This window comes from Serratia sp. PL7, from assembly GCF_945957435.1.
Map to the genome: position 1 here is coordinate 113,650 of NZ_CAMFLB010000020.1, position 57,671 is coordinate 171,320.

53 protein-coding genes and 1 riboswitch (2 of these 54 only partly in view) are annotated in these 57,671 nt (G+C 55.6%); of the genes, 22 read left to right on the forward strand and 31 right to left on the reverse strand.

The features are described 5' to 3' along the window. On the reverse strand, positions 1-678 hold the beginning of the coding sequence (gene rhaB / locus N6G83_RS41590) for a rhamnulokinase (RefSeq protein ID WP_248006633.1). The gene continues 738 nt to the left of window position 1, outside the view; 678 of the gene's 1,416 nt are visible here — the first part of the coding sequence; its start codon is at positions 676-678; its stop codon lies beyond the left edge, outside the window. Between the two features lie 376 nt (positions 679-1,054). Here rhaB and rhaS point away from each other — a divergent pair, with 376 nt between their 5' ends. Beyond that, positions 1,055-1,876: an HTH-type transcriptional activator RhaS gene (gene rhaS, locus N6G83_RS41595; protein ID WP_024482890.1), complete on the forward strand. Its 822-nt coding sequence runs from the start codon at positions 1,055-1,057 to the stop codon at positions 1,874-1,876. 85 nt (positions 1,877-1,961) lie between these two features. Continuing rightward, positions 1,962-2,801 carry an HTH-type transcriptional activator RhaR gene (rhaR, locus tag N6G83_RS41600; RefSeq protein WP_024527895.1) on the forward strand — a complete coding sequence of 280 codons (840 nt, stop codon included), beginning with the start codon at positions 1,962-1,964 and terminating at the stop codon, positions 2,799-2,801. 3 nt (positions 2,802-2,804) lie between these two features. On the opposite strand, the gene N6G83_RS41605 is transcribed toward rhaR, so the two are convergent. The 5 genes from N6G83_RS41605 to cpxR form a co-directional block, all read right to left on the reverse strand. After that, positions 2,805-4,229 (reverse strand): L-fucose/L-arabinose isomerase family protein, encoded by a 1,425-nt coding sequence (locus N6G83_RS41605; protein WP_211135751.1) that lies wholly within the window; start codon positions 4,227-4,229, stop codon positions 2,805-2,807. Between the two features lie 10 nt (positions 4,230-4,239). After that, a complete protein-coding gene (gene rhaT, locus N6G83_RS41610) occupies positions 4,240-5,274 on the reverse strand; it encodes an L-rhamnose/proton symporter RhaT (protein WP_024527897.1) in 1,035 nt (344 codons plus the stop codon). Positions 5,275-5,489: 215 nt separating this feature from the next. Beyond that, positions 5,490-5,963, reverse strand: a complete 474-nt coding sequence (gene trmL, locus N6G83_RS41615; RefSeq protein ID WP_021807233.1) for a tRNA (uridine(34)/cytosine(34)/5-carboxymethylaminomethyluridine(34)-2'-O)-methyltransferase TrmL — start codon at positions 5,961-5,963, stop codon at positions 5,490-5,492. Positions 5,964-6,020: 57 nt separating this feature from the next. Continuing rightward, positions 6,021-7,391, reverse strand: a complete 1,371-nt coding sequence (gene cpxA / locus N6G83_RS41620) for an envelope stress sensor histidine kinase CpxA (RefSeq protein WP_024527898.1) — start codon at positions 7,389-7,391, stop codon at positions 6,021-6,023. Further along, positions 7,388-8,086, reverse strand: coding sequence for an envelope stress response regulator transcription factor CpxR (gene cpxR / locus N6G83_RS41625; protein ID WP_021181873.1), 699 nt, complete (start codon positions 8,084-8,086; stop codon positions 7,388-7,390). Before cpxR ends, cpxA begins: the two co-directional genes overlap by 4 nt. Before the next feature lie 149 nt (positions 8,087-8,235). Here cpxR and cpxP point away from each other — a divergent pair, with 149 nt between their 5' ends. The 4 genes from cpxP (at position 8,236) to N6G83_RS41645 (ending at position 12,404) form a co-directional block, all read left to right on the forward strand. Further along, positions 8,236-8,730 carry a cell-envelope stress modulator CpxP gene (gene cpxP, locus N6G83_RS41630; protein ID WP_024527899.1) on the forward strand — a complete coding sequence of 165 codons (495 nt, stop codon included), beginning with the start codon at positions 8,236-8,238 and terminating at the stop codon, positions 8,728-8,730. Positions 8,731-9,053: 323 nt separating this feature from the next. Beyond that, positions 9,054-9,956, forward strand: coding sequence for a CDF family cation-efflux transporter FieF (gene fieF, locus N6G83_RS41635; protein ID WP_024527900.1), 903 nt, complete (start codon positions 9,054-9,056; stop codon positions 9,954-9,956). A gap of 233 nt (positions 9,957-10,189) precedes the next feature. Continuing rightward, positions 10,190-11,152 carry a 6-phosphofructokinase gene (gene pfkA, locus N6G83_RS41640; protein WP_024527901.1) on the forward strand — a complete coding sequence of 321 codons (963 nt, stop codon included), beginning with the start codon at positions 10,190-10,192 and terminating at the stop codon, positions 11,150-11,152. Positions 11,153-11,414: 262 nt separating this feature from the next. Further along, entirely contained in the window at positions 11,415-12,404 is a 990-nt protein-coding gene (locus tag N6G83_RS41645) for a sulfate ABC transporter substrate-binding protein (protein WP_065683793.1), read from the forward strand. Positions 12,405-12,469: 65 nt separating this feature from the next. Here N6G83_RS41645 and tpiA read toward each other — a convergent pair whose 3' ends face one another. Together tpiA and N6G83_RS41655 are read right to left on the reverse strand one after the other, a co-directional pair. Then, positions 12,470-13,237: a triose-phosphate isomerase gene (tpiA, locus tag N6G83_RS41650; protein ID WP_024482884.1), complete on the reverse strand. Its 768-nt coding sequence runs from the start codon at positions 13,235-13,237 to the stop codon at positions 12,470-12,472. A gap of 127 nt (positions 13,238-13,364) precedes the next feature. Continuing rightward, complete coding sequence (locus tag N6G83_RS41655; protein ID WP_024527902.1) at positions 13,365-13,952, reverse strand: DUF1454 family protein; 588 nt, start codon at positions 13,950-13,952, stop codon at positions 13,365-13,367. 195 nt (positions 13,953-14,147) lie between these two features. Here N6G83_RS41655 and N6G83_RS41660 point away from each other — a divergent pair, with 195 nt between their 5' ends. Beyond that, positions 14,148-14,567, forward strand: a complete 420-nt coding sequence (locus N6G83_RS41660; RefSeq protein WP_211135752.1) for a DUF805 domain-containing protein — start codon at positions 14,148-14,150, stop codon at positions 14,565-14,567. Between the two features lies 1 nt (position 14,568). Here N6G83_RS41660 and fpr read toward each other — a convergent pair whose 3' ends face one another. Then, positions 14,569-15,315, reverse strand: a complete 747-nt coding sequence (gene fpr / locus N6G83_RS41665) for a ferredoxin--NADP(+) reductase (protein ID WP_021181881.1) — start codon at positions 15,313-15,315, stop codon at positions 14,569-14,571. A 4-nt stretch (positions 15,316-15,319) separates the two neighbouring features. After that, on the reverse strand, positions 15,320-15,943 hold the full coding sequence (locus N6G83_RS41670) for a helix-turn-helix transcriptional regulator (protein ID WP_021807227.1): 624 nt from the start codon (positions 15,941-15,943) through the stop codon (positions 15,320-15,322). 308 nt (positions 15,944-16,251) lie between these two features. Between N6G83_RS41670 and emrD the strand changes: the two genes are divergently transcribed. Further along, entirely contained in the window at positions 16,252-17,436 is a 1,185-nt protein-coding gene (gene emrD, locus N6G83_RS41675) for a multidrug efflux MFS transporter EmrD (protein ID WP_024527903.1), read from the forward strand. Between the two features lie 32 nt (positions 17,437-17,468). On the opposite strand, the gene glpX is transcribed toward emrD, so the two are convergent. The 3 genes from glpX to N6G83_RS41690 form a co-directional block, all read right to left on the reverse strand. Further along, positions 17,469-18,479 (reverse strand): class II fructose-bisphosphatase, encoded by a 1,011-nt coding sequence (gene glpX, locus N6G83_RS41680; protein WP_211135621.1) that lies wholly within the window; start codon positions 18,477-18,479, stop codon positions 17,469-17,471. Positions 18,480-18,600: 121 nt separating this feature from the next. Beyond that, entirely contained in the window at positions 18,601-20,109 is a 1,509-nt protein-coding gene (gene glpK / locus N6G83_RS41685) for a glycerol kinase GlpK (protein WP_074029938.1), read from the reverse strand. A 43-nt stretch (positions 20,110-20,152) separates the two neighbouring features. Beyond that, entirely contained in the window at positions 20,153-20,998 is an 846-nt protein-coding gene (locus N6G83_RS41690; protein ID WP_024527906.1) for an MIP/aquaporin family protein, read from the reverse strand. 520 nt (positions 20,999-21,518) lie between these two features. Between N6G83_RS41690 and zapB the strand changes: the two genes are divergently transcribed. Next, positions 21,519-21,758, forward strand: coding sequence for a septal ring assembly protein ZapB (zapB, locus tag N6G83_RS41695; protein WP_021181887.1), 240 nt, complete (start codon positions 21,519-21,521; stop codon positions 21,756-21,758). A 54-nt stretch (positions 21,759-21,812) separates the two neighbouring features. On the opposite strand, the gene rraA is transcribed toward zapB, so the two are convergent. The 7 genes from rraA to priA all read right to left on the reverse strand — a co-directional run bounded on the left by rraA (position 21,813) and on the right by priA (position 30,045). Beyond that, the gene (gene rraA / locus N6G83_RS41700) at positions 21,813-22,298 is read right to left on the reverse strand and encodes a ribonuclease E activity regulator RraA (protein WP_021181888.1); all 486 of its coding nucleotides are present in this window, start codon (positions 22,296-22,298) and stop codon (positions 21,813-21,815) included. A gap of 104 nt (positions 22,299-22,402) precedes the next feature. After that, positions 22,403-23,320, reverse strand: a complete 918-nt coding sequence (locus N6G83_RS41705; RefSeq protein WP_024527907.1) for a 1,4-dihydroxy-2-naphthoate polyprenyltransferase — start codon at positions 23,318-23,320, stop codon at positions 22,403-22,405. A 97-nt stretch (positions 23,321-23,417) separates the two neighbouring features. Continuing rightward, complete coding sequence (hslU, locus tag N6G83_RS41710) at positions 23,418-24,752, reverse strand: HslU--HslV peptidase ATPase subunit (protein WP_024482876.1); 1,335 nt, start codon at positions 24,750-24,752, stop codon at positions 23,418-23,420. Between the two features lie 12 nt (positions 24,753-24,764). Next, positions 24,765-25,295, reverse strand: a complete 531-nt coding sequence (hslV, locus tag N6G83_RS41715; protein ID WP_024527908.1) for an ATP-dependent protease subunit HslV — start codon at positions 25,293-25,295, stop codon at positions 24,765-24,767. Positions 25,296-25,397: 102 nt separating this feature from the next. Continuing rightward, positions 25,398-26,345, reverse strand: coding sequence for a cell division protein FtsN (gene ftsN / locus N6G83_RS41720; protein WP_074029940.1), 948 nt, complete (start codon positions 26,343-26,345; stop codon positions 25,398-25,400). A 195-nt stretch (positions 26,346-26,540) separates the two neighbouring features. Next, complete coding sequence (gene cytR / locus N6G83_RS41725; RefSeq protein ID WP_024482873.1) at positions 26,541-27,569, reverse strand: DNA-binding transcriptional regulator CytR; 1,029 nt, start codon at positions 27,567-27,569, stop codon at positions 26,541-26,543. Positions 27,570-27,849: 280 nt separating this feature from the next. Next, entirely contained in the window at positions 27,850-30,045 is a 2,196-nt protein-coding gene (gene priA / locus N6G83_RS41730) for a primosomal protein N' (protein ID WP_211135620.1), read from the reverse strand. A gap of 199 nt (positions 30,046-30,244) precedes the next feature. Between priA and rpmE the strand changes: the two genes are divergently transcribed. After that, a complete protein-coding gene (rpmE, locus tag N6G83_RS41735) occupies positions 30,245-30,460 on the forward strand; it encodes a 50S ribosomal protein L31 (RefSeq protein ID WP_021181895.1) in 216 nt (71 codons plus the stop codon). Positions 30,461-30,532: 72 nt separating this feature from the next. Here rpmE and metJ read toward each other — a convergent pair whose 3' ends face one another. After that, a complete protein-coding gene (gene metJ, locus N6G83_RS41740) occupies positions 30,533-30,850 on the reverse strand; it encodes a met regulon transcriptional regulator MetJ (protein WP_006317756.1) in 318 nt (105 codons plus the stop codon). Between the two features lie 317 nt (positions 30,851-31,167). Between metJ and metB the strand changes: the two genes are divergently transcribed. The 3 genes from metB (at position 31,168) to metF (ending at position 35,881) form a co-directional block, all read left to right on the forward strand. Beyond that, positions 31,168-32,328, forward strand: coding sequence for a cystathionine gamma-synthase (gene metB / locus N6G83_RS41745; RefSeq protein WP_021181896.1), 1,161 nt, complete (start codon positions 31,168-31,170; stop codon positions 32,326-32,328). 3 nt (positions 32,329-32,331) lie between these two features. Further along, the gene (locus N6G83_RS41750; protein ID WP_024527912.1) at positions 32,332-34,767 is read left to right on the forward strand and encodes a bifunctional aspartate kinase/homoserine dehydrogenase II; all 2,436 of its coding nucleotides are present in this window, start codon (positions 32,332-32,334) and stop codon (positions 34,765-34,767) included. Between the two features lie 214 nt (positions 34,768-34,981). Continuing rightward, positions 34,982-35,881, forward strand: coding sequence for a methylenetetrahydrofolate reductase (gene metF, locus N6G83_RS41755; RefSeq protein ID WP_024527913.1), 900 nt, complete (start codon positions 34,982-34,984; stop codon positions 35,879-35,881). Positions 35,882-35,917: 36 nt separating this feature from the next. Here metF and rihC read toward each other — a convergent pair whose 3' ends face one another. The 5 genes from rihC to argE all read right to left on the reverse strand — a co-directional run bounded on the left by rihC (position 35,918) and on the right by argE (position 42,108). Next, positions 35,918-36,853, reverse strand: a complete 936-nt coding sequence (gene rihC / locus N6G83_RS41760; protein ID WP_211135619.1) for a ribonucleoside hydrolase RihC — start codon at positions 36,851-36,853, stop codon at positions 35,918-35,920. 78 nt (positions 36,854-36,931) lie between these two features. Continuing rightward, positions 36,932-37,546, reverse strand: coding sequence for a hypothetical protein (locus tag N6G83_RS41765; protein WP_211135618.1), 615 nt, complete (start codon positions 37,544-37,546; stop codon positions 36,932-36,934). Then, positions 37,500-37,709 (reverse strand): hypothetical protein, encoded by a 210-nt coding sequence (locus tag N6G83_RS41770; RefSeq protein WP_211135617.1) that lies wholly within the window; start codon positions 37,707-37,709, stop codon positions 37,500-37,502. Before N6G83_RS41770 ends, N6G83_RS41765 begins: the two co-directional genes overlap by 47 nt. A gap of 301 nt (positions 37,710-38,010) precedes the next feature. Continuing rightward, the gene (gene ppc, locus N6G83_RS41775; protein WP_024527916.1) at positions 38,011-40,647 is read right to left on the reverse strand and encodes a phosphoenolpyruvate carboxylase; all 2,637 of its coding nucleotides are present in this window, start codon (positions 40,645-40,647) and stop codon (positions 38,011-38,013) included. A gap of 315 nt (positions 40,648-40,962) precedes the next feature. Continuing rightward, complete coding sequence (argE, locus tag N6G83_RS41780) at positions 40,963-42,108, reverse strand: acetylornithine deacetylase (protein WP_074029946.1); 1,146 nt, start codon at positions 42,106-42,108, stop codon at positions 40,963-40,965. A 218-nt stretch (positions 42,109-42,326) separates the two neighbouring features. On the opposite strand from argE, the gene argC reads away from it, so the two are divergent. From argC to argH, 4 genes are all read left to right on the forward strand, one after another. Beyond that, the gene (gene argC / locus N6G83_RS41785; RefSeq protein WP_024482861.1) at positions 42,327-43,331 is read left to right on the forward strand and encodes an N-acetyl-gamma-glutamyl-phosphate reductase; all 1,005 of its coding nucleotides are present in this window, start codon (positions 42,327-42,329) and stop codon (positions 43,329-43,331) included. A 20-nt stretch (positions 43,332-43,351) separates the two neighbouring features. Beyond that, the gene (gene argB, locus N6G83_RS41790; protein WP_199062174.1) at positions 43,352-44,125 is read left to right on the forward strand and encodes an acetylglutamate kinase; all 774 of its coding nucleotides are present in this window, start codon (positions 43,352-43,354) and stop codon (positions 44,123-44,125) included. A 26-nt stretch (positions 44,126-44,151) separates the two neighbouring features. Next, positions 44,152-45,369: an argininosuccinate synthase gene (locus N6G83_RS41795; RefSeq protein WP_211135616.1), complete on the forward strand. Its 1,218-nt coding sequence runs from the start codon at positions 44,152-44,154 to the stop codon at positions 45,367-45,369. Between the two features lie 74 nt (positions 45,370-45,443). Next, positions 45,444-46,817, forward strand: coding sequence for an argininosuccinate lyase (gene argH / locus N6G83_RS41800; RefSeq protein ID WP_074029953.1), 1,374 nt, complete (start codon positions 45,444-45,446; stop codon positions 46,815-46,817). A 30-nt stretch (positions 46,818-46,847) separates the two neighbouring features. On the opposite strand, the gene N6G83_RS41805 is transcribed toward argH, so the two are convergent. The 3 genes from N6G83_RS41805 to N6G83_RS41815 form a co-directional block, all read right to left on the reverse strand. Then, positions 46,848-47,174: a type II toxin-antitoxin system HicB family antitoxin gene (locus N6G83_RS41805; RefSeq protein WP_074029954.1), complete on the reverse strand. Its 327-nt coding sequence runs from the start codon at positions 47,172-47,174 to the stop codon at positions 46,848-46,850. A 272-nt stretch (positions 47,175-47,446) separates the two neighbouring features. Beyond that, entirely contained in the window at positions 47,447-48,895 is a 1,449-nt protein-coding gene (locus N6G83_RS41810; RefSeq protein WP_024527922.1) for a dihydrolipoyl dehydrogenase, read from the reverse strand. Positions 48,896-49,028: 133 nt separating this feature from the next. After that, positions 49,029-49,760 carry a glutathione peroxidase gene (locus N6G83_RS41815; protein WP_021181914.1) on the reverse strand — a complete coding sequence of 244 codons (732 nt, stop codon included), beginning with the start codon at positions 49,758-49,760 and terminating at the stop codon, positions 49,029-49,031. A gap of 153 nt (positions 49,761-49,913) precedes the next feature. Here N6G83_RS41815 and oxyR point away from each other — a divergent pair, with 153 nt between their 5' ends. Beyond that, on the forward strand, positions 49,914-50,831 hold the full coding sequence (gene oxyR / locus N6G83_RS41820; protein ID WP_024527923.1) for a DNA-binding transcriptional regulator OxyR: 918 nt from the start codon (positions 49,914-49,916) through the stop codon (positions 50,829-50,831). Here oxyR and sthA read toward each other — a convergent pair. Beyond that, on the reverse strand, positions 50,814-52,211 hold the full coding sequence (gene sthA, locus N6G83_RS41825; protein WP_021807209.1) for a Si-specific NAD(P)(+) transhydrogenase: 1,398 nt from the start codon (positions 52,209-52,211) through the stop codon (positions 50,814-50,816). The two genes, oxyR and sthA, sit on opposite strands and share 18 nt — an antisense overlap. Before the next feature lie 214 nt (positions 52,212-52,425). On the opposite strand from sthA, the gene fabR reads away from it, so the two are divergent. Beyond that, the gene (gene fabR / locus N6G83_RS41830; RefSeq protein WP_024482854.1) at positions 52,426-53,058 is read left to right on the forward strand and encodes an HTH-type transcriptional repressor FabR; all 633 of its coding nucleotides are present in this window, start codon (positions 52,426-52,428) and stop codon (positions 53,056-53,058) included. A 13-nt stretch (positions 53,059-53,071) separates the two neighbouring features. Then, positions 53,072-53,434 (forward strand): YijD family membrane protein, encoded by a 363-nt coding sequence (locus N6G83_RS41835; protein WP_024527924.1) that lies wholly within the window; start codon positions 53,072-53,074, stop codon positions 53,432-53,434. Positions 53,435-53,542: 108 nt separating this feature from the next. Here N6G83_RS41835 and trmA read toward each other — a convergent pair whose 3' ends face one another. Then, positions 53,543-54,643: a tRNA (uridine(54)-C5)-methyltransferase TrmA gene (gene trmA, locus N6G83_RS41840; protein WP_211135615.1), complete on the reverse strand. Its 1,101-nt coding sequence runs from the start codon at positions 54,641-54,643 to the stop codon at positions 53,543-53,545. Between the two features lie 121 nt (positions 54,644-54,764). Next, positions 54,765-54,980, forward strand: a riboswitch (cobalamin riboswitch). A gap of 73 nt (positions 54,981-55,053) precedes the next feature. Here trmA and btuB point away from each other — a divergent pair. Both btuB and murI read left to right on the forward strand, forming a co-directional pair. Beyond that, positions 55,054-56,934 (forward strand): TonB-dependent vitamin B12 receptor BtuB, encoded by a 1,881-nt coding sequence (gene btuB, locus N6G83_RS41845; RefSeq protein WP_065683810.1) that lies wholly within the window; start codon positions 55,054-55,056, stop codon positions 56,932-56,934. Continuing rightward, on the forward strand, positions 56,879-57,671 hold the 5' portion of the coding sequence (murI, locus tag N6G83_RS41850; RefSeq protein WP_024527927.1) for a glutamate racemase. 71 nt of this gene lie beyond the right edge of the window; the window shows 793 of its 864 coding nt (coding positions 1-793); the start codon lies at positions 56,879-56,881; the stop codon falls past the right edge of the window. Before btuB ends, murI begins: the two co-directional genes overlap by 56 nt.

Genomic DNA, 57,671 nt, shown 5'->3' on the forward strand with positions numbered 1-57,671 from the left:
TGCAAGTACCGCGCTGGCGGTGTCGTGCGTTGCCACGGCAATCACCGGGATCTGCTGGCCGCTGGGGCTGGTCCAATAGCCCACGCGGTTGCCTGGTGGCGTTGGTTTGCCAAACCAGCTGGCAGGTACCCCGGCCCAGGCCAACAGTTCCTCATCCCATTGATCAATTTCAATATTCAGGAGCTGGGTGGTGCTGGCATTGGTGTATTCCCAGTTCAGTTCCCCTGTCAGGCGAAAGTGCAGGTAATCTGGGATCAGCAGCAGGTGAGCCACGCGATCTAACCGTTCTGGCTGCTGTTCGCGCAGGGCACGCAGTTGGTACAGCGTATTGAAAGGCAGGAATTGAATGCCGGTGCGTTGATAGATATTGCTGCGGCCCAGATCCTGCTGGGCTGTTGCCATCAGCCCCTGGGTGCGGGCATCACGGTAGGACACGGCCTGGCCGACCCGCTCACCTTGCGCATCCAACAGTACAAAATCGACACCCCAGGTATCTATGCCGATGCTATCAAGGCGAATGCCTTCGGCATCAAGCTGTGCGAGTGCCTGGCGGATATTGCCTTCCAGCGCATCCAGATCCCAGCAGTCTTGCCCGGCCCGGTGCAGCAAACGGTTGGTGAAGCGGCTGACTTCACGCAACTGGAGTTGTTGCTGTTGCGGTTGATAGCTCGCCAGCATCACTCGTCCACTGGAGGCTCCAAGATCGATGGCGACAGTATTGCGAATAGTCATGAGAGAAAGCCCGTGATTGCTTGATGCGAGCAGTGTAGGAAGTTGCCGCTGCCTGGGCCTTCTCGCCACTGCCAACGCCTGAGAGGGATTGGCAAAATGGCAAAGGTAAAGGTGAAGTAGCTCACAGTTTGCGACTCGAGCCGGTTTTCGCCCGGTTGTGACCTTGTACGCATTTCTCAACATTGCTACGGCTTTCTTAAAAAACGCGCAGCTTTAGCGCGCTTTTCGGTCAAAACCTTAAGGTTTGTTGCCGGGCGCTTCTCTTACTATCGATTACCGACGTTGCGCGGTAATCCCGCCGCGCCAAAGCTCTGGGGGCAAGATGAACCTATTGCACAGTAGTGATTTTTTCCCTTCCTGCAGCGCGCCCGTGGTGATCGAACCTCGCGAACCGCAGCAGGCTTTTCCAGAACATCATCATGATTTTTACGAAATTGTGATTGTCGAACAGGGGGCGGGGGTGCATGTGTTTAATGGCAATCCCTATACCCTTAACAGCGGTTGCGTCTGTTTTGTGCGCGATCACGATCGCCACCTGTTTGAACAGACCGACGGCCTGATCCTGACCAATATTCTGTTCCGGGCGCCGGACGCCTTCCGCTTTGTCTCCGGCGTGGAGCAGTTCCTGCCGCGCGAGGCCGATGGCGTCTACCCGGCCCATTGGCGTATCAGCCAGCAGGTGTTGCAACAGGTCAAGGGGTTGATTGCGCAGCTCGCGGCGGCACCTGCAGGTGAGCGGCCAGAAGAGATAGCGCTGCATGAAAGCGTCTTTATGCAGCTGTTGGTGCAGCTGTGGCAGGGCTGTCTGGCCCGGCAGGGGGACGATCAGGAGGGGCGTTTGCATCAGCTGTTGGACTGGCTCCAGGGCCACTATGCTGAATCGATCGAATGGTCCGAACTGGCCGATCGCTTTGCCATCCCGCTGCGTACGCTGCACCGGCAGCTGAAACAGCACACCAACATGACGCCACAGCGCTACCTGACCCACCTGCGTTTGCTACAGGCTCGCCATATGTTGTGCCACAGCGATAGCAGCATCACCGATATCGCTTTTCGCTGCGGTTTCGGCGACAGCAACCATTTTTCGACCCTGTTCAAGCGTGAGTTTACCTGCCCACCCCGTGCGCTACGTGGTATGCGCTAGCAGCGTGAAAATCACGACTGCATCAATTTTCCTCGCCGCGTGTTCGGCAATAATGCCCAGTCGTGCCAACCAGGAAAGGTGTGAGATGAGGGAGACGTTACTGTTAGAGAGCCGCGATTATCTGCCCTCGGTACAGATGCCGGTGGCCGTGGCGGAGCGCTATCCCCAGATGGGATTTGCCACGCATACTCACCAGTTTTGCGAGATTGTGATCGTTTGGCGTGGCAATGGCCTGCACGTGCTGAACGATCGCCCTTACCGGATCACCTGCGGGGATATTTTTTATATCCGTGCCAGCGATTGCCACAGCTACGAGTCGGTACACGATCTGGTGCTGGATAACGTCATCTATTGCCCGGAGCGTCTGCGGTTGAATGCCCAGTGGGAAAGCCTGCTACCGCCGTTTGATACCTCCAGCGAGCGCTACTGGCGGCTCTCTACCCAAGGCATGGCGCAGGCCCGGCCGATTATCGCCCAGCTTTCGCAGGAGAGCCGTAAAACCGACTCGTTATCGATCCAGTTGACGGAGGCTTTGTTGCTGCAATTGGCGATCGTGCTCAAACGCTATCGCTATGCGGTGGACTGCGTGCATATGTTGCCGGACGGCGAACAGTTGGATTTGCTGATGGCAGCGTTGCAGAACGGCATCGACGGCGACTTTGATCTGCCGGCTTTTTGCCGGCAGCATCAGTTGACCGAGCGGGCGCTGAAGCTGCTGTTCCGCCAGCAAACCGGCATGACCATCAACCACTATCTGCGCCAGATCCGTTTATGCCAGGCCAAGCGCCTGCTACGCCGCAGTGAATACCGCATCAGCGATATTGCCGCCCGATGCGGGTTTGAAGACAGCAACTATTTTTCCGTGGTGTTCACGCGCGAGGCCGGAATGACCCCGCGCGAGTATCGCCAACGGTTTATCGCCTAGGGGCTAGGCGATCCGGTTCGTGCGGATATGCAATATCTGGGCGAGTTTTTCCAGCCGTTCTCCCTGATGGCCAATGCCGATAGCGCAGTGGTGGGCAGGGCCAGCCAAGGACCACTCACGGGTAAAGGTCCTGGCATCCAGGCTGAAACGGTAGCGGCTGTTGGTATTGCCGATATCCAGCGTTTCCCCCGCCACCGAAAGCCCTTCGGCATACTGCAACACGACGTCGCCGTCACGTTCCTCAACCACAGACAAGAAGGTGACCGGGCCGTTTTTCACCGACATCTGAATCGAAACGCCACAACCCGGCTTGCCGTGATACACCGGCAGCGGCACCAGGCGTACATCGCCCTCTGCCATCAGCGGATGCGCAGGCCCATCGTGGCCCCATAGCACAGCGTCATCCTCGAATTCGATGCCGTAAGGTTCGGAGAAGGATCCACCAGCTCCCAGCAGGGCGAGGATTTTCATGGCGATCGCGTTTTTGACTTCGTATTCACCAGCGACCGGGATGCCTTTTTGGGTCAGCAGGGTGTTACCTGCAATCACCGACGTAACGATATTCTCGTAATCATTGCCGTTTTGCCCTTCGTAATAATAGGCCATTGCGCCCAGCCCATGCCGTTCTACCAGCCGATCCAGCGCGCAGGCGGTATGCGCAGCGCGTTGCAATTCGGCCTCTGAACAGAGCTCGTCCACCACAAAGGCGTTGTGCATTTCATCCCGCTTAAGCTGGATTTGCGCTGTGGTACTTTGTTGGCGCAGAGCGTTCAGCTCGCACATTTCCAGCGGTTTGAAACGCACACCAAGCCGTGCGGAAAGGTTGGTCAGATTGCTGTAGACGTCGATCATCCCGTCGTAATAGTGGCCGAGCAGGCCGATCTGCGTGGTGCGTAACGCATTACGCAACGCGAAAGCGGTCAGCCAGTTGTCCAACTCCTGCCAGACCTGCGGATCGCCCTGTAATGCCCCCACCAGCAGTTGATACTCGATCCCGGCGCGATTAAACACGTTGGCCAATTCGGGAGCGCTACACGCCTGGCAATGGGCAAGCCATTCGCCAGTGCGATCGCCGCGATCTGCCATGGCGCGTATTTTCTGGTAGGGCAAACCTGCCTCTGGCTGCAAGGCTAATACCAACACCGGTTTACCCAGGGCCTGCACCAGCGGTAATACGGTGGCACTCAGCGCGTAGGTGCTGATGTAAAGCACCACCACGTCTACCGGCTGGTGGCGAGCCTCTGCCAACAACGCATCGGCGGCAGCGACCGAATCCACCAGCCCACCACGCTGAATCAGGTGACTGCTGGAAAGGCGTTCGGCGATCTGTTCGAGGTAACCTTCAAGGCGGGGCTTAAGGCCGCTAAACTGCGGCCAGTAAGTGTCAAGCCCGATACCAAATAGCAAGATATTCAAAGGACTATTCATCTTTCGCCCCTCAAGATGCCATGCCCAAGCCAACGATGTTGGCAGCCAGTATAATCACCAGGCAACCGAGGCATAGCACTGCCACCGGCTTTCTGGTCCCGCATTTCCACTCTTTCAGCAGTAGCCCGACGATGCCGCCGCACAGTACGTAGAAACTCATGTGCAGCATCCAGCTCATGTAGTCGTATTGTGCCGGGATCTTGGCGTGGCCCCAGGCGTAGAAGAAGAATTGCAGATACCACATCAGCCCGGCCAGCATCGAGAACAGCACGTTGGCGACCAGCAGCTTTTTCGGCAGTGAGAAATCGGCTTTCACCGAGATATTTTTCAAGGTGGCCAGGCGGATCAGGCAGTAGCCCAGGTTGATCAACGCGCCGCCGCCCATAATCACCACATAGCTTGGCAGGGCAACATACAACGGGTCGATGCCCAGTGCTCCGGCGGCTTCATGCATCGGTTTGGCCGCGTCCATGGCGAAGGACATCCCGGCGGAGAAAATGCCGCACATCACCGCCAGCGCCAGTCCCTTCTTGAGGCTGAACTCCTCTGCGCGGATGCCCATGGCCCGCTCTTTCAGCAAACCGGCATAGCTGACGATCACCACGCCGACCAACGCTACAAATACCCCAACCAGCGACAGGCGGCCACCTGCAGTGCCGAACAGTAGTTCAAAGCGGCCCTGCAATAGCGGTGTCATCAACGTGCCTATGATCAACGTGATGCCGATGGCGATACCAATCCCCATCGACATCCCGAGATAGCGCATGGTCAGGCCATAGTTGATATTACCGATCCCCCACATAGCGCCAAACAGGAATACCGGTAGCAGGGTGGCGGCGCTGAATGAGCCGTAATACTGCCAAAAATCGGGCAGCAGCATATAGCTGATGGCCCAAGGCAGGATCAGCCAGGAAACGAAACCGCCGATCGACCACATGGTTTCCCAAGACCAGTTTTTGACCTGTTTGAATGGCGCGTAGAAGCAGGCCGCACTGGCCGCCCCGACCAGGTGCCAGAGTATCCCTAGCAGAATGGCATTGTTCATCTTGTTATCCTTGTTGTTGTTGGCGTGGTGACGTAGAGCGCAGAGACCACGGATGAACAGGGAGTCTAAAGAGACACTAGCGAAGGAACCTTCGGTTGGCTGCCGGTTGCCGGGAGAGCATGGCAAAATTCAGCGGGTGCGGGTGTTGACGATCACAAATTTGGCAGGGCGGCGATCGGGCGATGTCTGGCTGGCAGGCGATCGCCCAATAGGGATTACTCTTTAAGCAGTGCGCCCGCATAACCCAGTTGGCGCCAGGCTTCGTAAACTACCACTGAGACGGCATTGGACAGATTCATGCTGCGGCTTTGGGCCTGCATGGGAATACGGATCTTCTGCTGTGCAGGCAACGCATCCAGAATGCTGGCGGGCAGGCCACGGGTTTCCGGGCCAAACAGCAGATAGTCCCCAGCCTGATAGCTGACAGCGCTATGCGCCGGTGTGCCTTTGGTGGTCAGGGCAAACAGCCGCTGTGGATTTTCGCTGGCGAGGAAGGCGGCATAGTCGGCATGGCGCTTGATGCAGGCAAATTCATGATAATCCAACCCGGCACGGCGCAGGCGTTTGTCGTCCCACGGGAAGCCCATAGGTTCGATCAGATGCAGTTGGAAACCGGTGTTGGCGCACAGGCGAATGATGTTGCCGGTGTTCGGCGGAATTTCAGGTTCAAATAAAACGATATTCAGCATGTAAAAAGCCCCTCATGACGAGGGGCGCAGAATAGCAAAATCTTTGGGTGCTGGCGATTAGCGCTGATGCAGCGGCAACCACAGCACCAGACGCAGGCCACCCAGCGGGCTGTCTTCCGCTTTCACCCAGCCGCGATGCTGATTGACGGCGGATTCGACGATGGCCAAGCCCAGCCCGGTACCGCCGGATTGACGATCGCGTGCTTCATCGGTGCGGTAGAACGGCCGGAAAATCTGCTCACGATCTTCCGGGCTGACGCCTGGGCCATCATCGTCCACCACGATGGTGATCCCCTGATTATCGGCGCTGAATGCCACCGCGATGCGCGTATTGGAATAACGCAGGGCATTACGCACAATATTCTCCAGCGCACTGTCCAGGGCACCTGCGTTGCCGTAAATCGTCCATGGGCCAGGAGGGGAGGTGACCTCCAGCTGTTTGCCCATCTGTTCGGCTTCGAAACTGGCGTTGTCTAGCACGTCGGCCCACAGTTCGTTGGCCTTCAGCAGTTCGCGCACCAGCTCGCTTTTCTGTTGGCCACGGGAGAGCAACAGCAGATCGTTAATCATCGAATCCAGCCGTTGGGCTTCGGTTTCGATACGCGCCAGTTCATGGCCTTCACCGTGGCGGCGACGCATCAGGGCGGTTGCCAGCTGTAGACGCGTTAACGGGGTGCGCAATTCGTGGGAGATATCGGAAATCAGCCGTTGCTGGGCCGTCATCATCCTTTCGAGCGCGCTGACCATCTGGTTGAAACTGGCCCCGGTGGCAAGGAACTCCTGCGGCCCGGCTTCCAGCTCTGGGTGTTGCTTAAGGTTGCCACGGGCTACATCATCGGCGGCATTTTTCAACTTACGCGCCGGTTTGGCCAGGCTCCAGGCCAGCCACAGCAACAGCGGGGCGCTGATCAACATGGTGACGATCAGCAGCAACAGCGGCCGGTCGAACATCAGGTTGATAAAATCGGACTGCGAGCTGCTGGCCGGGCGGATCAGGTACAACTGGTAATTGTCTTCACCATCACGCACCGAGAACGGGCCAACCAGTTCGACGCGGCCATATTTTTTCTTTTGCGGTTGGTCGGAGTTGTCCGACTGGCCGATAAAGTTGCGCACGATCTGCATTTCGTTGCGCTGCGCGCCGATCACTCGCCCTTCGCTGGTCACCAACAACAGGCGCTGGCCCGGCGGTGCCCATTTTTCGATGGCGCGGAACAGGCGGCGCCACCACATCAGATCGTTGGCCGGATCGTTTTGCAGTTCGGCTTCGACATGCTGTTCCAGCATCAACCCCTGCCGCTGTTCGCTTTCCAGCAGCGTGGTCATTTGGCGGGAGTCGAGTTTGGGCACCATCAACACCAACATCAGCACCAGGGCCAATGTGAACCAGAAAATGGCGAAGATGCGTGCCGTCAAGCTGTTGATCATGCTGCAGATACCATCAAATAGCCCCGTCCGCGCAGGGTTTTGAACCAAGGATGCCCATCTTTGCGGTCCGGCAGTTTGCGCCGCAGGTTGGAGATATGCATATCAATGGCGCGATCGAACGGCGTCAGGCGTTTGCCCAGCACTTCCTGGCTGAGGAGTTCACGAGAAACTACCTGGCCGAGATGCTGTGCCAGCAGATAGAGCAGGGTAAATTCGGTGCCTGTCAGATCCAGTACTTGCCCGTCGAAGCTGGCTTCCTGGCGGCCGGGGTTCAGTTGCAGGCCGTCAACGTCCAGCGTAGGTGCGCTGGTATCCACATTCTGCTGCTGTTCGCTCCAGTTGGAACGGCGCAGAATGGCCCGGATGCGGGCAACTAATTCGCGATCGTTAAAGGGTTTTGCCAGGTAGTCGTCCGCACCCAGTTCCAGGCCAAGGACCCGGTCCAATTCGCTGCCGCGAGCGGTTAGCATGATCACCGGCGTCTGGTGGTGCTGACGCAATTCTTTCAGCGTATCGATACCGTTTTTCTTCGGCATCATGATATCGAGCAACAGCAGATCGATGGAGCTGTCCAGTAACGACAACGCCTGTTCACCGTCGTGAGCCACGACGATGTTAAAGCCTTCCATTTCAAGCAGTTCTTTCAGTAGCGAGGTGAGCTCGCGGTCGTCGTCAACTAACAGAATTTTGTGCATATGTGATTTACCTCCTGACGCAAAATACGTCATCAACTGTTGCTATTCCATGACTTTACGTAGTTTTACATGCACTGACGCATGTTTGCAGGTGCAGCGATACACTGCTCCTCGTTGATTCGCAAAGTGAGAAAGCTCGAGGAGTAAAAATGGTTAAGGTGACCGCAGTAGTTATGGCATCAATTTTGGCATTAGGTTCTACCGCTGCCTTTGCTGCTGATACTACACCGGAAACTGTCCAACCTCCTGCTAATGATGCACTGTTGAGAGCGCTTGGCCAGAATCACATGTTTGACGGCGTTCGCTTGACCGAACATCAACGCCAGCAAATGCGCGATTTGATGCGCCAGGCCCGTTACGATCTGCCTGGTGTTAATGTAGACGAAGTGGAAACCATGCATAAGCTGGTCACCGCAGATAAATTTGATGAAGCCGCCGTGCAGGCCCAGGCGGAAAAAATGGCTCAGGAACAGGTTAAGCGCCAGGTCGAAATGGCCCGGGTACGCAACCAAATGTATAACCTGCTGACGCCAGAGCAAAAAAGTGTTTTAGACCAGAAGCATCAGCAGCGTGTGCAGCTGATGAAGCAACAGATTTCTGGTTTGCAGCAAACTTCTGCCCAGAAGTTGAGTATGACTGAGTAATCCCCTGTTTTTCCTTGCCATAGACACCATCCCTGTCTTCCCCCTCATGATGAGGGGGTTTTTTTTATTCCCATAAAATAAATTTACTTAAAAAACAATGGATTAATTCTATGCTAGACGGCGGCGGATTTTCAAAAACCGTTGAGTGTGGACGCGCCTTCTAACCTGGATATCTTATGAAGACTTATCTAGGGAGAGCGACATTACTGCACGTTTTGCCAGATTTTTTTGCTTAGCTGACAAGCATCCCATCATGATGGCGGGACTTTTTTTACCCCGCATTCCGTTATACTAAAGCCCATAAACTTTGGTTGGGGTTTTTTATGGAACAGCAATATGCGCGGCTGGTGCAGTCCGCTGCTTTAGCCGCCACCGGAATGGCCTCCGTTCTACTGTTGATCAAGATCGTTGCCTGGTATCTCACCGGCTCGGTCAGCCTGTTGGCGGCTTTAGTGGATTCGTTAGTGGATATTGCCGCATCGTTAACCAACCTGCTGGTGGTACGCTACTCGTTGCAGCCGGCTGATGAAGAGCACACCTTTGGCCATGGCAAGGCCGAGTCGCTGGCGGCGCTGGCGCAAAGCATGTTTATCTCCGGTTCTGCCCTGTTCCTGTTCTTGACCGGCTTCCAGCATCTGTATTCTCCGCAGCCCCTGAATTCGCCGGGTATAGGGGTAGCCGTGACTATCATTGCGTTGATTAGCACTTTCATCCTGGTGACCTATCAACGTTGGGTAGTCAGAAAAACGCGCAGCCAGGCGGTACGGGCCGATATGCTGCATTATCAGTCAGATGTGATGATGAATGGTGCTATTTTGATAGCACTTGGGCTAAGCTGGTACGGATTTCACCGTGCGGACGCGCTGTTTGCCCTGGGCATTGGGGTTTATATTCTCTATAGCGCGCTGCGTATGGGGTACGAGGCGGTGCAGTCCCTGCTGGATCGCGCCTTGCCGGATGAAGAGCGTCAGGCAATTATCGATGTGGTATCGTCTTGGCCGGGTATCAAAGGTGCCCACGATCTGCGTACGCGGCAGTCTGGGCCAACGCGGTTTATCCAGTTGCATCTGGAAATGGACGACACCCTGCCGTTGATGCAGGCGCATATTCTGGCAGAACAGGTGGAGCAGGCATTGTTGCATCGTTTCCCTGGGGCCGACGTGATTATTCACCAGGATCCCTGCTCTGTTGTTCCTCAAGGCCGACAGGGGCATTGGGAACTATAATCAACAGACATAGGTCAATGTTGGGTGGATTGAGAAATCACGGTGTTAGCACGCCGTGCCATGTGAAGTTTTTTCCTTGATGTTGCGTGACCTGAATCAATTCAGCTGGGTGTTTTTGTTATAATATCCAGCAATAAAAGCCGTAAAGCTGGTTTTGCGCCGTTGGAGAGATACCCGGTGAGTCGGCGAATACAGAATTCTTAAGAAATTGCATCTACAGTTCAGAGGTAGTCATGATCAAGAAAATCGGTGTACTGACGAGTGGCGGTGACGCCCCAGGTATGAACGCTGCCATCCGTGGCGTTGTGCGTGCTGCGCTCACAGAAGGTCTGGAAGTATTTGGTATTTACGATGGCTACCTTGGTTTGTACGAAGATCGCATGGAGCAATTAGACCGCTATAGCGTATCTGATATGATCAATCGTGGCGGCACCTTCCTGGGTTCTGCGCGTTTTCCAGAGTTCAGGGATGACAGCGTGCGCGCCAAGGCGATTGAAAACCTGAAAAACCGCGGCATTGATGCGCTGGTGGTCATCGGCGGTGACGGCTCCTACATGGGGGCGAAACGCCTGACCGAAGAAGGTTTCCCATGCATCGGTTTGCCTGGCACCATCGATAACGACGTTGCAGGCACCGACTACACCATTGGTTACTTCACCGCGTTGGAAACCGTGGTGGAAGCAATTGACCGTCTGCGCGACACCTCTTCATCACACCAACGTATCTCTATCGTGGAAGTCATGGGGCGTTACTGTGGCGACCTGACCCTGGCGGCGGCCATTGCCGGTGGTTGTGAATTTATCGTCCTGCCGGAAATCGAATTCAGCCGTGACGATCTGGTTAATGAAATCAAAGCCGGTATTGCCAAAGGTAAAAAGCACGCCATCGTGGCGATCACCGAGCATATCTGTGACATCGACGAACTGGCGCGCCACATCGAGCAGGAAACCAAGCGTGAAACCCGTGCTACCGTATTGGGCCACATCCAGCGTGGTGGTTCACCGGTTGCCTATGACCGTATTCTGGCTTCCCGCATGGGCGCGTACTCCATCGACCTGCTGCTGCAAGGTTACGGTGGCCGTTGTGTAGGGATCCAGAACGAGAAGATGGTGCACCACGACATCGTTGACGCGATCGAAAACATGAAGCGTCCGTTCAAAGGTGACTGGTTGGAAACGGCGAAAAAGCTGTACTAATCCGCCCCTGATGCTGCTAAGCGGGCGCGGTATATACGGCGCCCCTTCGGGCGTACATGTTCGCCTCTACAAGTTCAGCCGCATTGGCACTTGGTCATCAATCTAGAGCCTCCGTTTGGGAGGCTTTTTTTCGTCTGTCATCGCTATATTCCAGAATGGTCTAGTACCACATTTTTTATTCTTTAATTGTGAGGGAAGTTTCTGGCAGGCTTTGATGCTAAATCAACCGCTTGAGGTTGCGTCATTTTCTGGGGGAACGGCAATGCAAAAATGGGGTGTGGGTCTGACTTTACTGCTGTTGGCATCGGGTGCCATGGCGAAAGATATTCAACTACTGAACGTCTCATACGATCCAACGCGTGAGTTCTACCAGGAATATAACACGGCGTTTGGTCAGTATTGGCAGCAGCAGACTGGCGATAAGGTTACCGTGCGTCAGTCACATGGCGGTTCAGGCAAGCAGGCGACCTCGGTGATTAATGGCATCGAAGCGGATGTGGTCACGCTGGCGCTGGCATACGACGTGGACGCCATTGCCGAACGCGGTCGTATTGATAAAGCGTGGATCAAGCGCCTGCCAGACAACTCAGCACCTTATACCTCGACCATCGTTTTCCTGGTGCGTAAAGGCAACCCAAAACAGATCCATGATTGGGCTGATCTGGTGAAGCCCGGCGTGTCGGTTATTACACCGAACCCGAAAACCTCTGGCGGTGCCCGTTGGAACTATCTGGCTGCCTGGGGTTATGCCCTGCACCAGAACGGTGGTGATAAAGCCAAGGCTCAGGAGTTCGTTAAAGAGCTGTACCGCAATGTGGAAGTGCTGGATTCCGGCGCACGTGGCGCAACCAATACCTTCGTTGAGCGCGGCATCGGTGATGTGCTGATCGCTTGGGAAAACGAAGCCTTGCTGGCAGAAAAAGAGCTGGGTAAAGACAAATTTGAAATCATCACTCCGAGCGAATCCATTCTGGCCGAACCGACGGTATCTGTGGTGGACAAGGTCGTTGATAAACGTGGCACCCGTGATGTGGCCACGGCTTACCTGAAGTATCTGTATTCCCCGGAAGGTCAGACTATTGCGGCCAACAACTACTACCGTCCGCGTGATGCAGCCGTTGCAGCCAAATTCGCCGAGCAGTTCCCAAAACTGAAGCTGTTCACCGTGGATGATACTTTTGGCGGTTGGACTGAAGCGCAGAAGGTGCACTTTGCTACCGGCGGGATCTTTGACGAAATCAGCAAGCGCTGATCGCCATCTGTGAGCCATAAAAAACCCCGGCAAGCCGGGGTTTTTTTATTTCAGGCCGGATGAAATCAGGCTTTTTTCGCTTGGGCAGCGGCTTTGACGATCACGGCGAAAGCGTCAGCTTTCAGCGATGCGCCGCCAACCAGCGCGCCGTCGATGTCTGGCTGAGCAAACAGCTCTGCGGCGTTCTTATCGTTCACGGAACCGCCGTACTGGATGATCACTTCGGCTGCTACCGCAGCGTCTTGCTTGGCGATATGGTCACGGATAAATTTGTGTACTGCCTGAGCTTGCGCTGGGGTGGCAGATTTACCGGTACCGATAGCCCACACTGGCTCATAAGCGATGACGGTGCCTTTGAACGCTTCAGCGCCCTGGGTTTTCAGCACGGCGTCGATCTGGCGCGCACAAACTTCTTCGGTTTTACCCGCTTCGTTTTCTGCTTCGGTTTCACCGATGCACAGCACTGGGATCAGGCCAGCGGCTTTCAACACGGCAAATTTCTCTGCGATCGCGGCGTCGGTTTCTTTGTGATAGGTACGGCGCTCTGAGTGGCCGATGATGATGTATTCAGCACCCACGTCTTTGAGCATGGTGGCAGAAACTTCACCGGTGAAGGCGCCAGACAGGTTGATGTCGACGTTCTGTGCGCCCAGTGCGATGCGGCTGCCGCCCAGTTCGTGCTTGGCCAGATCCAGATACATGACTGGAGGTGCGATGGCAACGCCACAACCGTCAACGCTGCTCAGTTCTTTACGCAAGGCGGCGATCAGTTCGTTAACCATGTGAACGCTGCCGTTAAGCTTCCAGTTACCCATTACTAATGGATGACGCATGTGTTTTCCTCCAAAAAGGGGACGCGAGAGTCTAAATGACAACTGCCGGACAGGCAGTTTACCTGCCCAACAGTATAGAGATGAATCAGTGCAAAGGCTTTGCTTTTTGTCATTAATTGCTGGGGTATCAGGGTTCAGATAGCGTTAGCTTAATCGGTTCAACGGCGAAGGTTACCCCCTTATCGCCGTTATCTGCCACCACATAGCGTATTGCCCCGACCTGTTGCTGGTAGAAGTAGGAGCCTTTGCCTTTTTCCAGCAGGTTGTTCACCTTGATAATGCTTTCTTCCACGGTGAGTGTCGGTTCAAACTGTCGGCTCAGGGCCGCCATGTAGTTCACCGCGATGGCTTTGGCCGCTTTTTCTTCGCCATCCTGCAACAGTAAATGGGTAATCTGCATGGTTTTAATCTTACCGGTGCCTTTTTCCAGTGCGGTAGAGGCGTACAGGTTTTCGTTAATCTTGCTGGCTGCGCGGGTCAGTAAAGGAGAGTCATCCTCTCTGGAGGGGACGACGCGAAACTCACCAATTGGCAGCGTTGGGTTGTCGCGGTTGTATTTTTCGCGAAATTGCACCACCGTCAGATCGAAGGTGGGCGCGCCAGCCAGTAAATAGGGCGCGTTCGCCGGAGCTTCGGTAGGCGTATCCGGTGGATCGGCCCAAGCACTGCCGATAGGGAAACACAGGCAGGCTATAACGATGATTTTTTTCAGCATGGTATACGGCATCGGTAACAAAGATGACTCCGATTAAAACGATAACCCGGGTGAATTGTCAAAAATTCCTCGTGATTGTCGTTTGCTGACGCAAGGCGGTGCGATGGTCTGCGTTTTGCCGGGGCTAGCTCAACCCGGTATGGCCTATGTTACACTGCGGCGCAGAATATGGGCAGGCCAAGAGTGCATGAATCGATGAGCTTACAGCAATGGTGTTTTTCCTTTAAGGGCCGTATCGGGCGGCGCGACTTCTGGATCTGGATGGCAGTCTGGGTGGTGCTGATGGCGGTGGCTTTCACGCTGGCCAACTACGATGTGGTAGCGATCCAAACCATCGCCTTTTGCATCGTGGCGCTGTTGTGGCCAACGGCGGCGGTGCTGGTCAAGCGCCTGCACGATCGTAATAAAAAGGGCTGGTGGGCGTTGCTGTTGATCCTGGCGTGGATATTGGCGGCTGGTAACTGGCAGATGTTGGCGCCGGTCTGGCAGTGGGGCGTGGGGCGTTTTATTCCGACGCTGATTGTGGTGATGATGGCGATCGATCTGGGGGCTTTTCTTGGCACCTCAGGGGATAACCGATTCGGGCCAGAGGCCGAACCGGTAAAATTCCGCTGAACTACCAGTAATGCTCGCTGGTGATATGGCCCGGCTTGCGGCGCAGATGTTTGCGCATCTGGTACTTCTCTTTCAGCGTTTGCTGGGTATCTCGCACCATCTGCGGGTTGCCGCACAGCATCACATGGCTGGTTTCGGCATCCAGGGTCAAACCAACCGCCGCTTCCAGCCGCCCGTCCTCCAGCAGAGCCGGAACGCGCCCGGTCAATGAGCCAGCTACTTCTTCGCGGCTGACCACGGTTTGAATGCGTAGTTTGCCGTTAAAACGCTGTTGCAGCTGCTGCATCAGCGGCAGGTAGCTGAGATCGCGAGCAAATCGTGCGGCGTGCACCAATACCAGGTTGTTGAAGCGATCCAGATCTTTGCCTTCTTGCAGGATCGACAGATAAGGGCCGATGGCGGTGCCGGTCGCCAGCATCCATAAGGTATCGCAGTCTGGCACTTCTTCGAGCACAAAGAATCCGGCGGCTTCTTTGGTGACCATCACCTCCGCTCCGGGCTGCAACTGATGGAGGCTTGGGCTGAGTTTTCCTTCTGGCACTGTGACCAGATAAAACTCCAGGTTAGGATCGCTGGGGGCATTAACGTAAGAATAGGCACGCTGAACGCGCTCGCCGTCTATTTCTAGTGACAGCTTGGCAAACTGCCCTGCGGTGAAACTGTCGATCGGGGCATTGACGGTGATGCTGAACAAGCCATCGGTCCAATGTTGTACCCCTGTCACTTTGCCGTTAACCCATTCAGCCATACTTTTAACGCTCCCGTGGTCGGATCAAATAAGCACAATGTCGTGAGCCGGAGATGGCATGCGCGGTACGTTCTATCCGGTAGCCTTTACCAAACAGGCGGTGGAACAGTTGCAGTTCGGAGTTGCACAGGTTGCTGCAAGTATGGGCCGCCACGCCGATTGGGCAGTGGTTTTCCACCAGCAACATCCCCTGCGGGCTTTCCAACAGTTCCGCCATGTAGCCGTCACGCTGGCGTAGGTTAACCAGGCGATTGAGCTTGCTGAGATGGTCTTCTTCCTCTGCCAGCTCATCGGCGTACCGGTGATAGAGTTTATCCTCTCGAGCACGGATCAGCTTTTCTATGCCTTCGGCACCGAACAGCTCATGTGCTGACTCCAGCAGGATCGCCGAGAGCCGATCGTGTCCGTCGGCAAACTGGGCATGGCCCTGTTGGGTCAAAGACCAGTAACGCGTCGGGCGGCCTACTTTGGCGCGCGTTTCCTCGTAGCAAACCAGCTCACGTTGTTCAAGGGATTGCAGATGCTGGCGGATCCCCATCGGCGTGATTTCCAGCCGCTCTGCCAGCATTTTGGCAGAATGAGGACCCAAGGTTTTTAACTGCAATAAAATCAGCTCTGGTGTTTTCATAAAACCCAAATCCCTGTGGCGGTATCTTATTTCAAGTTGATGGAAATAATTATCGATTAAGTGTTAAAGCTAATCTGATGCAAGTTTATCATTTTTAACTCTTTCCCGTTATGACAACAGATACGTACAGTTTGATTTACGAGACTGGTAGCGATAGATGCCAGTGTGACGGCGATCTATATTTGCCCGAAACTCGCTAAAAAAAATAGATTTGTTAGCTTATGCGACGCTGAGAAGCTGCTCTGTGGTTCCCCCTGGGTTATTGGGCGGGGTTGAGTGTCGCAACACTGAATAAGCTAATGAAGATAATGAGAAAAATTGAGAACTTCCACCTGCTGGTGATGCTGATCCTGCTGGTTGCCGTCGGTCAGATGGCGCAAACCATTTATGTGCCGATTATCGCCGATATTGCCCGCGATCTCTCGGTGCCCTCCGGCTCAGTGCAGCGCGTCATGGCGGCTTACCTGCTGACCTATGGTTTCTCACAGTTGATCTACGGACCGCTTTCCGATCGCATTGGCCGCCGCCCGGTGATCCTGGCTGGCATGATGATTTTCCTGCTCGGCGCCTTGGGCGCTTTGCTGGCCAACAGCCTATCGATGTTGGTGGCTGCCAGCGCGGTTCAAGGGATGGGCACCGGCGTGGCAGGCGTGATGGCCAGAACCATGCCGCGCGACTTGTATGCGGGCACTTCCCTACGCTACGCCAATAGCCTGCTGAATATGGGCATTCTGGTCAGCCCGCTGTTGGCTCCGGTAATTGGCGGGGGGTTGGCGATGATGTTTGGTTGGCGGGCTTGTTATGGCTTCCTGCTGGTGTTGTGCGCCAGTGTAGCGTTTGCCATGTTCCGTTGGTTGCCGGAAACCCGGCCGCAGCAGACGGAAAAACGCCGCATGTTCTCCAGCTTCCGCCAACTGTTGGCGGATGGCACTTTCAGCTGCTATCTGGTGATGTTGATCGGCGCTCTGGCCGGTATCGCCGTCTTTGAAGCCAGCTGTGGCGTGTTGATGGGCGGGGTGTTGGGCCTGAGCGGTTTGACCGTCAGTATCCTGTTTATCCTGCCGATCCCGGCAGCGTTCTTTGGAGCCTGGTATGCCGGGCGTGATGGCAAAACCTTCCATAGCCTGATGTGGCATTCGGTGATCAGTTGCCTGTTGGCCGGCCTGATGATGTGGATCCCTGGCTGGTTCGGGGTGATGAATATCTGGACGCTGATCGTACCTGCAGCACTGTTCTTCTTCGGTGCCGGGATGCTATTCCCCTTGGCGACCACAGGTGCGATGGAGCCGTTCCCTTATCTGGCAGGGGCTGCGGGTGCCTTGGTGGGCGGCATGCAGAATATGGGGTCTGGCCTGGCGACCTGGCTGTCAGCCATGCTGCCGCAAACCGGGCAGTTCAGCCTTGGGTTGTTGATGTTTGCCATGGCGTTGCTGATTTTGCTGTGCTGGTGGCCGCTATCGAGCCGTATGCAGCATCAGGGACATACCGCCTGATAGAGATGGGGCGCGCTCTGCGCCCCTAGGCGTCAAAGCAGGAATTCGTGCAGCGCTGCGTCTTTGCGATCCAGATAGTGGGTCGAACGGATGCGGCGGATAGTGCGCGATTTGCCTCGGATTAACAGGGTTTCGGTGGTGGCCATATTACCTTTGCGGGTGATGCCCTCCAGCAGATCGCCTTTGGTGATGCCCGTCGCGGCAAAGATCACATTATCGTTGCGCGCCATTTCATCCAGCACCAACACCTTACCGGCTTCGATACCCATTTCTTTACAACGGGCCAGCTCCTGCTCGCCGATACGGCGATTATCTTCGTTATCCCCTTTGACCTGATGACGAGCCAGCAGGCGGGCTTGCATATCGCCATCCAGCGCACGGATCACCGCCGCGGAGATCACGCCTTCCGGTGCGCCACCGATGCCGTACATCACATCCACTTCGCTTTCCGGCATACAGGTCAGGATCGACGCGGCGACATCACCGTCGGGAATAGCGAAAACTTTCACCCCGAGCAGCTGCATTTCTGCGATCACTGCATCGTGGCGTGGTTTAGCCAGAGTGATCACAGTCAGCTCAGTCAGTGGCTTACCTAGACGGGCCGCGATGTTGTTCAGGTTGGTGGCTAGCGGCAAGTTGAGGTCGATCACTCCACGCGCCTGCGGGCCGACGACCAGTTTTTCCATGTACATATCAGGAGCGTGCAGGAAGGTGCCGCGATCGCCTACCGCCAGGACTGCCAGCGCATTGGATTGCCCCATTGCGGTCATGCGCGTGCCTTCGATGGGATCGACGGCGATATCCACCGCATCGCCAATCCCGGTGCCGACGTTTTCACCGATATACAGCATCGGGGCTTCATCAATCTCACCTTCACCGATCACGATCCGGCCATCGATATCCACCCTGTTGAGCATAATGCGCATGGCATTGACGGCGGCACCGTCGGCGGCGTTTTTGTCGCCGCGTCCCAACCATTTATAACCCGCAAGTGCGGCGGCTTCGGTAACGCGGGAAAATTCGATGGCTAATTCACGTTTCATGGCAAACCTGTCAGTGAGTAAAGGGAAGAGAATATCGGCAAAGTTTATCACAGGGGGGAGGCGGCAGGGCGAGGCAAAAAAAACGCTGCCCGAAGGCAGCGCTGTTGCAGAGTAAAACGAATCAGTCGTGATCTTCCCAGGCTTGCGCACGAGCCACGGCCTTTTTCCAGCCGCTATAGCGGAAGTTACGCTCGGTAGTTTCGATACCTGGGCGGAATTCACGCTCGATGGTGGCTTTGCTCTTCACTTCATCCAGATCGTTCCAGTAGCCAATCGCCAACCCGGCCAGGAAGGCTGCGCCCAACGCTGTCACTTCACGCACCTCAGGACGCTCGACACGGGTGCCGAGGATATCGGACTGGAACTGCATCAGGAAGTTGTTGGCTACCGCACCACCATCCACACGCAGCGCTTGCAGACGGGTATTGGCATCGGCTTGCATGGCATCCAGCACGTCGCGAGTCTGGTAGGCGATAGACTCCAGCGTGGCGCGGATGATGTGGTTGCTGTTGACGCCACGGGTCAGGCCGAAGATGGCGCCACGGGCATACGGGTCCCAGTAGGGGGCACCCAGGCCGGTAAAGGCGGGAACCACGTAGACGCCATTGCTGTCTTTGACCTTGGTCGCGAAGTATTCGGAGTCGGCGGCATCGCTGATCAGTTTCAGCTCGTCGCGCAGCCACTGGATAGAGGCGCCGCCAATAAATACCGCACCTTCCAGCGCATAGTTCACTTCACCGCGTGGGCCGCAGGCGATGGTAGTCAGCAGGCCGTGGTTGGAACGCACGGCCTCTTTGCCGGTATTCATCAACAGGAAGCAGCCGGTGCCGTAGGTGTTTTTCGCCATACCCGGCTGGACGCAGAGTTGGCCATACAGCGCCGCCTGCTGGTCACCGGCGATCCCGGCGATAGGAATACGCGTCCCGCCTTTACCCCCGATGTTGGTCTGGCCATACACTTCGGAAGAAGGACGGACGTTTGGCAGCATGGCGCGCGGGATATCCAGCGCTTCCAGCATACGATCGTCCCAGTCCAGCTCATGGATGTTGAACATCATGGTACGCGAGGCGTTGGTGTAGTCGGTCACGTGAACCCGCCCTTGAGTCATCTTCCACACCAGCCAGGTGTCGACGGTACCAAACAGCAGTTCACCGCGCTTGGCACGTTCGCGAGCGCCTTCGACGTGGTCGAGGATCCATTTGACCTTGGTGCCCGAGAAGTAAGGGTCGACCACCAGGCCGGTATTGTGGCGGATATACTCTTCCAGGCCATCACGCTTGAGTTTTTCACAGATGTCGGCGGTGCGGCGGCACTGCCAGACGATCGCGTTATAAATCGGTTTACCGGTCTCTTTTTCCCAGACGATGGTGGTTTCACGCTGGTTGGTGATGCCGATGCCAGCGATCTGGTCAGAACTGATATCGGCCTTGGCCAGCACTTCGACCAAGGTGGAACTTTGTGAGGACCAGATTTCCATCGGGTCGTGTTCTACCCAGCCGGCCTTCGGATAGATCTGCGTAAATTCACGCTGTGAAACCGCAACAATATTGGCATCGTGATCGAGCACTACGGCACGTGAACTGGTGGTTCCCTGGTCGAGGGCGACAATGTATTTTTTTTCGGTTGTCATAATTTTGAGTCCTACTGTGGTTAACCGTTTAAAGCCGTGCCAATCACGCTTTACGTTGTTCTGATTGAGGGGCCGGTTGCTCTTCTTCGAGGCAAACGTCACAAGGCAGATGGCGACCGATCAGCGCGCGGTAACCAAAGGCACCCAAACCGGCACCGACGATAGGGCCGAAGATTGGCACCAGGAAGTAAGGGATGTCGCGAGCGCCAGTGAAGGCCACCTTGCCCCAGCCTGCCAGATAGGCGAACAGTTTCGGGCCGAAGTCACGTGCCGGGTTCAGTGCAAAGCCGGTTAATGGTCCCATAGAGGCACCGATGACGGCAATCAGAATACCGATCAACAGCGGTGCCAGCGGGCCGCGTGGAATGCCGTTGCCGTCATCGGTCAGTGCCAGGATCAGGCACATCAGGATGGCGGTGATCACGGTTTCTACCAGGAAGGCCTGGCCAACGGAGATATGTGCGTTGGGATACGTCGAGAAAATACCGGCCAATTCGAGGCTTTCATTGCTGCCACGCACCATCTGGTGGGCGGCTTCAAAATCGAAGAACAGACTGTAATACAGCCCGTAGACCAGTGCTGCCGCGCAAAAGGCCCCCGCAATCTGCGCAACGATGTAAGGAAGTACTTTGCGTCCATCAAAGCAGGCGAACAGCCACAGCGCGAGCGTGACGGCCGGGTTCAGGTGAGCACCGGAAATGGCGGCGGTCAGATAGATGGCCATCGCCACCCCCAGGCCCCAAATGATGCTGATTTCCCACTGGCCGAAGCTGGCACCTGCCAGTTTCAGCGCTGCAACACAGCCTACGCCAAAGAAAATCAACAAACCGGTGCCGAGGAATTCAGCGATGCACTGGCCTTTTAAGGTCGGACTGATGGTTTGGCTCATAATATTATTGTCCTGCAGACGACGGTTATAGGTTATCTAGGCTTGGCGCGTTGGCGTTTTGGCCCTGAGCTACAGAGTTTTCTTCACGTCCTCTTATCGGCTGAGGACGTGATGTAAATTTATCGTTAACGAGCATAAACGAGAAATAGCGAAATCAAAATGTGTGTACCTCGTCATAAAATTGAGCGAATTCGCGTTGTTCGGTGTTCTTTCTGCACCATAAAACGGTGATCTGACCAGTTATTTTGTCTCTATTTGTTAACAACCCTGCCGTTGGGCAGCGGCGACTTTCAGCTTTGACCGATAGCCACGGTAGGAAAATTGCAACAGAGTGCGCGTTGGGTCGGTATGTTGCTAGACACTGGGGGGCTGGCTACTTACAATCGTTTTTATTGCGGGAAAGGTTTTATCGAGACAGGCGCTGGGCCTGTTGGTTACGCGAGCATATTCGCAGTCGCTGCAGCTAAGGTTGCGGCGCTACTTATGGATGTACGCCTTGCTATCATGAGGGGACTGAAGAATGTCATTTGAAGTATTTGAAAAACTGGAAGCAAAAGTTCAGCAGGCGATCGATACCATCACGCTGTTGCAGATGGAAATTGAAGAGCTGAAAGAGAAAAACAATTCCCTGTCTCAGGAAGTTCAGAGCGCTGCGGGTAACCACGAGTCACTGGTCCGTGAAAACCAGCAGCTGAAAGAAGAGCAGCACGTGTGGCAAGATCGCCTGCGCGCATTGCTGGGTAAAATGGAAGAAGTCTGATCCATTCGCACCAACGAAAAGGGCGCCTCAGGCGCCCTTTGTCATTTTCTGCGGTTACTCGATATCGAGCGGATCTTCAGAAAGGATGATGCCGGTGTTGTCGGCATACAGATGATCGCCAGAGAAGAAGGTTACACCGCCAAAATTCACGCGGATATCACTTTCGCCTATCGCTTCGCTGGTGGCTCCTACCGGGATCGCGGCCATCGCCTGAATGCCGATGTCCAGTTCTTCCAGATCGTCCACCTGGCGCACCGCACCGTAAACCACGATGCCTTCCCATTCGTTCTGAGTCGCCAGACGGGCCAGCTCCGCGTCAATCAGGGCACGGCGTACTGAGCCGCCGCCGTCGATCACTAATACGCGGCCACGGCCGTTTTCTTCGAGCAGTTCAAACAGCAGGCCGTTATCCTCGAAGCATTTCACCGTAGTGATTTGCCCGCCAAATGAAGTACGCCCGCCAAAGTTGGAGAACAGAGGCTCAACTACGTTGACCTCTTCCTGATAGATATCGCAAAGTTCGGAAGTATCGTATTTCATAGGATTTTACGTCTGTTTGCCGCTGGAATAACCAGTATATCCCTTTATTCGCCCCGTTGGCAAAATCATCAGTGCCAGGATGCGTTCTGGTACGCAAGTCTCAACTAACTGAGCACCACGCCAATTGCAAATAGCACGTTGGCGAGCAAAGCGGCCTTGACCATATGTTCCAGCATCGGGCGCATACCGACGGCCGTAGGGTCACGTAAGACACGCATGCCGTGGCGGTACAGCAGCGGGATGGCCAACACAAACAGCCAGCCCCATAGGCTATGCAGGTTAAGCAGGGTAAACAGGGCAAAACAGACCACGGCGGCGATCAGCAGCGTTGCGTGGTAATAGCGCGCATTCTGTGGCCCAAGGCGGACGGCCAGGGTATTTTTGCCGTTAGCGCGGTCACTTTCGATATCGCGCAGATTATTGATGTTCAACACCGCCGCCGCGAGCAGGCCACAGGCGGTGGCTGGCAACATCACGACGCTATCGAAAGTGTGAGTCTGTAGATAGTAAGTGCCTGCCACGCTGAGCCAGCCGAAAAACACCAATACCGAAATATCGCCCAGCCCGAGATAACCGTAAGGTTTGGTGCCCACGGTGTAGGTAATGGCCGCGACAATCGCTAGCCCGCCCAGCACCAGGAAGCCCACCACATCGCTGGGTTTTTCACAGGCGACGGCGATTAGCCAGCAACCGGAAATGGCGATCAGCACCACCGTCAGCATCAAGGCCCGTTTCATCTGGCTTTGGGTGATCATGCCCTTTTGCATGCCGCGCAACGGACCGATACGGTCTTCTTTATCGCTGCCTTTTACCGCATCACCGTAATCGTTGGCCAGGTTGGATAGGATCTGCAGCAGACCTGCGGTCAGCAGAGCCAACAGCGCCACGCCGGGTTTGAGGCTACCCTGCCAGGCGGCGATCGCGGAACCGACAACGATGGAGGCAAAGGCCAATGGCAGGGTTCGTGGTCGTAAACTTTCCAGCCAGGCTCTGGCCGGGGTGGTGGTGGTTGATGAGCTCATATTTCGCTTCAGTAAGTCAAAAGACGGTGTCCGTTAAAAATAAATGTGGGAGGCAATGCCTCCCACAAAGATAACTGACAGGACAGTGATAGAGCGATTATAGGATAAAACGACTCAGATCTTCATCCGCTACCAGTTCATCCAGATGATTGCGCACGTATTCCGCGTCAATTGTAATGGATTGGCCGCCAATTTCACTCGCATCGTACGAAATATCTTCCATCAGACGCTCCAGCACGGTGTGCAGACGACGTGCGCCGATGTTTTCGGTGCTTTCGTTAACCTGCCAGGCGGCTTCAGCGATGCGGCGGATACCGTCAGCGGTGAAATCGATGGTGACGCCTTCTGTGGCCATCAACGCTTTGTACTGCTCGGTAAGCGACGCACTTGGCTCGGTCAGGATACGTTCAAAATCTTCCGTGGTCAGCGCTTGCAGCTCAACGCGGATTGGCAGACGGCCTTGCAGTTCCGGGATCAGGTCGGAAGGGCTGGCAGTCTGGAACGCACCGGAGGCGATAAACAGAATGTGATCGGTCTTCACCATGCCGTGCTTGGTGGATACCGTACAGCCTTCCACCAGCGGCAGCAGATCGCGTTGGACGCCCTCGCGGGACACGTCTGGGCCGGAGCTCTGGCCGCTGCGCTTACAGATTTTGTCGATCTCATCGATAAACACGATACCGTGCTGCTCAACGGCTTCCACCGCCTGCTCTTTCAGCTCTTCCGGGTTTACCAGCTTGGCCGCTTCTTCTTCGATCAGCAGCTTGAAGGCTTCCTTGATCTTCACTTTACGCGGTTTCTGTTTCTGCCCACCGAGGTTTTGGAACATCGATTGCAACTGGTTGGTCATCTCTTCCATGCCCGGAGGCGCCATGATTTCCACGCCCATCGGGGCCGAAGCCAGATCGATTTCGATTTCTTTATCGTCCAACTGGCCTTCACGCAGTTTCTTACGGAATGCCTGGCGAGCGGCAGAAGGTTCATTCTGCTCTTCTGCCTGGCCCCAGTTGTTCTTGGCCGGTGGGATCAGCACGTCAAGAATGCGTTCTTCTGCCATCTCTTCCGCACGGGTGCGGTTTTTCTCGATCGATTGCAGACGCACCATTTTCACGGCGGCATCGGTCAGATCGCGGATGATAGAGTCCACTTCCTTACCCACATAGCCCACTTCGGTGAACTTGGTGGCTTCTACCTTGATGAAGGGAGCATTGGCCAGTTTTGCCAGACGACGGGCGATCTCGGTTTTACCGACGCCGGTTGGGCCGATCATCAGAATATTTTTTGGGGTCACTTCGTGACGCAGCATCTCGTTGAGCTGCATCCGGCGCCAGCGGTTACGCAGGGCAATGGCGACAGCACGTTTGGCTTTGTTTTGGCCGATGATGTAGCTGTCCAGTTCGCTGACGATCTCGCGCGGGGTCATTTCAGACATGGTATTCGATCCTTACGCTTTGGAAGGCAATTCTTCGATGGTGTGACAATGGTTGGTGTAAATACAGATGTCGCCGGCGATGGTCAGGGATTTCTCCACGATTTCGCGGGCGCTCATTTCGGTATTTTCCAACAGCGCACGTGCGGCCGACTGGGCATAAGGGCCACCGGAGCCGATCGCAATCAAATCATTTTCTGGCTGAATCACGTCACCGTTACCGGTGATGATCAGCGAGGACGTCTCATCGGCTACCGCCAGCAGGGCTTCCAGCTTGCGTAGCATGCGGTCGGTACGCCAGTCTTTTGCCAGCTCAACGGCCGCTTTCACCAGATGGCCCTGGTGCATCTCCAGCTTGCGCTCGAACAGTTCGAACAGGGTAAAAGCGTCAGCCGTACCCCCGGCGAAACCGGCAATCACTTTATCGTTATACAGGCGACGGACTTTTTTGACGTTGCCCTTCATTACCGTGTTGCCCAGTGTGGCCTGGCCATCGCCACCGATCACTACCTGGCCGTTGCGGCGTACGCTTACAATTGTTGTCACGAGCAGACCCTCGTTGCGGACGGAAAGAAGTCCCCGCAGCCTCTGCGTTGGCAGAGACTACGAGGCATATTGAGACTATAGATGGGGGGAGATTGACGCTTTTCAACCCCCGACGGAGAGGGGAATGCAACTTGACATGCCCATGCCCTTCAGGCGGGACAGGGTTTTGTCTGCGGCGGCGCGGCTGCTGTATGGGCCAAGCATCACGCGATTCCAGCCACCACCTGCGGTGACTCGGCTTTCAACCCCTTCAAACGCCAACTGTGCCCGAACCGACTCGGCCTGATCGGCTGCGCGGAACGAACCACATTGCACCATCCACTTCTGCTTCGACTCAGGCTTGGTTTCCGGCTTGGCCGCTTCCGTTTTTACTTCTTGTTTCACTTCTGGCTGACGAGTCTGCACTGGCGGAGTCACGGCCTGGGGTTTGGGTTGCTGTACCTGCGGCTTCGGCTGCTGCACTTGTTGTTGGTGCTGCTGTACCGGTTGTTGCTGCACGGGTGCTGCGCCGTTGTTGAACGGGTTGCGAGGCTGAGTGACCTGCTGTTGCTGCGCTGGTGGTGCTATCTGCTGTACCGGCGGTTGTACCTGCTGTTGCCGCCCACCGTTACGCAACTGTGAAGGATCGTTGTAAGGCACTTCAGACAGCTGCGTTGGGCGCTGCTGCATATCGGCCTGCATCTGCTCCAGCAATTGGCGTTGTTCGTCGGTCAACTGAGTTTTGGAATTGACCTCTCCCCCGGCCGTTGGCTCGGTAGGTGTCTTGACGCCGATCTGGCGGTTCTCCAGCTCTTTGATGTAACGCCAACGCTCTTCCGGCTTCGGTGGCAGACCATTGCCCGGGCGTGTGCCATGCGTAGGCAACATCGGCGTTTCATCCGGTTTATTGTGGGTAATGAAATAAAGACCACCGATAAAGACAACCAGAATGGCGACGGCAAGCGCCACCACGGTTTTGGATACCTTTGGAGAACTGCGTTTTTTACGGCTGGGGGTCTTGCGCCGCGCTGCTCCTGAGCGCCCGCGGCCTACATAGTCTCTCTGTGCCACTATAATTCCGCTGTGTCGTGATGAGGTTAAAACCTATCCTCTGGCTATTTTATCGGCCATTTTGCATCAGCTTACTGCCCTGTAGGTGTAGGCAGGCTCCGGGGAGCGGTTCTGGCAAAATGACCACAACAATGATCATTACGCCGGTTTGGCCGGCGCTGGGTCAGCCATGTTACTTAACCCAAAAATATTTGACTAGCGTTTAGGGGCCGCGGTGCTGCCTCTGATGATCAATTCACTGTCCAGTAACCGGGAACCGCTGTTCACGGTTTGCCCATGTAACTGTTCCAGCAGCAGCAACATTGCCTGCTGGCCAATCTGGAAGCGGGGCTGCGCCACGGTGGTCAGCGGCGGATCGCAATACTGCGCCAGCTTGATATCGTCAAAGCCGACAATCGACAGATCCTGCGGTACCCGCAAGCCCAGCTTTTTCGCCTGGGACAATACGCCGATCGCCATGACGTCGCTGTGACAAAAGACCGCCGTTGGCGGTTTCGGCAGTGCCATCAGCGAGGCTAACGCCTGTGCACCAGCTTCGTAGGTGAAATCACCCCGGGTAATATAGCTGCTTTCGACGGTAATGCCATTACGGCGTAGCGCCTGAATGTAGCCTTGCAACCGATAATGGCTCAGCGGCATCTGTTCTGGCCCGGCGATACAGGCGATCTGTTTATGGCCAAGCTGATGCAGATAATGTACGGCTTCAAACGCGGCGGTCAGGTTGTCGATATGCACCGTTGGCAGTTCCAGCTCCGGTGCAAACTCGTTGGCCATCACCATCGGCGGCAGGTTGCGCTGCTCTTCCTTGCTGGCGTCGAAAGGCAGGTTGGAGCCGAGCAGTAGCATGCCATCGATTTGTTTGGTGATGATCAGGTTAACGAAGGTGCGTTCCTGCTGGTTCTGCTGCGCACAGTCGCCGATCAGCACCAGGTAACCCTGCTGCGCTGCCGTTTGCTCGATCCCCTGGATCACGTCGGCAAAAAACGGATCGCAGATGTCCGGGACGATCACCAGGATAGTGCGGGATTCATTGCGTTTGATATTGCGTGTCAGGGCATGAGGGGAGTAACCCACGGCCAGCACGGCCTGTTCCACTTTCTGGCGCGTTGGCGTTGACACCTTTTCCGGATTCATCAGCGCACGCGACACGGTTGCCGTGGAAACGCCGGCCATTTCGGCAACGTCTTTCATGGTCGCCATGGGTAATTCTTGCTTGTGTTCCAACGCCTTTCTCCTTGCGTCAGCACCCGGCTAACGCGGTTACTTCAGTTTGCTCACAAATTCTGGCATGCAGTGGTGGTGGTGTTATTTTTAGCGTCATCCACATTCAAGCATTCCATTGCCTGGCTGAAAAAATGCCTTCACCGCCATTCTAAACAGATTACGGGCCGCTTTTGTTACCTAATTTGCATGAAAAGTGTGACGCAGGAAGGTTTTTTCGTGTTCGCTCGCAAATTGTGGTGTAAACGTTTGCTTTTAACCGTGGAATTAAGATTTTTCTTAATCAGCTATCAATGGGATCAACGTCTAACGTCCATTTGACTTTACGCGCCTGCGGCAGGGTGCCAATCAATGGCAACGTGCTCTTTATCAGGTGCTGTAACAGTTTTCTGGATGGGTGCTGCAACAACAGTTGCCAGCGGAAGCGACCCCCGCGTTTGGGTTGCAGGGCAGGAACCGGGCCCATGACCCACAGAGAGTCATCTTTCAGCGGGCTGGCTTCCAACAGATTGCGTAGCTGCTGTAAGAACAGCGGTGCCTGCTGATTATCGTGATCTTCCGAACGCACGATGATGTGGCTGGTGTAGGGCGGCAGGAAGACGCTGTTACGCTCGGCCAGGGTTTGCTTGGCAAAGGCGTCGTAGCCCTGTTGCAGCAGGATTTGCAGTAGCGGGTGCTCTGGGTGATGGGTTTGCAGCAGCACCTCACCCTGCTTGCCCGCCCGCCCGGCACGGCCAGAAACCTGAGTATAGAGCTGGGCAAAACGCTCGGCTGAACGGAAATCGGCGGAGAACAGTGCGCCGTCCACGTCGAGCAACGCCACCAGGGTGACATCCGGGAAGTGGTGGCCTTTAGCCAGCATTTGCGTGCCGATCAGGATACGCGGGCCACCACGGTGAATATCGGCCAGATGCTGCTCCAGTGACCCCTTGCGGCTGGTGGTATCGCGATCGATACGGGTAATCGCGGTTTCCGGGAACAGGGGAGCCAGTTCATTCTCCAACTGTTCGGTACCGACGCCGACGGAAACCAGGTTGGTGGTACCGCACTGTGGGCACTGATGTGGCACCGGGCGCTGGCTGTCGCAGTGGTGGCAGCGCAGCTGGCGTTGATGCTGGTGGAACGTATAGTAATGGTCGCAGCGCTGGCATTCGGCGATCCAGCCACACTCATGGCACAGCAGCGCGGGGGCATAGCCACGACGGTTAAGGAACAGGATCACTTGGTTGCCGTTCTTCAGGTGGTGCTGCATGCTTTTCAGCAGGGGCTGAGAGAGCCCGACCTTCAGCGGCAAGCCTTTCAAATCGATCAGATGCTGATTGGCCGGTTTGGCGTTGCCTGCCCGCTGGGTCAGTTTGAGCTGACGGTATTTGCCTAACTGCACGTTGTGCAGCGTTTCCAGCGCCGGCGTCGCCGAGCCCATCACCAGCGGAATGTTTTCGGCGTGAGCGCGGAACACCGCCAGATCGCGAGCGTGATAGCGCCAGCCTTCCTGCTGTTTATAGGAGCTGTCGTGTTCTTCGTCGATGATGATCACCCCAAGGCGCGAGAAGGGGGTGAACAACGCCGAGCGGGTACCGATCACAATGGCGGCTTCACCGCTGCGCGCGCGCAGCCAAACGGCCAGCCGTTCGCTGTCGTTCAGGCCGGAGTGCAGGACTTCTACCGGCGCGTTGAAGCGTTCGCGAAAGCGAGCGATGGTCTGTGGGGTGAGGCCGATCTCCGGCACCAACACCAGTGCCTGCTTACCTTTCGCCAGGATATTTTCCAGTACGCTGAGATAAACTTCGGTTTTGCCGGATCCGGTAACCCCGGCCAGCAGCCAGGCGGCAAACTGGCCGTCTTCACTGCGGATCGCACCCACGGCGGTGGCCTGTTCGGTGTTGAGCCGCAGCCGTTCACCGAGTACGGTAAAGCCTGGCCGCCAGTCCTGAGTTGCCACCGTTTGCGAACGCAGGTCGATCAAGCCTTTGGCTCGTAGCGCCTGGAGTGCGCTTTCCGTCAGCTCCAGTTCGCTGACCTGATGCCGATACACCGGGCGTTGCAGCAGTGCCGCCAGTGCCTGTTGCTGCTTTGGCGCACGCTTCAGGCTTTCCGGCGGGGTTGCGCGCCCCTGTTCGGTAGCAAACCATTGCCACAGCGGGGCGGCCTCTGCGGGTTTACCCTGACGCAGCAGAATGGGGAGCGCATGGAACAACACTTCACCGATCGGGTAATGGTAGTAATCGCTGGCCCACAGCAGGATGCGCCACAGGCTGGTGGTGAACAGCGAGTCGTTATCCAGCAGGCTATCGATGGGCTTGAGCTTTTCCAGCGGCAGTTCACTGCTCTCGCTACTGCCAGTGATGATGCCTATCGCCCGTTGCTTTCCCCAAGGCACACTGACGCGCGCGCCGATGACCGGCTGCAGGCCGGCGGGCAGCAGATAATCGAAGGTGCGGGCAAGGGGAACCGGTAGAGCAACGTGTACAACAGGCATGTGGCTGTCCAGGTAGAAAAAAGTGTTGGCTAGTTTACACGGTAGGCTGGCAAATGTACGGATCCGATTGCGCGCTACATTTTATTCTGTATAATTTGCCGCCTTTGGTATAATCCCATATCAAAACCTATTATCAACCACGTGTGGTGTCTGGCGGAACAGGGCTGGATAGCGACACGGCCTTAACTGAGGTTCTCCCATGAAAAAAGGTATTCACCCTAAATACGAAGAAGTTACTGCAAACTGCTCTTGCGGTAACGTGATCAAAATCCGCTCTACCGTGGGTCACGATCTGAACCTGGACGTTTGTGGCGAATGCCACCCGTTCTACACTGGCAAGCAGCGTGATGTTGCTACCGGTGGCCGCGTTGACCGCTTCAACAAGCGTTTCAGCGTACCAGGCGTTAAGAAATAAGTTTTCTTATCGTCAGATGAAAAAGGCGCCTTCGGGCGCCTTTTTTCGTTTTTGCCTTCGGTACAGGCAGGATCAATATTCCCAGGTATCAGGGTCGACACCCAATTCTCGCATCAGTACTTTCGCGGCTTCCGGGATTTCATCGCTGCGTTCTTTGCGCAGGTCTTCATCGTTCGGCAGCGGCTGGCCGGTAAAGGCGTGCAGGAATGCTTCACACAGCAGTTCGCTGTTGGTGGCGTGGCGCAGGTTGTTGACCTGGCGACGAGTCCGTTCATCCGTCAGGATTTTCAGCACCTTCAGCGGAATAGATACCGTGATTTTTTTGACTTGCTCGCTCTTTTTACCGTGTTCAGCGTAAGGGCTGACATACTCGCCGTTCCACTCAGCCATGGGACACCTTAAATTTGTCTGAAAAATACAAAATTCTAAAAACCGGCCAATTATGCCCGATCTTCACTGTGCTCACTAAATAAATGTCTACTTTACGCGATAAGGGTCACTGAATCTGATGATTTAATAGGCTATGCCTATGCATTATTGGGCTAACATCTTATCGTCATGACAAACCGCCATAATTTTAGCGGGTATTGTCCCTTTGCTCAATCTATACGCAAAGAAGTTTAGATGTCCAGATGTATTGACGTCTATATCCGCTGCGGTTAATCTTTAGACCTTATTCCCCCACTTTCCGAGAGCCGAGCCACCCTATGACGCGTAAACCAGCCACGATTGCCGTACGTAGCGGTCTGAATGATGACGAACAGTACGGCTGTGTCGTCCCGCCGATCCATCTTTCCAGTACCTATAACTTCACCGATTTCAACCAGCCCCGAGCTCATGATTACTCACGTCGTGGTAACCCGACGCGTGATGTCGTGCAGCGTGCGCTGGCAGAGTTGGAAGGTGGTGCGGGGGCGGTGATGACTGGGAGCGGGATGTCGGCGATCCATCTGGTGACCACGGTATTTCTCAAACCGGGCGATCTGCTGGTGGCCCCTCATGATTGCTACGGTGGCAGCTACCGCCTGTTCGATAGCCTGAGCAAACGCGGAGCGTATCGAGTGCTGTTTGTCGATCAGGGGAATGAAGCCGCATTGCGCGATGCGTTGGCTCAAAAGCCGAAGTTGGTGCTGATCGAAAGCCCAAGCAACCCGTTATTACGCGTGGTGGATATTGCCGCCATCTGTAAAGCGGCCCACGAAGCTGGTGCGCTGACCGTGGTGGACAACACCTTCCTCAGCCCGGCGCTGCAACAGCCGATCGAACTGGGTGCCGACCTGGTCGTCCACTCTTGTACCAAATACCTCAACGGCCACTCCGACGTAGTCGCGGGCGCGGTGATCGCTAAAGATAAAGATCTGGCGGTCGAGCTGGCCTGGTGGGCCAACAATATTGGCGTCACCGGCGCGGCATTCGATAGCTATTTATTATTGCGGGGGATGCGTACCCTGTCGCCGCGTATCAAGGCTGCACAACATAATGCCGAGGCGATTGTCGGCTATTTACAGCAGCAACCCTTGGTCAAAAAGCTGTATCATCCTTCCTTGCCAGAAAACCCTGGCCATGAGATTGCGTGCCGTCAGCAACGTGGGTTCGGTGCCATGCTCAGCTTTGAACTGGATGGGGATGAAGCGCTGCTGCGCCGCTTCCTGTCTGCTCTGGAGCTGTTTACGCTGGCGGAATCCCTGGGTGGCGTAGAAAGCCTGATCTCACATGCGGCAACCATGACTCACGCCGGTATGGCGCCAGAAGCGCGTGCCGCAGCGGGGATTTCCGAAAGCCTGCTGCGTGTTTCCGTGGGGATTGAAGACAGCGAAGATTTGATTGCCGATCTGGAACAAGCCTTCCAGGCGGCGGCTACGAGGTAAGTCATGAATGCAATTGCGGTAGCAGGGCCGGTTAGCGGACGTCAACTGCACAAATTTGGCGGCAGCAGCCTGGCAGATGTGAAGTGTTATCTGCGGGTGGCCGGGATCATGGCCGAATACAGCCAGCCGGGTGACATGATGGTGGTGTCGGCGGCGGGTAGCACCACCAACCAACTGATCAGCTGGCTGAAGCTCAGCCAGAGCGATCGTCTTTCCGCGCATCAGGTGCAGCAAACGCTGCGCCGTTATCACAGTGAGCTGATCGGCGGGTTGTTGCCTGTAGAAACGGCGGAACCGCTGATTGCCGAATTTATCCACGATCTTGAACGCCTGGCGATCCTGCTGGACGGCAAGGTTGATGATGCGGTGTATGCCGAAGTGGTGGGGCATGGTGAGATCTGGTCAGCCCGCCTGATGGCTGCGGTGCTGAACAAGCAGGACATGCAGGCGGCATGGCTGGACGCGCGTGATTTCCTGCGTGCCGAACGCGCGGCGCAACCGCAGGTTGACGAAGGCCGTTCCTATCCGTTATTGCAGCAACTGCTGGCACAACATCCGGGCAAACGTCTGGTAGTGACCGGCTTTATTTCGCGTAATGACAGCGGTGAAACCGTGCTGTTGGGGCGCAACGGCAGTGACTATTCCGCCACGCAGGTTGGCGCATTGGCCGGTGTGGAGCGAGTCACCATCTGGAGCGACGTGGCCGGGGTTTACAGCGCCGATCCGCGCAAAGTGAAAGATGCCTGTCTATTGCCGCTGTTGCGTCTGGATGAGGCTAGCGAACTGGCCCGTCTGGCGGCTCCGGTGCTGCATACTCGTACCTTGCAGCCGGTGTCTGGCAGCGATATCGATCTGCAACTGCGTTGCAGCTATCAGCCTGAGCAGGGGTCGACCCGTATCGAGCGCGTGCTGGCTTCCGGCACCGGTGCCAAAATTGTCACCAGCCACGATGATGTCTGCCTGATCGAACTCAGCGTTGCGCCGCAGCATGACTTCAAGCTGGCGCAGAAAGAGTTGGATCTGGTGCTCAAACGTGCACAGATCAAACCCTTGGCCGTAGGGGTTCATCCTGACCGTAACCTGCTCCAGCTGTGCTACACCTCGGAAGTGGTGGGTAGCGTGCTGCGCATTTTGCAGGAGGCCGGATTACCGGGTGAACTGCAACTGCGTGAAGGGTTGGCGCTGGTAGCGTTGGTGGGCGCGGGCGTGTGCAAGAATCCACTGCATAGCCATCGTTTCTATCAGCAGTTGAAGGACCAGCCGGTGGAGTTCATCTGGCAGGCAGAAGATGGCATCAGCCTGGTGGCAGTGCTGCGTCAGGGGCCGACCGGTCTGCTGATCCAGGGCCTGCACCAAACGTTGTTCCGCGCGGAAAAGCGTATTGGCCTGGTGCTGTTTGGCAAAGGCAATATTGGTTCGCGCTGGCTGGAACTGTTTGCTCGCGAACAGAAGAATATCTCTGCGCGCAGCGGCTTTGAGTTTAGCCTGGCAGGGGTGGTGGATAGCCGTCGCAGCCTGCTCAATTATGAAGGGTTGGACGCCAGCCGCGCGCTGGCGTTCTTTGAGGATGAAGCCCAGGAACTGGACGAAGAGTCGCTGTTCCTGTGGATGCGGGCGCACCCGTTCGACGATCTGGTGGTGCTCGACGTCACCGCCAGCGGGGAGTTGGCGGAGCAATATCTGGACTTTGCCAGCTATGGCTTCCATGTGATCAGCGCCAACAAGCTGGCGGGGGCCTCGTGCAGCGCCAATTACCGCCAGATCCGCGATGCGTTTGCCAAAACGGGCCGCCACTGGCTGTATAACGCCACCGTGGGGGCCGGGCTACCGGTGAACCATACCGTGCGCGATCTGCGCGACAGCGGGGACAGCATCCTGGCGATCAGCGGCATCTTCTCCGGCACGCTTTCCTGGCTGTTCCTGCAGTTTGACGGCACGGTGCCGTTCACCGAGCTGGTGGATCAAGCCTGGCAGCAGGGGCTGACGGAGCCGGATCCGCGTGTTGACCTGTCTGGACAAGACGTGATGCGTAAGCTGGTGATCCTGGCGCGTGAGGCGGGTTATGACATTGAACCTAACCAGGTGAGGGTGGAGTCGCTGGTGCCTGCAGGCGCGGAGCAAGGCTCCATCGATCAGTTCTTCGAGAACGGCGATGCGCTGAATCAGCAAATGCTACAGCGTTTCGAAGCGGCCAACGAAATGGGCCTGGTGTTGCGCCACGTGGCGCGTTTCGATGCCAATGGCAAAGCGCGCGTTGGCGTTGAGGCCGTGCGGCCAGAACATCCGCTGGCTTCGCTGCTGCCTTGTGACAACGTGTTTGCCATCGAGAGCCGCTGGTATCGCGACAACCCGCTGGTCATCCGTGGGCCAGGGGCCGGTCGCGACGTGACTGCTGGAGCCATCCAGTCCGACCTTAATCGCTTGGCACAGCTGCTTTAAATCTTCGCTTTAACCTCGGGGGTGGCGCTACGCTGCCCCCGTTCAATCCTTCAACATGAAATTCTCTCATCTTGCGTGAGGATTAATCATCGTATCTCCCTCACTTTCCTGTTGACTCTTCAGGCAACATCCGGCATTTTCTATCTAGACGTCTAAACGTATAGACGCTTATTATAACGAAGCAAAACAGTGATCGATAAGAGGCGGACAGGGTATGAGTTTTTATCACGCAAACCAGCGGGAAGCGCTGAATCAGAGTCTGGCAGAGTTAAACGGCCAGATTAACGTGTCGTTCGAGTTCTTCCCGCCGCGCACCAGCGAGATGGAAGATACCTTGTGGCAGTCGATCGATCGCCTGAGCAGCCTCAAACCCAAGTTTGTCTCTGTGACCTACGGTGCCAACTCGGGTGAGCGCGACCGTACCCACAGCATCATCAAGGGGATCAAAGAGCGTACTGGTCTGGAAGCTGCCCCTCACCTGACCTGTATTGATGCCAGCCCGGCGCAGCTGCGTGAGATCGCTACCGATTACTGGAACAGCGGTATCCGCCATATTGTCGCGCTGCGCGGTGATTTACCGCCAGGCGGTGGCAAGCCGGAAATGTATGCGGCCGATCTGGTCACGCTGCTCAAAGACGTCGGCGACTTTGATATTTCTGTCGCGGCCTATCCGGAAGTGCATCCGGAAGCGAAAAGCGCCCAGTCAGACCTGATCAACCTGAAACGTAAAATCGATGCCGGTGCCAACCGTGCCATCACCCAGTTTTTCTTCGACGTAGAAAGCTATCTGCGTTTTCGTGATCGTTGTGTGACCGCTGGCATCGACGTAGAAATCGTGCCGGGCATTCTGCCCGTATCCAACTTCAAACAGCTCCAGCGCTTTGCCACCATGACCAACGTGCGGGTGCCAAGCTGGATGACCAGCATGTTTGCCGGGCTGGATGACGATGCGGAAACCCGCAAGATGGTCGGCGCCAATATCGCCATGGATATGGTGAAGATCCTGAGCCGCGAAGGGGTCAAAGATTTCCACTTCTATACGCTCAACCGTGCGGAAATGAGCTACGCCATCTGCCATACCCTGGGCGTGCGTCCTGGTGCAGTGGTTGGCTGATAGATAGCGGTTGCCGTTGCGGCAACCGCGCCATCATCAAGGAACGGCCGGGTGCGTGAGCATCTCCAGGAACCACTGCCGGAATCCTTCGACATCGATTTCCAGACAGACCTCGGCATTGGCTGGCCGTTTCAGACGGTTGGCCAGATCGACGCAGGTCGTTCCTCTGGTCAGTTCACCTTGCGTTTCTACCGCCACATGGCAGGCTTGAGTGGTAAACAGCTCGGGTTTTGCCAGATAGGCCAGAGCGCATAGGTCATGCATTTTCAGCCCACGGCTCATACTCCCACCCCGATAGTGTTGGAACAGGCTATGCAGCATGGCCCCGGTGCGGTTCAGCGTGGGTAAGCTGGCCATCATCTCGGCGGTGAGCGTAGCCCGGTTGGTGACGTCCAGCCCGCACATGACAATCGGGATACCGCAGGCAAACACCATGCTGGCGGCCTCGGGATCCACGTAGATATTAAACTCCGCGTTTGGCGTATGGTTGCCACGGCTGGCGGAGCCTCCCATCATGACGATCCGCGCGATAGATGGCTTACATTCCGGGTAGAGCGTGAGCAACAGGGCAATGTTGGTTAACGGGCCAATCGGCACCAAGACTAGCGGCTCCTTGCTGGCCAGAAGCAGGTCGCGCATCACTTCAACGGCATGACCGTCAACGATCTGCCGTGTCGATTCTTCAAACTCGTACCCATCCAGGCCGGAGTTGCCGTGAATATGGCTGGCATCCTCCAGTTTACGCACCAGCGGAGCCGCTGCCCCGCGAGCTACGGGGGTGGACGCACCCAGGAAATGCAGCAGGCGCAGCGCATTGTTGGTGGTTTTATCCACGCTGACGTTGCCTGCCACCGTACTCACCAGGCGCAGGTCGATTTTTGGATGAAACAGCGCGGCAACCAGCGCGACGGCGTCATCAATACCGGGATCGGTATCCAGGATCATGGCAATAGGTGCAGAGCTAGAGGACATAATATCTCCCATACAGGATGGATCAGGCGTTAGCGCTGAAGGTCAAAATAGCTGGCGATAGTGCTCATTGGCATCTCCTCAGAGCGAATAGCGGATCAGCGTGAAAATCAGGGTGGCGATAAACCCGATCAGCAACGGCACCGAGGTTCTTTTGACCACCTCAATCGGGCTGACTTTGACTACTGATGCCACGATGATCACCACTGCAGAGACTGGCGACATCGCACGGATAAGGTTTGAGGTCAGCTGCATCGGCAGGGCAATCATCACCGGATCGACGTGAGCCTGAGTGGCTATCGAGGGAATAAGCTCGATAAAGGAGTAGAACACCACATTATCACCACCCAGCGGAGTGGGCACGATGGTGGCGGTAGTGGCAATAACCCCGGCGGCGCTGAGCGAGGACATGTTTGCCACCCGCAGAATGGGGTAGAGCGTGGCCATTAAAATCACGGCGAGGGAGGCGGCGCTGGGAATAATCAACGACAACAGTGACCCTATCCAGAATACGATCGGCACCAGAATATAGGGGGAGCGGATCTTCGCGATGGGTTTTGACATGATTTTAACCGCGACATCGTTTGCGCCAATGTGCGACATATAAGCGGAAAAGCCGAACAGCACCATGATGATGATGCCCGCCCGGCTAAACTGCTTGATGAAATCCAGCTCGATTTGTTTTAACGGATCCAACCAGACGGTTCCCGTCCCCGTTCCGGCGCTCAAAATCGGCAAGCCCAAGGTAGCCGCTGCCAACATGAGTACGAAACAACACCAGCTTGGTGTCGTAGTTCTTGGCAATGGCGTAACCGGCCACGACGAGTACTGCCAAGCTGATTAATAGTGCTACATCCATTTACTTTCCCTGCCATCATCAATCTTCATGATAAATATCTTTCTGTGAAGATATTTTCAAGAAGGTAAGGTCTTTGTCTATCACCAGTAACAAATAGTACCGGTAATCCTGACGGGATTCTTTGCATAATCAACACAAAAGGTGTGGCCAAACGGAGCATGGACTCAGAATAATAGTATTGATAACCCGCAGCGAGTGACCGCTGGGACAAAATCCGCAGATTAGGGACGGGGGGATAACCGGGGGAAAATAAGCACCGACGCCGATCGCATCGGTGCTTGCAGCAAATGATGAAGTAATATTAGCCGGTGTTGCGCATCCCGGCCGCCACGCCAGCAATAGTGACCATCAGTGCCTGCTCAACGCGGGCATCCGGGTGCTCCTGCTGACGTGAACGGTGCAGCAGCTCGGCCTGCAACACGTTTAGCGGGTCGGTGTAGACGTTGCGCAACGCGATAGATTCGGCGATCCACGGCAGGTCTTCCATCAGATGATCGTCGTTGGCGATGGTCAGCACCACCTTGATATCGCTGGCCAACTGTTCCCGCAGCTGTTTGCCCAGCGGCCATAGGGCCTTGTCTACCAGGCGTTGATCGTAGTATTCCGCCAGCCACAGGTCGGCTTTGGCATAGACCATTTCCAGCATTGCGATACGGGTAGAGAAGAACGGCCAGTTGTGGCACATGGCTTCCAACTGATCCTGCTTACCGGCCTTCACCGCTTCTTGCAGGCCAGCACCGGCACCCAGCCAGGCTGGCAGCATCAGGCGGTTCTGCGTCCAAGCGAAGATCCACGGAATGGCACGCAGGCTTTCAACACCGCCGTTCGGGCGGCGTTTGGCCGGGCGTGAACCCAATGGCAGTTTCCCCAGTTCCTGCTCTGGCGTAGCGGCGCGGAAGTAAGGTACAAATTCAGGGTTTTCACGCACGTAACCGCGATACATGTTGCACGAGGTTTCGGACAGTTCATCCATCAGCGTGCGCCATTCTGGCTTAGGCTCCGGCGGTGGCAGCAGGTTGGCTTCCAACACCGCACCGGCGTACAGCGCCAGGCTGCTGATGGTGACTTCTGGCAGGCCGAATTTAAAGCGGATCATCTCGCCCTGTTCGGTCACGCGCAGGCCGCCTTTCAGGCTGCCCGGCGGTTGTGATAGCAGAGCGGCGTGCGCAGGTGCGCCACCACGGCCAATTGAGCCACCACGGCCATGGAACAGCGTCAGCGCTACTCCGGCCTTCTCACAGGTTTTGATCAGTGCGTCCTGTGCACGGTATTGCGCCCAGGAGGCCGCCATCACGCCAGCATCTTTTGCCGAGTCGGAATAGCCGATCATGACCATCTGTTTGCCCTGAATAAAGCCGCGGTACCAGTCGATGTTCAGCAACTGGGTCATCACGTCTTCGGCGTTGTTCAGATCGTCGAGGGTTTCGAACAGTGGGGCTACAGGTAGCGCGAATGGGCAACCAGTCTCCTTCAACAACAGGTGCACGGCCAAGACGTCGGACGGGGTACGCGCCATGGAAATGACGTAGGCGGCGATCGAACCTTGTGGCGCTTCGGCGACCACCTTGCAGGTTTCCAGCACTTCCTGAGTGTCTGCACTCGGCTCCCACTTCAGTGGCACCAGCGGACGCTTGGAGTTCAGCTCACGGATCAGGAATGCCTGTTTGTCGGCTTCTGACCAGCTCTCATAATCCCCCAGGCCCAGATAGCGGGTCAGTTCGGCAATGGCTTCGGTATGGCGGGTGCTTTCCTGGCGCACGTCGATACGCACCAGCGGCACGCCAAAGCAGCGTACGCGGCGCAGCGTGTCCAGCAGTTGGCCGTTGGCGATAATGCTCATGCCACAGGCCACCAAAGATTGGTAGCAGGCGTACAGCGGTTCCCACAACTGCTCGTTATTTTCCAGCAGGTCGTGCGGACGCAGCACGCGCTCACCCTTCAGGCGGCCTTCAAGATAGGCCTGGGAGCTCATCAACTGGCTGCGCAGTTGCTTCATCAATTCGCGATAAGGTTCTTGTACTTCGTCACCGCCGGCAAGTTCGCGCAGCTCAGGAGTACATTCGGTCATCGATAGCTCGGAGACCAGCACCTGAATATCACGGGTGAACAGATCGCAGGCCTTCCAGCGGCTCAGCAACAGCACGTGACGGGTGATTTCAGCGGTTACGTTCGGGTTGCCGTCGCGGTCGCCGCCCATCCAGGAGGTAAAGCGGATAGGCACGGCTTCTACCGGTAGGCGGTAATCGATGGAGTTTTCCAACTGTTCGTTGAACTCGCGCAGGAAGGCCGGTACACCTTCCCACAGGCTGTTTTCCACCACGGCAAAGCCCCATTTGGCTTCATCGACCGGGGATGGGCGATTCTTGCGGATCTCGTCGGTATGCCAGGATTGCGCGACCAGCTGGCGCAGACGGCGCATGATTTTATTGCGTTCGTAGTCGGCCAGGTCGTTATGGTCCAACTGGCTCAGGCAGGTGTTCACCTCAACCAGCTTGTGGATCAGGGTGCGGCGGGTGATTTCCGTTGGGTGAGCGGTCAGGACCAGCTCGATGGAAAGATCGTCCACCGCCTTTTGCAGCTGTTTGTTATCCAGCTTGTTGTCTTTCAGCTTGGTAAACAACTGCGCCAAGGCTTCCGGGTTGCTGGCCGCTTCGCCGTGTGGCGAGATGCTGTGGTATTGCTCGGCAACGTTGGTCAGATTAAGGAATTGGCTGAAGGCGCGGGCAACGGGCAGCAGCTCATCGTTGGACAGGTTCTGCAGCGTGGAGAGCAGCTCCTGACGATGCGCCTCGTTACCGGCACGTGAAGATTTGGAAAGCTTACGGATAGTTTCAACGCGATCGAGAATATGCTCGCCCAGCGCTTCTTTAATGGTATCGCCTAGCAGTTTGCCGAGCATACTGACATTACTTCGCATTGCCGAATATTGTTCGTTCATATAATCCCTGACCCAGTTCTTTGCATACTTATCATCCTCCGATCGTGGTGTTTTTCGCCACTACCTGAACACGATGAGTACGTGATTTTTCATCTTGTAAGTAAATTTCACGTGCCGTCGCAGCCTGCCGGTTTTATCTGGTCACGTGCCTGTCCAATCATCAATTGACACTATTTTTAGCAAAAAAACATCAAATTCGGCGTATTTTCTGAAATTTAATTACGCGCGGCCGGTTATCAGTCTGGCTTATCGGCTTAAATCACTACGTCTAAAGAGGTAGGGAATGGTAACCCATTCCCCTGTTGTTATTAAGGTTTATTGCCGGCAGAAATGGTCGACCAACTGACCTAGCAGCTTACGCGTTGGCTCAATAAATGCGGTATCCAGATACTCATCCGGCTGATGTGCCTGGTTGATCGAACCTGGGCCGAGCACCAGCGTTGGGCACACTTCCTGGACGAACGGCGCTTCGGTGCAGTAGTTGACCACTTCGGTGCGTGAACCCAGCAGTTTTTCAATCACTGCCACCATGTGGTGGTCGGTTGGGCATTCGTAACCAGGGATCGGCGGATGTAGCTCATCGATCGTCAAGCGGCCCGGCCAACGTTGGCTTACCGGTGCCAACGCTTCGTGCAGGAGTTCGTTGATGTTATCCAGCGTCATCCCCGGCAGCGGGCGGATATCCATATGCAGTTCACAGCAGGCACAGATACGGTTGGCCGCATCGCCACCGCTGATATGGCCAAAGTTCATGGTTGGGTAAGGCACCGCAAACGCCGGGTTGTTGTAGCGCTCTTGTAGGGTTTTGCGCAATTCCATCAGATGCCCAATGGACTCATGCATCAGATCGATAGCATTGACGCCGCGCGCCGGATCGCTCGAATGGCCCGACTGACCAACGATGCGGATCGCACTGGAGATATGGCCTTTATGCGCGCGCACCGGTTGCAGCGAGGTTGGCTCGCCGATGATGGCAAAGTCCGGGCGGATTTTGCTGGAGGCAGCAAAGTAGCGTGCGCCAGCCATCGTCGTTTCTTCATCGGCGGTAGCCAGAATGTACAACGGCTTGGTCAGCTTACTGGCATCGATATCGCGTACCGCATCCAGAATAAAGGCGAAGAAGCCCTTCATGTCGGCGGTCCCCAGCCCGTACAGCTTGTTGTCGTGCTCGGTCAGGGTAAAGGGATCTCGTGTCCAGCGCCCCTGATCGTAAGGCACCGTGTCCGTATGGCCCGCCAGCAGCAGGCCGCCGCTGCCTTCACCGAGGCTGGCCAGCAGGTTGAATTTGTTGCGGGTGTCCGGCACGGGCTGCACGTCGACGCGGAAGCCCAAATCGTTGAACCAGCCGGCCAGCAAGTTGATTAATGCTTCATTACTCTGATCGAGGGCGCCATCGGTGGCGCTGATCGATGGAGTGGCGATCAACGCCCGGTACAGCTCAATAAATGGAGGTAATTTCATCTTCACTGTTGACAGCCTTTGGTTAGGATAGTATCAATATTCATGCATTTATTTTGAATAAAAATACAGTAAGCTAGAGCGTAAGGGAACCTGCAACCCGGATGTTGATAAAAACATCACGCTCAACCACGTGGGTGAACCGCGCAACAACGCGACCAAGCCCTGCTACCAGGGTCGCCGTGACTCTTAGATTGCTAGCCAAGAAGGTGAAAGGCCACATGTTGAATACGCTGATTGTTGGTGCCAGCGGTTATGCCGGAGCAGAGCTCACGGCTTACCTGAATCGCCACCCACACATGAACATAACCGCTTTAGCGGTTTCAGCGCAAAGTGCAGATGCAGGAAAATTGCTTTCCGAGCTGCACCCTCAATTAAAAGGCATCGTCGATCTGCCATTACAGCCGCTGGTTGACGTTGCCGCAGCGGCCAAAGGCATCGACGTTGTTTTCCTCGCGACTGCCCATGAGGTGAGCCACGACATCGCGCCAGCATTCCTGGCCGCGGGTTGCGTGGTGTTCGATCTCTCCGGCGCATTCCGCGTGCAGGATGCTGATTTTTATCAACAGTATTATGGTTTTACACACCAGCATGCCGACTGGCTGGCGCAGGCAGTTTACGGCCTGGCGGAGTGGCAGAGTGAAAAACTCAAGCAGGCGCAGTTGATTGCCGTGCCGGGCTGCTACCCAACGGCGGCGCAGCTGGCGCTCAAACCGCTGCTCGACAAGCAATTACTGAACCTGGATCAATGGCCGGTCATCAACGCCGTTAGCGGCGTGAGTGGTGCAGGGCGTAAAGCCAGCGTCACGACCAGTTTCTGTGAAGTCAGCCTGCAACCTTATGGCCTGTTCAATCATCGTCATCAGCCAGAAATTTCTGCCCATCTTGGGGTGCCAGTTATCTTTACGCCACATTTGGGTAACTTCCCTCGGGGTATTCTGGAAACCATCACCTGCCGCCTGAACAAGGGCGTCACCGCGCAGGACGTGGCAGCGGCTTACCATGCGGCGTATGACGACAAACCGTTGGTGCGGTTGTATGACCAAGGGGTGCCGGCACTGAAATCCGTGGTGGGCCTGCCGTTCTGCGATATCGGCTTTGCCGTGCAGGGCGAGCATCTGATCGCCGTAGCCGCAGAGGACAACCTGTTGAAAGGTGCGGCCGCTCAGGCGGTGCAGTGTCTGAATATCCGTTTCGGCTTCCCTGAAACCCAATCCTTACTTTAAATCAGCGTGAGTAAACAGCAATGAATCCATTGATTATCAAACTAGGTGGCGTGCTACTGGACAGTGAAGAAGCGCTGGAGCGTTTGTTTACCGCGCTGGATGTCTATCGCCAGGAACATCAGCGCCCGCTGGTGATCGTTCACGGCGGCGGCTGCGTGGTGGATGAATTGATGAAACAGCTCTCCCTGCCGGTAGTGAAGAAGAACGGCCTGCGCGTTACTCCAGCCGATCAGATCGACATCATCACCGGCGCACTGGCAGGAACGGCCAATAAAACCCTGCTGGCCTGGGCGGTGAAGCACAAAATTAATGCGGTTGGCCTGAGCCTGGCGGACGGTGGCAGCGTTGCGGTAACTCAGTTGGACCCAGTGTTGGGCCACGTGGGCCACGCAGTACCAGGAACGCCTGCGCTGCTCAATACCTTGTTGGGCGCTGGCTACCTGCCAGTGGTCAGCTCCATCGGCATCACTGCCGAAGGCCAACTGATGAACGTAAACGCCGATCAGGCTGCGACGGCCCTGGCCGCCACGCTGGGGGCGGATTTAATCTTGCTGTCGGATGTCAGCGGTATTCTCGACGGCAAAGGGCAGCGCATCGCGGAAATGACCGCACAAAAAGCCGAGCAACTGATTGCTCAAGGCATCATTACCGATGGTATGGTGGTGAAGGTCAATGCGGCGCTGGATGCTGCACGTACCCTTGGCCGCCCGGTAGATATCGCCAGCTGGCGTAATGCCGAAAAGCTCCCTGCTCTGTTTAATGGTGTGTCGATTGGCACCCGGATCCTCGCTTAAATTTAGAATTAAAAAGGAATAACACAATGCAAAACAAAGGCATCAAGAAAATCGTTCTGGCGTACTCCGGCGGTCTGGATACTTCGGCCATCATTCCGTGGCTGAAAGAGAACTACGGTGGCTGTGAAGTGGTAGCCTTCGTGGCAGACATCGGCCAGGAGCGCGGCGATCTGGAAGGCGTTGAGCAGAAAGCTCTGCAATCCGGTGCCTCTGAGTGTCATGTTGTCGATCTGCGTGAAGAGTTTATCCGTGACTATGTTTATCCGGTGCTGCAGACCGGTGCACTGTACGAAGGCAGCTACCTGCTGGGTACCTCAATGGCACGTCCGATCATTGCCAAGGCTCAGGTTGAGCTGGCGCTGAAAGTGGGTGCCGATGCGCTGTGCCACGGGGCCACCGGTAAAGGCAACGATCAGGTGCGTTTCGAAACCACCTATACCGCATTGGCTCCGCACCTGAAGGTGGTCGCGCCTTGGCGTGAGTGGAACCTGCGTTCCCGTGAGGCCCTGCTGGATTACCTGAAAGCGCGTAATATCCCAACCACCGCTTCGCTGGAGAAGATTTACAGCCGTGACGAAAACGCCTGGCACATCTCTACCGAAGGCGGCGTGCTGGAAAGCCCGTGGAATGCACCAAACAAAGATTGCTGGGTCTGGACTGTCGATCCGTTGGAAGCCCCGGACAAGCCAGAACAAGTGACCGTCACCGTAGTGAAAGGCTGCGTGGTTGCCGTTAACGGTGAAGCCATGAGCCCGTACAAGTGCCTGGAAGCCCTGAACGTGCTGGGTGCCAAACATGGCGTGGGCCGTATCGATATCGTGGAAAACCGTCTGGTAGGCATCAAATCCCGTGGTTGCTATGAAACCCCAGGAGGCACCATTATGGTTGCTGCGCTGCGTGGGGTCGAGCAGTTGGTACTGGATCGTGATAGCTTTAAATGGCGTGAGCAGTTGGGCCTGGAAATGTCCTATGTGGTCTACGATGGTCGCTGGTTTGCTCCGCTGCGTCGTTCCATTCAGGCTTCCGCACAAGCGCTGGCGGAAGAAGTTAACGGCGAAGTGGTATTGCAACTGTATAAAGGCCAGGTGACGGCGATCCAGAAGAAATCGGCCAACAGCCTGTACTCAGAAGAATTTGCGACCTTTGGCGAAGACGAAGTTTACGATCACAGCCATGCGGGTGGTTTTATCCGTCTGTTCTCGCTCTCTTCCCGTATCCGCGCGTTGAACGAGAAGAAAAAGTAACGTCGTTGGTTTAGCGTCAATTTGAGGGGCGCAGCATGCTGCGCCCTTTCGCATACTTATTCAGGAGCAAGATTATGGCACTTTGGGGCGGACGGTTTAGTCAGGCAGCGGATCAGCGGTTCAAACAGTTAAATGATTCCCTGCGCTTCGACTATCGCCTGGCGGAACAGGATATTGTGGGCTCCGTCGCCTGGTCAAAAGCGCTGGTGACCGTCAACGTACTGACGTCAGCAGAGCAACAGCAGCTTGAGCAGGCACTGAACGTGCTGCTGGAAGAAGTGCAGGCCGATCCTCTGGCGATCGTTAACAGCGACGCAGAAGATATTCACAGCTGGGTCGAGCAGAAGCTGATCGAGAAAGTCGGCGATCTGGGCAAAAAGCTGCATACCGGCCGTAGCCGTAACGATCAGGTGGCCACCGATCTGAAACTGTGGTGTAAACATCAGGTTAGTGAACTGCATCAGGCATTGGTACAGCTGCAACAGGCGCTGGTAGAAACCGCCGAAGCCAATCAGGATGCGGTGATGCCGGGTTACACCCACCTCCAGCGTGCCCAGCCGGTAACTTTTGCCCACTGGTGCCTCGCTTACGTTGAGATGCTGGCGCGTGATGAAAGCCGCCTGCAGGATACGTTGAAACGTCTGGACGTTAGCCCGCTGGGTAGCGGTGCCTTGGCCGGAACTGCTTATCCGATCGACCGTGAACAACTGGCTGGCTGGTTGGGTTTTGCCTCTGCCACGCGCAACAGCCTGGACAGCGTCTCCGATCGTGATCACGTGCTGGAGCTGCTGTCCAATGCTGCCATCAGCATGGTGCACCTGTCGCGCTTTGCCGAAGATCTGATCTTCTTCAACAGCGGCGAAGCGGCGTTTGTCGAGCTTTCGGATCGCGTGACCTCAGGTTCATCCCTGATGCCACAGAAGAAAAACCCGGACGCGTTAGAGCTGATCCGTGGCAAGTCTGGCCGTGTGCAAGGGGCCTTGACCGGCATGATGATGACGTTGAAAGGCCTGCCGTTGGCTTACAACAAAGACATGCAGGAAGACAAAGAAGGGCTGTTCGACGCGCTCGACACGTGGATGGATTGCCTGCAGATGGCGGCATTGGTGCTGGACGGCATACAGGTGAAGCGCCCGCGTTGCCAAGAAGCGGCACAGCAAGGCTATGCCAACGCCACCGAACTGGCAGACTATCTGGTTGCCAAAGGTGTGCCGTTCCGCGAAGCGCACCACATTGTGGGTGAAGCAGTAGTGGAAGCGATCCGCCAGGGCAAGCCGTTGGAAGACCTGCCGTTGAGCGATTTGCAGAAGTTCAACAGCGTGATTGGAGACGACGTTTATCCGATCCTGTCGTTGCAATCTTGCCTGGATAAGCGCGCGGCCAAGGGCGGCGTTTCTCCACAGCAGGTTGCCTATGCGATCGCCGAGGCAAAAAAACGCCTGTTCTAAGCTACGCTTGAGGGCAGCGCAATGCTGCCCTTATCCTGCCAATCGGGCGCACAAATAACGGTTCAGGCTAACGCCTTCATCCATAGCATTTATCGCCAGACGGCGATGCTGTTCCGGGGCCATCCGCAGCACCAGTTTCCCACTGAAGCTTTTCTCTGCCAGTGCCTCTGGCGGCGTTTCGCCCTGGGCGAGCATATCGGCAATCACATCGCTCACCAGCTTTTCAATACCGTCCAACGCAGCGGTACGGGTAGGTGCCAGCCATGACAGAGAGGGAAACTCCGTACAGAGGCCGACATACTCGCTATCCTCCGCTGACCAGGTTATGCGGTAAGTGTAATGCTCATGTTTTTCCATTTTCTTCCTCCAGTTTAGCCAGCGCGCTGATCACCTGCTTGACTTGATATCCCTTTGCCATGCCGCTATTGCAGATCGTCAATGGTTTCTCTGAGTCCTTTCATTTAGTGCTCTATATTAGTATCAATATTGATATCATTTCAAGATAAAGGAGCATAAAAATGACGCTAAAACCAAAACTCGGCAAGCAAGGGGATTCAAGGCTGGAATGACATACGCAAAAAACCGGGCACGGAGGCCCGGTTGTGCTGACTGACGCAATCGCGAAAGGCTTATTCGCCAGGGCAACGCTGGCAGCGTTCTGCCTCAGACTCACCCAGCTTCAGCTTGGCTTGCAGATCGCGTAGCGCGGTACGCAACCCTTCTTCGATCACCGGATGGTAGAACGGCATATCCAGCATTTGGTCGATGGTCATCTGCTGCTGATGTGCCCAGGCCAGCAGATGGGCGATATGCTCCACGTCCGGCCCCATCATTTCAGCACCCAGGAAGCGGCCAGTCCCTTGCTCACCATAGACGTGCAAGATGCCTTTATTGCGTAGCATTACCCGGGAACGGCCCTGGTTTTCGAACGATACGGCACCCACTTCAAAGCAGCCACAGGCACTGAATTTCTGGTTCAGTTCACGGAAGGTCGAGCCGACCATGGCGATTTGCGGGTCTGAGAACACCACGGAAATCGCGCTACGGCGCAAGCCTGGTGTTACTTCTGGGAAGCTGCCCGCATTGTGCCCGGCAATACGAGCCTGATCGCTGGCTTCGTGCAGCAATGGCAACTGGTTACTGGCATCCCCGGCGATGAAAATATGCGGCACGCTGGTTTGCATGGTTAAGCGATCGGCCTGTGGCACGCCTTTGGCATCCAGCACCAGGGTGGTATTTTCCAATCCCAGCTTGTCGACGTTCGGGCGGCGGCCGGTGGCGGCCAGCACGTAATCCACCATCATTTCCTGCGTTTGGCCGTGCAGATCCTGGTAGCGGATAAACACTTTGTCGCCTTCGCGTTGCATGATGTCTACTTTGACATCCGGGTCGAGATAGAACTCTTCACCCAGCGTTTTAGCGGCATATTCCCGCACTACGCTGTCGGTCAGCGGGCCAACCGCGCCGCCAACGCCGAACACTTTAGTGGCAACGCCAAGGCGATGCAGCGCCTGGCCCAGTTCCAAACCGATCACCCCTGGGCCAAATACCGCGACGGACTGCGGCAAATCATCCCAGTTAAATACATCGTCATTGACGATCAGGCGATCGCCCAGATCGTTCCACGGCGCAGGCCAGCTAGGGCGGGAGCCGGTGGCAATTACGATACGCTGCGCGACGATGCGCGTATGCTCGTCAACCTGCAAAGTGTTGTCGTCAATGAAGCGGGCATAGCCCTGAATTTTGTCTGCGGCCGGGATGCTATCGACCCCTTCCAGTACAAAACCGACGAAGCGATCGCGCTCGCGTTTGACGCGATCCATCACTTCACGGCCATTGATGGTGGTTTTTCCCGCAGGATGGATACCAAACCCTGGAGCCCGTTCGATCTGGTGCACCGCTTCTGCCGCAGCAATCAGCAATTTGGAAGGCATACAGCCAACGCGGGCACAGGTCGTGCCAAAAGGTCCGCCCTCAATCATCACCACGCTCGGGGTAGACAGTTTTGCTGCGCGGTAAGCGCCTAGTCCGGCAGTGCCGCCGCCAATAACGGCGACGTCGACATTCAACAGTTTCATATCCGCTCCTGAAGGGAATAAAAAAAGGGCGGGTTAGCACCCGCCAAAAGTCACATTACTGCTATACCGTTGGTTTTTTCAGGCGACAGATTGTTGAACCGTGCCTAAGGCCCATCGGGTTTATTTTTATCATTCAGGCTGACAGGAAGTTTTCCAGATCGTCGCTACCACCGATGTGGCGACCACCGATAAACACCTGTGGCACGGTAGCGCGGCCGCTGACAGCGCGCAGGCTGACCGTGGTCGCGTCTTGGCCCAACACGATTTCTTCATATTGGATCCCGCGCTCTTGCAGCATTTGTTTGGCTTTGGCGCAGAACGGGCAACCCGGTTTGGTGAACAGGGAAACCGATTCCTGCACTTGGAATTCCGGTGCCAGGTATTTCAGCATGGTGTCGGCGTCAGAAACTTCAAACGGGTCGCCCGGCTTGTTTGGTTCGACGAACATTTTTTCTACCACACCGTTACGCACCAGCATGGAGTAGCGCCATGAACGCGGGCCAAAGCCCAGATCGGCTTTCTCAACCAGCATGTTCATGCCCTTGGTGAATTCACCGTTGCCGTCCGGTACGAAGGTAATATTTTCGGCGTGTTGATCGGCTTTCCAGGCGTTCATCACAAAGGTGTCGTTCACCGAGACGCACAGGATGCTGTCAACGCCGTGTTGCTTGAACACGCTAGACAGTTCGTTATAGCGCGGCAAATGGCTTGATGAGCAGGTTGGGGTGAACGCGCCCGGCAAGGAGAACACGATCACGGTCTTGTCTTTAAACAGGTCATCCGTAGTGACATCGATCCATTGGTCGCCCTGGCGAGTATGGAAGGTAACCTGAGGGACTTTTTTGCCTTCTTGACTGGTAAACATGAATTAACCCCTTAATTAGAAAAATGAATTTTTTATGTTGGCGCCGTTGCGCTTCGTTGGGGGACATTATTCACTGCGGGGCTTGATAGTTCTAATCACTCGTTGCTATCTTATCTATCGCCATGAGCTATCATGGCCAGGAGGGAAACAACAATGAATATTCGTGATTTAGAGTATCTGGTCGCCTTGGCCGAGCACCGCCACTTCCGGCGTGCTGCCGACTCATGCCATGTCAGTCAACCAACATTGAGTGGACAGATCCGCAAGCTGGAAGACGAGTTGGGCGTGATGCTGCTCGAGCGGACCAGCCGTAAGGTGCTTTTCACGCAGGCAGGCTTACTGCTGGTGGAGCAGGCACGCACCGTGCTACGCGAAGTCAAAGTCTTGAAGGAAATGGCCAGCCAGCAGGGGGAGGCGATGTCCGGGCCGTTGCATATCGGCCTGATCCCTACCGTGGGGCCTTATCTGCTGCCGCAGATTATCCCGACGCTGCATAAATCCTTTCCCAAGCTGGAAATGTACCTGCACGAAGCACAAACCCATCAACTGTTGGCACAGCTGGACAGCGGCAAGTTGGACTGCGCTATTCTTGCCTTGGTGAAAGAAACCGAAGCCTTTATCGAAGTGCCTTTGTTCGATGAACCGATGCAATTGGCAGTCTATTCCGACCATCCGTGGGCGCAGCGCGAACGCGTGGCGATGGCCGATTTGGCGGGTGAAAAACTGCTGATGCTGGAAGATGGCCACTGCTTACGCGATCAGGCGCTGGGCTTTTGCTTCCAGGCCGGTGCGGATGAGGATACCCACTTCCGCGCGACCAGTCTGGAAACGCTGCGTAATATGGTTGCCGCAGGCAGTGGGATAACGCTATTGCCCGCCTTGGCAGTACCGCGTGAACGCGAGCGTGACGGCGTCTGCTATCTGGAGTGCTACAAACCGGAACCGAAGCGCACCATTGCTCTGGTGTATCGCCCCGGCTCCCCGCTGCGTAGCCGCTATGAGCAGTTGGCCGAGGCTATTCGCGAACACATGCAGAACTACCTGAAAGCGAACTTAAAACAGGCGGTTTAAGCCGTTTAGCGCTGCCACGCGGTAGGCTTCGGCCATGGTCGGATAGTTGAAGGTGGTATTGACGAAATACTCGATGGTATTACCTTCACCTTTCTGTTCCATGATCGCCTGACCGATGTGAATGATCTCTGCCGCACGCTCACCAAAGCAGTGGATCCCCAGGATCTGCAAGGTATCGCGGTGGAACAGGATCTTCAGGCTACCCACGTTCATGCCGGCAATCTGTGCCCGGGCCAGGTGTTTGAACTGGGCGCGGCCCACTTCGTAGGGCACTTTCATTGCCGTCAGTTCCTGCTCGGTTTTACCGACGGAGCTGATTTCTGGAATGGTATAAATGCCCGTTGGAATGTCTTCGATCAGATGCCCGCTGGCTTCCCCAGAAGAGATGGCCTGAGCGGCGATGCGTCCCTGGTCATAAGCGGCAGACGCCAGGCTCGGATAGCCGATCACGTCACCCACGGCATAAATGTGGGATACGGCGGTCTGATACATGCTGTTGACCTTCAGCAGGCCACGGCTGTCTGATTCCAGACCCACGTTCTCCAGGCCCAGCGCATCGGTGTTACCGGTACGGCCATTGGCGTACAGCAGGCAATCGGCCTTCACTTTCTTGCCGGATTTCAGATGCACAATCACGCCATCGTCGGTGCCTTCGATCTTCTCGAACTCTTCATTGTGGCGGATCACCACGCCGTTATTCCAGAAGTGATAAGACAGAGAATCTGACATCTCCTGATCGAGGAACGCCAGCAACCGATCGCGGGTGTTGATCAAGTCCACTTTCACGTTCAAGCCACGGAAGATAGAAGCATATTCGCAGCCAATCACCCCGGCGCCGTAGATAATCACGTGGCGTGGCTCGTGGTTCAGCTCCAGGATGGAGTCGCTGTCATAAATGCGCGAGTGGTTAAAATCAACGCCGTTCGGATGATAAGGGCGTGAACCACAGGCGATCACGATATGGTCGGCGCGGATGGTATCCTGTGTGCCATCCATATAGCTTACGCTGACGGTGTTGGCGTCGATAAACTTGGCGTTACCGGCGAACAGCTTGCACTGGTTACGCTCGTAGAACCCTTGGCGCATGCGTGTTTGCTGGTTAATCACGCTGTCGGCGTGGCGTAAAATGTCAGGGAAGGTGGCGCTAAGGGTGCGGGAGTTGTTGTAAAGCGGGTTCTGGTTGAATTCGATAATGCGGCTGACGGCGTGGCGGAGGGCTTTTGAGGGGATGGTTCCCCAGTGAGTACAGCCGCCGCCCACGTTATTGTACCGTTCGATCACGGCCACGCGGGCACCTTGTTTCACCAGACCCATGGCTGCGCCTTCACCACCAGGGCCGGAGCCGATGATAATGGCATCAAATTGATAGTGTTGTTGCATGTAGGAGAGACCTGTTCTTATACAAAATTACAACGGTATCTTAACATCATAGCGCTGCGTGCCCAATTACCATTAGCCTTTTTGTGGCAAAGCACAATCGGTGTGGCCTAGAACTGTGACAAAGCGCGTTTGTATAAATGCTGTTGCAATAAATTTGCTATATTGCCAGTTCTGCGGCGTTAGACTGAAGAAGGGAAGTCATCCGGATATGCAAATGGGCGTCAGAGCACAACAAAAAGAACGCACTCGTCGTTCCCTCATTGAGGCGGCTTTCAGCCAACTGAGTGCCGAGCGCAGTTTTGCCAGCCTGAGCCTGCGTGAAGTCTCACGAGAGGCGGGCATCGCGCCCACGTCTTTCTATCGCCATTTTCGCGATGTGGATGAGCTTGGGCTCACCATGGTTGACGAAAGCGGCCTGATGCTGCGCCAATTGATGCGCCAGGCACGCCAGCGTATTGCCAAAGGCGGCAGCGTGATCCGCACGTCGGTATCGACCTTTATGGAGTTTATCGGCAATAATCCCAACGCCTTTCGGCTGTTGCTGCGTGAACGTTCCGGCACCTCGGCTGCATTTCGTGCGGCGGTAGCACGGGAAATCCAACATTTTATCGCCGAACTGGCAGATTACCTTGAGCTGGAAAACCATATGCCGCGCAGTTTTACCGAGGCGCAGGCGGAAGCTATGGTGACGATTGTCTTCAGTGCCGGTGCGGAAGCGCTGGATATTGATATTGAACAACGGCGGCAGCTTGAAGAAAGGTTAGTGTTGCAACTGCGGATGATCTCCAAAGGAGCCTATTACTGGTATCGCCGCGAACAAGAAAAAGCATCTGTATCCCACGTATAACAAGGTGAAAGTCATGGAAAAACTAAGCCGTGAGAATGGTACTTTACTGCTGGCGTTGATTGCCGGCCTGTCCGTAAACGGTTCCTTTGCCGCGCTGTTCAGCTCGGTGGTGTCGTTTTCAGCCTTCCCGTTGATTGCTTTGGTGTTGGCGGTATATTGCCTGCATCAGCGTTACCTGAACCAGCCAATGCCGGATGGCATGCCAAAATTGGCGGCCGGCTGTTTCCTGTTGGGCATCCTGGGATATAGTGCGATCGTGCGTGCGGAATATCCGCAGATCGGCTCGAACTTCCTGCCCTCGATTGTCTGCGTGGTGCTGGTGTTCTGGATTGGTTTCCAATTGAGGAAACGCAATACCGCCACTGTTCAGCATTAAAAATGGTTTCATCGAGGAAAGGCACTCCGTGGAGTGCCTTTTTTGTTTTTACAGTGGTGCGGATATTCCGCAGCCCGTTCGTGATGTAGGGCGCAGCGCCCGTCTAGATCAGCGGCGTTCGAGTAATACGCCACATTCCATATGATGGGTGTATGGGAACTGATCGAATAGAGCCAGGCGAGTGATTTTGTGCGTGGCTTGCAGCGTATCCAGATTGGCGCATAGGGTCTCCGGGTTACAGGAGATGTAAAGGATGCGTGGATAGGTCTGCACCATCTTCACCGTTTCCTCATCCAGGCCGCTGCGCGGCGGATCCACAAAAATCGTCTCACAGTTATAGCTGCTCAGATCGATCCCTTTTAACCGGTTGAACTCGCGAGCGCCGTTCATTGCCTGGGTGAAATCTTCCGCCGCCATACGGATAATCTGCACGTTGTCGATATTATTGGCTGCGATGTTGTACTGCGCCGCCGCCACCGAAGGCTTGGCAATTTCAGTGGCTAACACCCGCTCGAAGTTGCGGGCCAAGGCCAGCGAGAAGTTGCCGTTACCGCAATACAGCTCCAGCAGATCCCCTTTTGAACCTTGGGTCACATCCAGTGCCCATTCCAGCATTTGCACGTTCATGGCTGCGTTGGGCTGGGTGAAGCTGTTTTCAACCTGGCGATAAATCATTTCGCGGCCAGCGACCGGCAGCACTTCGTCGACGTAATCTTGATCCAGCATGATTTTCATCTTCGAGGCGCGGCCAATCAGCTGCACATCGAAGCCGTCTGCGCGTAACGCGTCACGCAGCGCAGTGGCATCTTGCTGCCATTGTTCGTCCAGCTTGCGGTGATACAGCAGTGAGGCAATGATTTTACCGCTCTGTGTAGAAAGATAATCGATCTGGAACAGCTTGTGGCGCAGCACCGGATTGGGCTTGAGGGCCGCCATCAGGGCGCTCATCAGGCGGTTAATCAGCTCACTGGCCGCCGGGAAGCTATCGACACGGATACGCTGCTTGGTCTGCTGATCGAACATGATGTGGTACATATCGTCCTCATCATGCCAGATGCGGAATTCCGCACGCATCCGGTAGTGGCTGACTGGCGAGCGAAACACTTCCGGCTCGGGCGCCGTGAACGGTGACATCATGGTCTTCAGGCGGGCTGTTTTCTCCGCCAGTTGGTCGTCATAGCGTTCAATGGGCAAATTCTCGGGCGTCATGGTTTCTCTCGTCAGGCAAATTGGATCAGCGGGGGATTGTAGGGAATCAGCCCGTGAAGTCCAGTTTTGTTGTGGTGCTATTTTGCAACACTGTTGGCAATCTAGACATCCATTTTCATTGATTGTAGCATTGCCGTCCGGTCTCAAGCAGCGAGTGAAAAGGGAATCCAGTGCAAATCTGGAGCTGACGCGCAGCGGTATGGGGAAGTCACGGCGATAGCGTTAAATAACGCAGACACTGTCCACTGCAGGATGGGAAGTCATCGCCCGGTGCGGGTTGCCACAGGCAACCGGCAAATCCCAAGCCCGAAAACCTACCGGTGTACGTCGCAATATCCATAGCCGTCGCGAACTACCGGCCGTGGCCCTGCGGCATCCCCAATGAAGTTTGGATGCTTTTTATAATGACAATGATAAAAAATACACTGCTGGCGGTGGTCTCCTCCGTGACGGCATTTTCTGGATGGGCGCAAGATAACACCACGGCTAAAAGTAGCGATGATCTGGTGGTTACCGCCAATCGCTTCCCTCAACCGGTCTCTTCCGTATTGGCGCCTGCCGATGTGGTGACCCGCGAAGATATCGACCGTTGGCAGGCCAAAAGCCTCAATGATGTGATGCGTCGTTTGCCCGGTGTCGATATTTCACAGTACGGCGGTATGGGGCAGGGGTCATCTCTCTCGGTACGCGGCACGGAAGCTCGTCATGTATTGGTACTGATCGACGGCGTGCCAATGGCCCGTTTGGGGATCAGCAACGGCGTCGATTTTAACCAGGTTCCGTTGGCGCTGGTTCAGCGTGTGGAGTTTATCCGTGGGCCGCGTTCCGCCATTTACGGTTCTGGTGCTATCGGTGGGGTCATCAACATCATTACCCAGACGGATAAAGAGGGCGGTAAAGTCCAGGCGGGTATCGGTTCTAAAGGATACCAGCAGTACGATGGTGCCTTGCGCCAGCGTTTTGATAATACGGTTGCTACCGTTGCGGGCAGTTACCAGATGACCAATGGCTTCAATGTGCAGCCAGGCTCGCCTTATTCGGTCGACAGCGATCGTGACGGTTTCCGTAATAAAAGCTTCTGGGGTGGGTTGGAGCAGCAGTTCAATCAGAATTTCTCAGGCTTCGTGCGGGGTTATGGTTATACCAATAACTCGGACTACGATGTCGGCAGTGTACCTTACAGCCCGAAGTACAGTAATGATGAAGACCGCCTGTATAGCCACACCTATGATATGGGGCTGCGTTTCCTGTCTGGGGCTTTCTCTTCTCAACTGACGGGCAGCTATCAGAAACAGAAGGATTACAACTACAGCAGCCAGAACGGCCGTTATGGCATCAGTACCACACTTGATGATATGGATCAGCGTAACCTGCAATGGGGCAACACCTATGCTTTCGAGCACGGTAGCGTCACTGCCGGTGCCGATTTCCAGCAACAGCGCCTGACCTCTTCCGACAATTCCTTTGCCGATACCTATAAAAGAGACAACACGGGACTGTACCTGAGCGGTCAACAGCAGTTTGGCAGCGTGACGCTGGAAGCCTCTGGGCGTGAAGACAAGGCAGGTGACTTTGGTTGGCACGGCACTTGGCAGACCGCGGCGGGTTGGGAGTTTGTTGATGGCTATCGAGCCACCTTGTCTTACGGTACGGGTTTCCTGACGCCATCGCTGGGCCAGCAATATGGCTCAAAACGCTTTGGCATTGATTCCAACAGCAACCTCAAGCCGGAAGAGTCCAAACAGTGGGAAATGGGGTTGGAAGGTTTGACCGGGCCGTTGGATTGGCGTCTGTCTGCTTACCATTACAAAATTCAGAACCTGATCAACTATGATTCTGACCCGGTGACCTATCAGGGCCAGTATTACAATGTGGATAGGGCAACGATTAAAGGCGTTGAATGGACGGGTAGCTTTGATACCTGGATGTTCACCCACAGGTTGACGCTGCAATATATCGATCCGCGTAATGACCAGACCGATGAGGTGTTGGCGCGCCGTTCGAAACGTCAGGCCAAATATCAGTTGGATTGGACGATGTTCAACCTGGACATGGATATCTCGTATCAATACTACGGCAAGCGCTACGACAATATCTCTTCTACTTATAACCCTGAGCAGCGCGTATTGCCGAGTTACAGCACGGTCGACGTGAGCGCCTCATATCCAATAACCTCTCAGCTGACAGTTCGTGGTAGAATTGCCAACCTGTTTGATAAAGATTATGAGACGGCTTATGGCTACGCTACCCCAGGAAGAGAGTACTACCTCACTGGCAGCTATACCTTCTAACGCCACTGCGGCTCCTCGCCCGACGGCGCTGGTTTTTGATTCCGGCGTCGGCGGGTTGTCAGTGTTTCAGGAGGTTCGGCAACTGCTGCCGGATCTCCACTATATCTATGCCTTCGATAACGTAGCATTCCCCTACGGCGAGAAATCCGAAGAGTTTATCGTTGAGCGCGTGCTGGAAATTGTCAGTGCGGTTCAGCAGCGCCATCCTCTGGCGATCGTCATCATCGCCTGTAATACCGCCAGTACCGTTTCCTTACCCGCACTGCGTGAACGTTTTGCTTTCCCGGTAGTGGGGGTGGTGCCTGCGATCAAGCCTGCTGCCAAACTGACCGCCAACGGTATCGTCGGTTTGCTGGCCACGCGCGGTACGGTTCAGCGTTCTTATACTCATGAACTGATCGAGCGTTTTGCGACAGATTGCAAAATTGAGCTGTTAGGCTCTTCTGAGCTGGTAGAACTGGCAGAAGCCAAACTGCATGGTGAACCTGTACCGCTGGCAACGCTGAAGAAAATCTTGCAGCCGTGGCTGAACATGCGCGAGCCTCCGGACACGGTAGTGTTGGGCTGTACTCACTTCCCTCTATTATCTGAAGAGTTGATGCAAGTCCTGCCTGAAGGAACGCGGTTGGTGGATTCCGGTGCGGCAATTGCCCGCAGAGCCGCATGGCTTATCTCTAATCAGGAAAATCTGGTCTCAACTCAGGAAGAAAATCTGGCGTATTGCATGGCACTGAATG

Bases quoted from the DNA above. Each gene is read 5' to 3' on its own strand.
- rhaS (WP_024482890.1), top strand. From the start codon at position 1,055: ATGAACCTATTGCACAGTAGTGATTTTTTCCCTTCCTGCAGCGCGCCC.
- rhaR (WP_024527895.1), top strand. From the start codon at position 1,962: ATGAGGGAGACGTTACTGTTAGAGAGCCGCGATTATCTGCCCTCGGTA.
- N6G83_RS41605 (WP_211135751.1), bottom strand. From the start codon at position 4,229: ATGAATAGTCCTTTGAATATCTTGCTATTTGGTATCGGGCTTGACACT.
- rhaT (WP_024527897.1), bottom strand. From the start codon at position 5,274: ATGAACAATGCCATTCTGCTAGGGATACTCTGGCACCTGGTCGGGGCG.
- trmL (WP_021807233.1), bottom strand. From the start codon at position 5,963: ATGCTGAATATCGTTTTATTTGAACCTGAAATTCCGCCGAACACCGGC.
- cpxA (WP_024527898.1), bottom strand. From the start codon at position 7,391: ATGATCAACAGCTTGACGGCACGCATCTTCGCCATTTTCTGGTTCACA.
- cpxR (WP_021181873.1), bottom strand. From the start codon at position 8,086: ATGCACAAAATTCTGTTAGTTGACGACGACCGCGAGCTCACCTCGCTA.
- cpxP (WP_024527899.1), top strand. From the start codon at position 8,236: ATGGTTAAGGTGACCGCAGTAGTTATGGCATCAATTTTGGCATTAGGT.
- fieF (WP_024527900.1), top strand. From the start codon at position 9,054: ATGGAACAGCAATATGCGCGGCTGGTGCAGTCCGCTGCTTTAGCCGCC.
- pfkA (WP_024527901.1), top strand. From the start codon at position 10,190: ATGATCAAGAAAATCGGTGTACTGACGAGTGGCGGTGACGCCCCAGGT.
- N6G83_RS41645 (WP_065683793.1), top strand. From the start codon at position 11,415: ATGCAAAAATGGGGTGTGGGTCTGACTTTACTGCTGTTGGCATCGGGT.
- tpiA (WP_024482884.1), bottom strand. From the start codon at position 13,237: ATGCGTCATCCATTAGTAATGGGTAACTGGAAGCTTAACGGCAGCGTT.
- N6G83_RS41655 (WP_024527902.1), bottom strand. From the start codon at position 13,952: ATGCTGAAAAAAATCATCGTTATAGCCTGCCTGTGTTTCCCTATCGGC.
- N6G83_RS41660 (WP_211135752.1), top strand. From the start codon at position 14,148: ATGAGCTTACAGCAATGGTGTTTTTCCTTTAAGGGCCGTATCGGGCGG.
- fpr (WP_021181881.1), bottom strand. From the start codon at position 15,315: ATGGCTGAATGGGTTAACGGCAAAGTGACAGGGGTACAACATTGGACC.
- N6G83_RS41670 (WP_021807227.1), bottom strand. From the start codon at position 15,943: ATGAAAACACCAGAGCTGATTTTATTGCAGTTAAAAACCTTGGGTCCT.
- emrD (WP_024527903.1), top strand. From the start codon at position 16,252: ATGAGAAAAATTGAGAACTTCCACCTGCTGGTGATGCTGATCCTGCTG.
- glpX (WP_211135621.1), bottom strand. From the start codon at position 18,479: ATGAAACGTGAATTAGCCATCGAATTTTCCCGCGTTACCGAAGCCGCC.
- glpK (WP_074029938.1), bottom strand. From the start codon at position 20,109: ATGACAACCGAAAAAAAATACATTGTCGCCCTCGACCAGGGAACCACC.
- N6G83_RS41690 (WP_024527906.1), bottom strand. From the start codon at position 20,998: ATGAGCCAAACCATCAGTCCGACCTTAAAAGGCCAGTGCATCGCTGAA.
- zapB (WP_021181887.1), top strand. From the start codon at position 21,519: ATGTCATTTGAAGTATTTGAAAAACTGGAAGCAAAAGTTCAGCAGGCG.
- rraA (WP_021181888.1), bottom strand. From the start codon at position 22,298: ATGAAATACGATACTTCCGAACTTTGCGATATCTATCAGGAAGAGGTC.
- N6G83_RS41705 (WP_024527907.1), bottom strand. From the start codon at position 23,320: ATGAGCTCATCAACCACCACCACCCCGGCCAGAGCCTGGCTGGAAAGT.
- hslU (WP_024482876.1), bottom strand. From the start codon at position 24,752: ATGTCTGAAATGACCCCGCGCGAGATCGTCAGCGAACTGGACAGCTAC.
- priA (WP_211135620.1), bottom strand. From the start codon at position 30,045: ATGCCTGTTGTACACGTTGCTCTACCGGTTCCCCTTGCCCGCACCTTC.
- rpmE (WP_021181895.1), top strand. From the start codon at position 30,245: ATGAAAAAAGGTATTCACCCTAAATACGAAGAAGTTACTGCAAACTGC.
- metJ (WP_006317756.1), bottom strand. From the start codon at position 30,850: ATGGCTGAGTGGAACGGCGAGTATGTCAGCCCTTACGCTGAACACGGT.
- metB (WP_021181896.1), top strand. From the start codon at position 31,168: ATGACGCGTAAACCAGCCACGATTGCCGTACGTAGCGGTCTGAATGAT.
- N6G83_RS41750 (WP_024527912.1), top strand. From the start codon at position 32,332: ATGAATGCAATTGCGGTAGCAGGGCCGGTTAGCGGACGTCAACTGCAC.
- metF (WP_024527913.1), top strand. From the start codon at position 34,982: ATGAGTTTTTATCACGCAAACCAGCGGGAAGCGCTGAATCAGAGTCTG.
- rihC (WP_211135619.1), bottom strand. From the start codon at position 36,853: ATGTCCTCTAGCTCTGCACCTATTGCCATGATCCTGGATACCGATCCC.
- N6G83_RS41770 (WP_211135617.1), bottom strand. From the start codon at position 37,709: ATGGATGTAGCACTATTAATCAGCTTGGCAGTACTCGTCGTGGCCGGT.
- ppc (WP_024527916.1), bottom strand. From the start codon at position 40,647: ATGAACGAACAATATTCGGCAATGCGAAGTAATGTCAGTATGCTCGGC.
- argE (WP_074029946.1), bottom strand. From the start codon at position 42,108: ATGAAATTACCTCCATTTATTGAGCTGTACCGGGCGTTGATCGCCACT.
- argC (WP_024482861.1), top strand. From the start codon at position 42,327: ATGTTGAATACGCTGATTGTTGGTGCCAGCGGTTATGCCGGAGCAGAG.
- argB (WP_199062174.1), top strand. From the start codon at position 43,352: ATGAATCCATTGATTATCAAACTAGGTGGCGTGCTACTGGACAGTGAA.
- N6G83_RS41795 (WP_211135616.1), top strand. From the start codon at position 44,152: ATGCAAAACAAAGGCATCAAGAAAATCGTTCTGGCGTACTCCGGCGGT.
- argH (WP_074029953.1), top strand. From the start codon at position 45,444: ATGGCACTTTGGGGCGGACGGTTTAGTCAGGCAGCGGATCAGCGGTTC.
- N6G83_RS41805 (WP_074029954.1), bottom strand. From the start codon at position 47,174: ATGGAAAAACATGAGCATTACACTTACCGCATAACCTGGTCAGCGGAG.
- N6G83_RS41810 (WP_024527922.1), bottom strand. From the start codon at position 48,895: ATGAAACTGTTGAATGTCGACGTCGCCGTTATTGGCGGCGGCACTGCC.
- N6G83_RS41815 (WP_021181914.1), bottom strand. From the start codon at position 49,760: ATGTTTACCAGTCAAGAAGGCAAAAAAGTCCCTCAGGTTACCTTCCAT.
- oxyR (WP_024527923.1), top strand. From the start codon at position 49,914: ATGAATATTCGTGATTTAGAGTATCTGGTCGCCTTGGCCGAGCACCGC.
- sthA (WP_021807209.1), bottom strand. From the start codon at position 52,211: ATGCAACAACACTATCAATTTGATGCCATTATCATCGGCTCCGGCCCT.
- fabR (WP_024482854.1), top strand. From the start codon at position 52,426: ATGGGCGTCAGAGCACAACAAAAAGAACGCACTCGTCGTTCCCTCATT.
- N6G83_RS41835 (WP_024527924.1), top strand. From the start codon at position 53,072: ATGGAAAAACTAAGCCGTGAGAATGGTACTTTACTGCTGGCGTTGATT.
- trmA (WP_211135615.1), bottom strand. From the start codon at position 54,643: ATGACGCCCGAGAATTTGCCCATTGAACGCTATGACGACCAACTGGCG.
- btuB (WP_065683810.1), top strand. From the start codon at position 55,054: ATGATAAAAAATACACTGCTGGCGGTGGTCTCCTCCGTGACGGCATTT.